The sequence below is a fragment of the Streptomyces sp. D2-8 genome, assembly GCF_023184515.1.
Classification (GTDB): domain Bacteria; phylum Actinomycetota; class Actinomycetes; order Streptomycetales; family Streptomycetaceae; genus Streptomyces.
The window spans coordinates 1-57,671 of sequence record NZ_JAAHBP010000034.1 but is presented as its reverse complement, the minus strand read 5'-3'; the positions used below and the strand labels follow the sequence as shown (position 1 = coordinate 57,671).

Here is a 57,671-nt window from a genome sequence, read left to right as displayed (position 1 = left end):
GGCGCAATGCGGCCGGGCTCGAGCGGCACGACGGGCAGCGGGATGCCGCTCAGCGGGCCCTGATCGACGCCTACCTCTCCGTCGAACACCGTGACAACGCGGCGGACGGCTGCCCGGTCGCGGCTCTCGCCATCGATATCGCGCGCGGACCCGAAGGCCGCGAGGCGCGCCGTACCTACGCGGAGGGCGTGGCCGACTTCGCCGCGTTCCTCGCCCCCGCCGAGGCCGTCGCGGACGGCGGGGGCGTCGGGGGCGTCGGGGGCGGCGAGGGCGGCGAGGGTGGCCTCGCCCGGCTGTGCACCCTGGTCGGTGCCCTGGTCCTGTCCCGGGCCACCCAGGGCTCCCCGCTCTCCGAGGAGATCCTCGCCGCCGCGCACGCGGCCCTGACGGAAGCCGACTGACCGGGGGCCCGGCATCGGGCGCCGCGCGGCGTGTGACTTCCGCGCCCCGCAGTTCAACCCGAAGATCCCCGGCTCCTGGCTGGTGGACCTCTCCCACGTGGAGCTGGACCCGCGCCTGCCCAGCCCGTTCACACCGACCGGCGAACGGCCCGACGGCCCGGCCTGGTACCAGACCCACACCGTCGCCTACGCCCAGGAACTCGGCTACAACGTCCAGCCGATGGAGGCGTACCTGCGGCGCGAGACCGGCGCGTACCTGGACCCTTGGCACGACCGGCTCAAGACCGCCTACCTCGACACCCTCGCCGACCTCGGCGTCACCCGGGACCTGGACGACCGCGCCTTCCTCACGGCGATGGAGCGGCACAAGGACGCCGACCCGGCCCTGGCCGCCGTCCTCGCGGCGATCAAGGCCACGGTCAAGGGAGGCATCGGGAAACTGCGTGAGCGCCCCCAGGGCCGCCGCTACCGGGACGGGGAGCGGTGGCCGGCTCTGGAACGCCCGACCTGGCGACCCGACATCCGCGCCGCCGTCATCTCCAAGGCCCGGGTCAACATGCACCGCAAACTGCTGAACATGGCGAAGCTGACGGGTCTGTACCCGCTCGCGGTGCTGTCCGACTGCGTCGTCTACCCCAGCCCCGGCCCCAGCCCCCTGGACTTCCTGCCGTACGCGGCCTCCGGCAAGCCCCAGCCCGGCGGCTTCCGCCTCGGCCCCAGCCCGGGCCTGGCGAAACTGGAAGGCGTCCAGGAGATGCTCTGGGCCGTCGACCTGCTGGAGAAGGGCTACAACCCCGCCCGCCACATCAAGGGCGGCGACGCCGTCCTGGACGAAGGGGAGTAGGACGCCGTGGGAGAGATCGAGGACGCCATCGAGCGCGCCGACCAGGAAGCCTTCACCCGGGAGCCGCCCAAGACCCTCAAGGGCCAGATCAACTTCCTGATGCGGCAGCTCAAGACGACCCGGGCGGTGGCGGCGGAACTCGGAGTGAGCCAGCGGTCGGTGGAGCGCTACCGCAAGGGCGAGCGCAGACACCCTCCGAAGGACATCCAGCAGAGGATCGACACGGCCGTGCGGTCCCGCTGGCAGCCGCAGGTCCGCAAGCGCAGGCGCAAGCAAGCCGCCGCCACGGGTGGGATCACCGTGGAGACGAGGGCCCGGTTCGGCTACACCGCACCGATCGGCACGACCGACGACGGCCGCTTCCGCCGCCTCACGGTGCACCTCACGCCGGACCACGCCCGCCGCCTGTTCGAGGCGCGCGAGGCGGGGGCCGGTGACCAGGAGATGCGGCAGATCATCGCCGACGGATTCAAGGACGTGTACTTCCAGGACGGCGGGGTCCGTGCGACGGATCTGTCGGACGTGGCCATCAACGACATCGACTACCTGGACCTCGACTACTAGCAGCCATCCGACGGAGGTGACCTGATCATCGGTGTGGGGGAAGTCTCGTCCGTCCGAAGACCCCCAGCTCAGGATCAATGTCGCCGGCTCCGCCCCACCCCTGAACGGCTACTCCGACTGGCGTGCCGAAGCGCCCAAATCTAGCGTCGTACTAAGATTTCCGGTTTGTTACTGGAGCTGGATCCGGACAACCCCAGGCACACCTGCGGGCCCGCCAGCGCCCCGGAGGCATCCGGGATCAAGACGCGAGGACCGGATGGCAGCCATACAGGAGAGCGACGCTCTCGGCCTGCTCGGCGAGGAGCTCGGCGCGGAGATCCACCAGCAGTTCGGGGACAGCGCACGCTTCTCGGGAGGCCCGGCGGCCTCGCCCCGCACGCTTCTCGACGTCTTCGACGCGTCCGTGCGGTCGCATCCGGACGAGCCCGCCCTGGACGACGGCACGAGCAGTCTCACCTACCGTGCGCTGGCCATGGAGGTGGAGCGGCTGCGGCGGCGGCTCGGCTCCGCCGGGGTCGGGCTCGGGGACCGGGTGGGGGTCCGGGTCCCGTCCGGCACCAACGCGCTCTACATCGCGATCCTCGCCGTGCTCGCGGCCGGCGCCGCATACGTCCCCGTCGACGCCGAGGACCCCGACGAGCGGGCCGAGTTGGTGTTCGGCGAGGCCGGCGTACGCGCCGTCGTCGGAGCCGGGCACGAGATCACCGTGCACGGTGCCGGCGAGACCCCCGCCGCACGCCCCGGCATAGAGCACGACGCCTGGATCATCTTCACGTCCGGCTCCACCGGGAAACCCAAGGGCGTCGCCGTCAGCCACCGCAGCGCCGCCGCGTTCGTGGACGCCGAGGCCGCGCTGTTCCTCACCGAGGAGCCCATCGGCCCCGGAGACCGCGTCATGGCGGGACTGTCCGTGGCGTTCGACGCCTCCTGCGAGGAGATGTGGCTGGCGTGGCGGTACGGGGCCTGTCTGGTGCCGGTGCCGCGCGCGCAGGTCCGGAGCGGAGCCGATCTCGGGCCCTGGCTGGTCGAGCAGGAGATCACCGTCGTGTCGACGGTGCCCACGCTCGCCGCCCTGTGGGAGCCGGAGACCCTCAACGACGTACGGCTGCTGATCTTCGGCGGTGAGGCCTGCCCGCCCGAGCTGACCCAGCGGCTGGTGACCGAGGGGCGCGAGGTCTGGAACACGTACGGGCCCACCGAGGCGACCGTCGTCGCCTGCGCCTCTCTGCTGAGCGGTCAGGAGCCGATCCGGATCGGACTGCCCCTGGACGGCTGGGAGCTGGCCGTCGTCGACGAGGCCGGCGAGCCCGTGCCGATGGGCGGCAGCGGACAGCTGGTGATCGGCGGGGTCGGGCTGGCCCGGTATCTCGACGCCGAGAAGGACACGGAGAAGTACGCGCCCCTGGAGTCCCTCGGGTGGGAGCGGGCATACCGCAGCGGCGACCTCGTCAAGGCGGAGCCCGAGGGACTGGTCTTCCTCGGACGTGCCGACGAGCAGATCAAGCTCGGCGGGCGGCGGATCGAGCTCGGCGAGGTCGATGCCGCCCTCCAGGGCCTGCCCGGGGTCGCCGGAGCCGCGGCCGCCGTGCGGACCGCTCGCGGCGGCAATCAGCTCCTCGTCGGCTACGTCGTCACCCAGGACGGATGGGACCACGCCGTTGCCGTGGAGAAACTGCGGGCCGGACTGCCCGCCGCGCTGGTGCCGTTGCTCGCGCCGGTCGAGGAACTGCCGACCCGCACGTCGGGCAAGGTCGACCGGAACGCGCTGCCCTGGCCGCTGAAGGACCTCGAGACGGGCGGCCCGGCCGAACAGCTCTACGGCACCGAGGCATGGCTCGCCGAGCAGTGGACCGAAGTGCTCTGCATCCCCGTCACCAGCGCCTTTGACGACTTCTTCGCGATCGGCGGCGGCAGCCTGTCCGCCGCCCGGCTGACGACCCGGCTGCGCACCCGCTACCCGGGCGCGGCCGTGCTGGACATCTACCAGCAGCCCGTACTGCGCAAGCTGGCCCGGCGGCTGGAGAAGTCGGCGCGGGACGACGAGGCCCGGCGCACCGTCACCCCGGTGCCGCGGCGCGCTCAGATCGTCCAACTGCTGCTCCTCGTCCCGCTGTTCACCCTCCTAGGACTGCGCTGGACCGTGGCACTGGCCGCCCTCGGGAATCTGCTGCCCGCCTACGCCTGGCTGCCCACCGCCCCTTGGTGGCTCCTCGCGCTCGCAGCCGTCGCCCTGTTCAGCCCGCCGGGGCGGCTCGCCCTGGCCGCCGGTGGCGCGCGACTGCTGCTCCGCGGCGTGAAGCCCGGCCGGTACACACGCGGGGGCGGCGTACATCTGCGGCTGTGGACCGCCGAGCGGCTGGCCGAATTCAGCGGCGCGACCTCGCTGACCGGCTCCTGGCTGGAGCGGTACGCGCGGGCGCTGGGCGCCAAGATCGGCCCGGAAGCCGATCTGCACTCGCTGCCCCCGGTCACCGGAATGCTCAAGCTGGGGCGGGGCGCGGCCGTGGAGTCCGAGGTGGACCTCTCCGGCTACTGGCTGGACGGCGACCGGCTGGAGATCGGCACGGTCAAGGTGGGCGCACACGCCGTCGTCGGCACGCGCAGCGTGCTCTTCCCCGGTGCCCGGGTGGGCAAGCGGGCCGAGGTGGCGCCCGGTTCCGCGGTCACGGGGCAGATCCCCACCGGTCAGCGCTGGGCGGGCGCGCCCGCCGTCAAGCTGGGCAAGGCCAAGCGCAACTGGCCCGAGGAACGGCCGCGGCGCGGGACGTACTGGAGCGTGATGTACGGCCTCACCGGCCTCGCGCTGACCGTCCTCCCGGTGCCGGCAGGGCTGGCCGCGCTCCTCATGGCCCGGGCCTTCGTCACGCCGGGCTCGGTCCTCACGGGCGCCGCCCTGGCCGTCGTCCCGGCGACGCTCATCTACGGACTGACGTACGCGGTGCTGCTCCTCGTCGCCGTACGGCTTCTGAGCCTCGGCCTGCGGGAGGGGACGCACCCGACGCACAGCCGGGTCGGGTGGCAGGCGTGGACGGTCACGCAGCTGATGGACCGGTCGCGGGAGACGCTGTTCCCCCTGTACGCGGGGTTGGTCACGCCGGTGTGGCTGCGGCTGCTCGGGATGCGGATCGGGCGCGGCGCCGAGGTGTCGACGGTGCTGGCCCTGCCCAGTCTGACGACGGTCGGCGAGGGCGCGTTCCTGGCCGACGACACCCTGACCGCGCCGTACGAGCTCGGCGGTGGCTGGATGCGGATCGGGCGGGCCGAGATCGGGCGGCGGGCCTTCCTCGGGAACTCCGGCATGACGGCGCCGGGACGCAGCGTGCCGGACGGCGGGCTGGTCGGCGTGCTGTCGGCGACGCCGAAGAAGGCCAAGAAGCACACGTCCTATCTGGGGCTGCCGCCGGTCAAGCTGCCGCGCGCCGCCGCCGACGGGGACCGGAGCCGCACGTACGAACCGCCGGCCCGGCTGCTGTGGGCCCGCGGACTGGTGGAGCTGTGCCGGATCGTGCCCGTGTTCTGCTCGGCGGGCCTGGCGGTGCTGACGATCGCCGCGCTCTGCGCGCTGGGGGCCTGGGCGCCGCTGCTGTCCGGGCTGGTGCTGCTCGCGGCCGGAGGGGGCGCGGCCCTCGTCTCGATCATCGCCAAGTGGGCGCTCGTGGGGCGGCACCGCAGCGGGGAGCACCCGCTGTGGTCCTCCTTCGTATGGCGCAACGAGCTGGCGGACACCTTCGTCGAGGTGCTCGCCGTGCCGTGGCTGGCAGGCGCGGTGCCGGGTACGCCGGTGATGACGGCATGGCTGCGGGGCCTGGGCGCACGGATCGGCAGGGGCGTGTGGGTGGAGAGCTACTGGCTGCCCGAGACCGACCTGGTGACGCTCCAGGACGCGGTCACCGTGAACCGGGGCTGCGTCCTTCAGACACACCTCTTCCACGACCGGATCTTGCGGACGGATACTGTGGTCCTCCGTGAGGGCGCGACGCTGGGCCCTGGCGGGATCGTCCTGCCCGGCAGCACGATCGGGGCCCGCACGACGCTGGGTCCCGCGTCGCTCGTCATGGCCGCGGAGTCCGTCCCCGACGACACCCGATGGCTCGGCAACCCGATCGAGGCATGGCGCCCCTGAGCGCGGGCCACTCGGAGCCGGAGGGCGACGGACCGGCAGGCAGTGGCAGCAGCGCGGCGCAGGGAGACCAGACGGCAGTGGCAGTCCAGCAGGCGGCGGGCGCGGACCCGTACTTTCCGGAGCACGGCGATCACCGGTACCGGGTGCACCGCTACGAGCTCGCGCTGGACTACCGCCCGGGCCCGAACCGGCTGTCCGGGACGGCCCGCATCAACGCCATAGCGGGACGGGCGCCGCTCACCGAGTTCGTGCTGAACCTGGCCGACTACAAGATCGGCCGGGTACGGGTCGACGGACGCCAGCCGCACTACACCCACCGCGGCGGCAGACTGCGCCTCCGTCCGGCCAAGCCGGTCCGCGCCGGGGCGCCCTTCACGGTCGAGGTGCACTGGTCGGGCAACCCCGAGCCGGTGAACAGCCCCTGGGGCGGGCTCGGCTGGGAGGAGCTGGAGGACGGGGCGCTGGTGGCCAGCCAGCCGATCGGGGCGCCGTCGTGGTACCCGTGCAACGACCGGCCCGCCGACAAGGCGTCGTACCAGCTCTCGATCACGACGCCGTCGGCGTACGCGGTGGTGGCGGGCGGACGTCTGCTGACCCGGACGACGAAGGCGAGCACCACCACCTGGGTGTACGAGCAGTCGGCGCCGACGTCCAGCTACCTGGTGGGCCTCGTGATCGGCAAGTACCAGACGGTGCTGCTGGGCGACCCCGGTCCGGGCGGGGTCCCGCAGCACGGGCACATTCCGGCGCATCTCCTGGGCGACTTCTCGCGGGACTTCGCACGCCAGCCGCAGATGATGGAGGTGTTCCAGGAGCTGTTCGGGCCGTACCCGTTCGACGAGTACGCGGTCGTGGTGACGGAGGAGGAGCTCGACGTGCCCGTCGAGGCCCAGGGGCTGTCGCTGTTCGGCGCCAACCATGTGGACGGAGCACGGGGTTCGGAGCGGCTGGTGGCGCACGAGCTGGCCCACCAGTGGTTCGGCAACAGCGTGTCCATCGCCGACTGGCGGCACATCTGGCTCAACGAGGGGTTCGCGAAGTACGCCGAGTGGCTGTGGTCGGAGCGCTCGGGCGGGCGTACGACGCAGCAACTCGCCGCTGCCGCACACCGGGTGCTGTCGTCGTTGCCGCAGGATCTGCGACTGTCGGATCCGGGCCGCAAGTCGATGTTCGACGACCGTCTCTACGAACGCGGCGGGCTCGTGCTGCACGCGGTGCGCTGCGCGCTGGGCGACATCGCCTTCTTCCGCATGCTGCGCGGCTGGGGGCAGCTGCACCGGGGCGGCACGGTCACGACCGCGGCCTTCACCTCGCACGTGGCGCGCTTCGCGACCGAGCCGGTGGACGAACTGCTGCAGGCGTGGATCCACGGGACGGCGCTGCCGCCCCTGCCGGACGCCGCGAGGCCGAGCTGACGGATTCAGTGGTGACCTTCCTGGGCATGGGGCTTATGAGTGTCATGAGCACGACTGCCTTTCCCCCACAAGGAGGTCGATCATGCACGTCCGTATGCTGACCGGCGGTCTCGCCGCCGCCTGTCTGGTGTCCGTGTCCCTGACGGGTGGCCAGGCCGCGGCCGCCGCCCCTCATGCGCCGGATGCCCCGCTGGCCGCCCGCGTCCTGACCTACGACGCCGGCGCCTCCGCGGAGTTCAGGAGCGCCGTCGATCGGGGCGCGGCCATCTGGAACGAGAGTGTCGACGCCGTCGAGCTGCGGCCGGTCGCAGCCGGGCAACGAGCGAACATACGGGTCCTCGCGGACAACGGCTGGCCGCGCGCCCTGCCCACCACCCTGGGCAACGGGACCGTGTACATCGGGCGCCAGGCCGTCGACCAGGGCTACGACACGATCCGCATCTCCGCGCACGAACTCGGGCACATCCTCGGCCTGCCGGATCGCAAGCCCGGACCGTGCTCGAGCCTGATGTCCGGTTCCACCGCGGGCACTTCGTGCACGAATCCGTATCCGAACGCGGCGGAGAAGGCGGAGGTCGAGGGCAACTTCGGCGGCGAACTCGCCGGGTCGGCCCCGGCGATGCGAACCGAGGTGTTCGTGGACTGACGCGTGCGGCGCCATGCGTGACAAGGCGCCATGCCCTCGCTCGGCCGGTTCCCCTGTCCTGACGTCGGACGGCGGGGGAGCCGGCCGGGCCTGCTCGTCGATTTCGTGCTCGTCCGTGTTCCGCCGGGGCGGCTGACTCCGCGGAGCAGGCGCACTGAGTCGAGCCACCTCCCCTTCAGGCCCCCACCGCAGACGTGCGCTCGCGGCCGTGCTCGCCGCCTCGACCCCTGCCTTCCTCGTGGTCGAACATCGCCGTCTTCTGCACCGGGCCAATGCCCCGACGGGCCCCGGCCCCTCCGCGCCCGGCCGGGCAGCCACGTGTTCCCGCTGTCCGATGCCGGGCTTGACCGGTGACGGCGTCGCGGTCCCCGGCACCGCCGGCTGACAGGAGCCCCGGGGCGATCGCCGCACGACGGCCCCGCAACGACGGGCGTATCCCCGGCACCGGCCCTACAAGACCGGTGACATTGCCGGTCCCCGCGCGGCGGCCCCTCCCTGACAGTGGCACGGCCAGCCCGACGGCGGTGCCCACCGCGGGCACGCGGCAGACGCCCCAGGTCCCGCGTGCCCGCGAACGGCCACCTGCCACGACAGAGAGGACGACTCGTCGTGCAACTCCATCCCCACACCGACTCACCCCCGCACAACCGCGGCCCCCTCGGGCACCGAGCCGGACGCCGGGCCGGGCGACTGGCCGGCGCCGCCGCGGCACTCGCCCTCGCCATCGGCGTGGGACCCCTGAACAACCCGGGGGCCCACGCCGCGGACAACCCCTACGAGCGCGGCCCGGCCCCCACCACCTCCAGCATCGAGGCGCTGCGCGGCCCGTACGCCGTGTCGCAGATGTCCGTCTCCTCGCTGTCCGTCACCGGATTCGGCGGCGGCACCATCTACTACCCGACGAGCACCAGCGACGGCACCTTCGGCGCGGTGGCCGTCTCGCCCGGCTACACCGCCTACGAGTCGTCCATCGCCTGGCTCGGACCGCGCCTGGCCTCGCAGGGCTTCGTGGTGTTCACCATCGACACCCTCACCACGCTCGACCAGCCCGACTCCCGAGGCCGTCAGCTGCTGGCCGCCCTGGACTACCTCACCGACCGCAGCTCGGTCCGCACCCGCATCGACGCCTCCCGCCTCGGCGTCATGGGCCACTCGATGGGCGGCGGCGGCAGCCTGGAGGCCGCCAAGTCGCGTCCGGCCCTCCAGGCGGCGATCCCGCTGACCCCGTGGAACCTCGACAAGACCTGGCCCGAGGTCACCACGCCGACCCTGATCTTCGGAGCCGACGGCGACACCATCGCCCCGGTCGCCTCCCACGCCGAACCCTTCTACTCGAGCCTGTCCTCCTCGCTGGACCGGGGGTACCTGGAGCTGAACTCGGCGACGCACTTCACCCCCAACTCGTCGAACACGACGATCGCGAAGTACAGCATTTCCTGGCTCAAGCGGTTCATCGACAACGACACCCGCTACGAGCAGTTCCTGTGCCCGCTGCCCCGACCGAGCCTGACCATCGAGGAGTACCGGGGCAACTGCCCGCACGTTTCCTGACCTTCCGCGCCCCCGGGCCGCGGAGCCGGGCCTGCGAGGGGGATCGGCGGCGGACGCGTGCGACGCGTCCGCCGCCGGTGTCGTGCCGGGGCACGGCCGTGGAGGCCCCCCGTTGTGCCGCGGCACAATCCGTCCACCGGCCGAGCCCGGTCGACGCGCAGGTGAGGCCTCGGATTGGCGCGCCCGGACGCGCGGACGTCAGCCTTCCGGTCTTCCTTACGCGCAAGTAACCTCCGTGGGGTGACCGGAGACCGAAGCAGGTGGCGAACGGCCCCTCGCGCAGAAGGCCGGAACGGCCGGGACACCGACCGGTCGGCCACCGAGGACCGCGGCCGTGCCGAACTCGCGCGCGGCAAGCGCCAGCTGTCCGACGGGCCGGTGGGCGACGCGCGCGAGACCCTGCTGCTGGCCGCGTCCCTGCTGGCCCGGGACGCCCCGGACACCGCCGAAGCCGCACGCCTCTGCGCGGCCGACGCCGCCTGGGCGTCCGGCGACGTCATGATCTGTCTGGCCACCCTCGGCGGCACCGACACCTCGGAGCGGCCGGACGGGCTCACCGCACCGGGCACCGTCACCGCCGGGCAATACGCCGACGAGGGCGGCGCCCCGACGGCCGACGAGTACGGCGCGACGGCGACGGTACGGGACGCCGAGGGCCCGCTGTCACCCGGCGCCAGGAATCTCACCGATGTCCGCGACCCGTTCTTCCGGGACTACCGCGACGGTATGCGGGCCCTGCTGGCCCGGCGGCCGGAGCACGCCGCCGGGCCCCTGCGGCGCGTGCTGGACCAGGCGCGCCGCGACGACCGGCCGGAGCGGCTGCTGCGCGCCGCGGCGGCGGCCCTGCTGCTCGGGGACGTCCACGCGGCCCGTACCGCAGGGGCCCGCGCCCTCGCGGCCGCCCGCACCGCGGAGAGCGCCGCGTTCGAAGCGCGCGCCCTGGAGTACCTGGCCTACGGCGAACTGCGCGCCGGCCGCCATGCACAGGCGCGCGCCCACGCGGAGGAGGGCGTACGCGCGGCACTGACGGCCGGCCACCGCAACACCGCGGCGAGCCACCACGCGATGCTCGCCCTGGCCGCTTCGATCGAGGGGGACACCGCCGCGGTCGCCGGGTACGCCTCGGCCGCCCTGGTCACCGCCCGTCGGCACGGCCTGGCTCAGGCCGCGACCCTGGCCGAGTGGGCCACCGCCCGCGCCGACCTGGCCCGCGGCCGCCCCCTGGAGGCCGCAGACCGGCTCGCCCCGCTCGTCGGTCCCGGCCCCCGGCGCGGTCACTTCGCCGTCTGGATGCTCGCCGTGCCCTGCTTCGTGGAGGCCGCGGTGCTCGCCGGGCAGCCGGAGGACGCGCGGGGGGTCGTCGCCGACCTCGCCCAGTGGGCCGCCTTCGGCGCCGATCCGCACGCGCCCGCCCAGCTCGCGCGCTGCCGCGCCCTGCTCGCCACGGACGACCGCGAGGCCGACGACCTCTACCGGGAAGCGCTTGCCCTGCACGACGAGTCGGGCGGCGACTTCGAGCGGGCCCGCACCGAGTACCTGTACGGCCGGTGGCTGCGGCGGCGCCGCCGGCTGCGGGAGGCCCGCGCCCGGCTCGGAGCCGCCCTGGTCGCCTTCGAGCGCTGTGGCGCCGGCGCCTGGGCCGACCAGACGCGCGGCGAGCTGCGCGCCAACGGAGCCGCGTCCGGGAAGGAGCCGACCGCGGGGCTGGCGCGGCTGACACCGCAGCAACTGCGCATCGCACGCCACGTGGCCGAGGGCGCCACCAACAGGGAGGTCGCCCAGCGGCTGGCCGTCAGCACCCGCACGGTCGACTACCACCTGCGCAATGTCTTCGCCGCTCTCGGCGTGCGCTCCCGCATCGAACTGGCCCGCATGGTCGACCAAGAGCACCGCTGAATCCCCGGGAAATCTCGGCGGCCGCATCGAGAAGACGCCGCACGACTCTGGGGACCGACCGGACGGTATGCCATTCTTCGAAGCAGCACTACGCGGGTGACGACGGCCGTACGGGCAGCGCACCCGCCGGACGCCGCTGCGCCCGGACGGCGGCGGGGGCTGCCGGAAGGCCGAAGTCGGGGGAGGACCGCCATGCATCCTGCCGCACGCACACGGACGACGTTCCGCACCGGGCCGACACCCGTTGCGCAGCCGCGCTCACGTCGGATCCGGTCGCTGATCGACGCCGACGCGCTGCGCGTCCTGCACCGGTCGGCCCGCATCCTGCTCGACGACCTGCCGGACCTGACCGACCGGCTGCTGGCGGTCCTGCGCGAGCAGGAACCGGCGTACCGGACCGCGCTGGAGAACGACCATGCCGCCACCTGGCAGGAGGTGTACCGCTCCTTGCGGCACAGCGTGACCTCGCTGCTCGACCCGCGCGGCACCCGTGAGGCCGCCCACCGCTGCACCTGGCGGATCGGCGTCGCCCGCGCCGAGCAGGGGCTGCCGCTGGACGCTCTGCTGCACGCGTTCCGGATCGGCGGGTCCCTGGTGTGGCAGCGGCTGGTCGAGGAGACCACCCGCTCGCATCCCGAGGACATCCGGCTCCTCGTGCACGTGGCGACCGACGTGTGGAACTTCGTCGACGAGCACTGCACCCTCGTGGCGGACGCCTACCGGCAGGCCGAGCGCCAGCTCGCCTGGCGGCGCGAGAACAGGGTGCGCCTGCTGGCAGCGGCCCTCCTGGACGGCACGAGCCGGATCGCGGACCTGCCCGAGACCGCCGAGAGACTGTGCCTGCCGGAGTACGGCCGTTACGTCGTCGTCGCGGTCGCCGGAGGCCGGCAGCAGGGCTCCGTGCCCGGCGGCAGCGCGTACTGGCACTCGGGAGTGGAGGTGGACTACGGCATCGTCCTGGTCGGCGACGAGGGGGACGGGGCGGCCGACGGGGACCTCGGGGCGGTGCCGGCCCTGCCCGCCGACGGCCCGGCCGGGTGCCGGATCGGCGTCGGCAGCGCGGTGACGGGACTCGCCGCCGTCGGTGACGCCCGGCGCCTGGCCGACCTGGCGCTGAGCATCTGCCCGCCCGAGGGCGGCACGGTCCGGCTCACCGACCACCTGCCCGAGGCGCTGGTCGTCTCCTGCCCGGAGCTCGGCGCGAACCTCACCGAGCGTGTACTCGGCCCCCTCCTGCGGCTGGAACCGGCCGACCGGGACGTACTGCTGGACACCCTGGTCGCCTGGTTCGCCTGCGACGGCTCCGCCCAGCGTGCCGGTGAACGGCTGTACTGCCACCGCAACACCGTCCTGAACCGGCTGCGCCGCTGCGAGCAGCTCATCGGCCGCTCCCTGGCGCGCCCGCACGACGTGGTGGAGATCGGCCTCGCGCTGACGGCGCGCCGACTGCTGCGCGGCTGACCGGACCTTCCCGCCTCCGGCGCTGCCGCGCGGCCCGCACGCTCCGACCCCGCGGCGCGCCTCGCATGTCCCTTCGTCACGTCACGGCACCGCACCGCCACCCACCGGCCGAGGTCCTTCCGCGGCACACCCCTGCCCGGCATCCTCCCGTGCCGTGCACCGCCGCCCCTGGGCAGCCGCACAATCCCCGCCGACCCGCGTTGGGACGGCGCAGCCACCCGGCCCGAACACCTGTACCGCCCGCCCGCGCCCGTGCTGTCGTGAGCTGCCCTTCCCCCGAAGCACCCGTGCCCGACGGCACGGATCCGAGGAGCCGTGATGCCCGAAGCACCACCGGACGAAGAGCCCGCCCTGCACGTCGAGGGCCTCGACGTGACCTACGGCCGCGCCCTGTCCGCCCTTCGCTCCGTGTCCCTGACCGTCCCGCACGGCACCGTCGTCACCCTGCTCGGCGCCAACGGCGCGGGCAAGACGACCCTGCTGCGGGCGGTGTCGGGCACCCTGCGCCTGCACCGCGGCGCGGTCACCGCCGGCCGCATCCGCTACGGCGCCACGGAACTCGACGGGCGCGACCCGGTCGCCGCTGTGCGCGCCGGAGTCGTCCAGGTCCCCGAGGGACGCCGGGTCTTCGCCGGACTCACCGTCGACGAGAACCTGCGCTCCGGCGGCCTCGGACTCGGTCGGCGCCGCTCGGACCAGGTCGCCGAGGCCCGGGAGCGGGTCTTCACGCTCTTCCCGCGCCTCGCCGAACGCACCCGGCAGGCGGCAGGGCTGCTCTCCGGCGGCGAGCAGCAGATGCTGGCCATCGGCCGGGCCCTCATGGCCGCGCCCCGCCTGCTCCTGCTCGACGAGCCCTCCCTGGGCCTCGCCCCGCAGATGGTCCACCGGATCGCCGAGGTCGTCCGCGAGATCAACGCCCAGGGCACCGCCGTCCTGCTCGTCGAGCAGAACGCGGGCATGGCGCTGTCCCTCGCCGACACCGCCCACGTCCTGGAGGTCGGCGAGGTCCGGCTCTCCGGGCCCGCCGACGAGCTCGCCCGCACGGACGCCGTGAAGCGGCTGTACCTGGGCGAGACCACCGAAGAAGGGACCGAGACCGCGCAGAGAGCCGGAACCACCGAGGGGCAGGGAGCCGCGTGACCGCCCGCACCACCGCACCGCCCGAACTCGCCGTGACGGACGTGACCGTCCGGTTCGCCGGGCTCACCGCCCTGGACGCGGTGTCCTTCACCGTCGCGCCGGGCTCCGTCCACGCGCTGATCGGGCCCAACGGAGCGGGCAAGTCCACCTGCTTCAACGTGCTGTCGGGCCTGTGCCGCCCGGCCACGGGCACCGTACGGCTCGGAGACGCCGACCTGACCCGGCTGGCCCCGCACCGCATCGCCGCCCTCGGCGTGGCCCGCACCTTCCAGAACATCGTCACCACCCAGGGCACGGTCGCCGACAACCTGATGCTCGGCCGCCACGCCCTGTCCCGGGCCGGATTCACCGCCAGCGCGCTGCGCCTGCCGCACGCGCGACGCGAACAACGCGCCCACCTCGACCGGGCCCGCGAGATGGCCGAACTCACCGGCCTGGCAGCGCACTTCGACAGCCCCGTCGCCCTGCTCTCCTACGGCGACCGCAAGCGCGTGGAGTTCGCCCGCGCCCTGTGTCTGGAGCCGAGCGTCCTGCTGCTGGACGAGCCGGTCGCCGGAATGAACGCGGCCGAACGGGCCCGCACGGTCGAGGTCGTGCACACCGTACGCGCCGAACTCGGCCTGTCCGTCGTACTGGTGGAGCACGACATGGGGCTGGTGATGCGGCTCGCCGACGAGGTCACCGTCCTCGACTTCGGCCGCGCCATCGCGCACGGCACCCCGGACGAGGTCCGCAGCGACCCCGAGGTGCTGCGCGCCTACCTCGGCACCGGCGCCGAACAGGAGGACGCGGCATGACCACCCTCCTGGACAACGTGTTCAACGGCCTGGCCCTCGGGGCGGTCTACGCCCTCGTCGCACTCGGCTTCGTCATCATCTTCAAGGCCTCCGGCGTCATGAACTTCGCCCACGGCTCCCTGCTGCTGCTCGGCGGCTACCTCACGGCCGTACTCCACGACGACCTCGGCTTCGCCGGGGCCCTCGCGGTGTCCGTCCTGGTGACGGCGGCCGTGGCCGGAGCCATGGACCGCTTCCTGCTCCAGGCCGGCGGACCGGACCCGCACACCGCCCATGTGCAGACCATCGTCACCATCGGCGTCGACATCCTCATCCTCACCGACCTGTCGCGGCGCATCGGCGGCGACCTGCTCTCGCTCGGCGACCCCTGGGGCGACTCGGTCAGCGGGCTGGGGCCGGTGACCGTCGCGGACAGCCGGATCGCCGCGATCGTGGTCTCCACCGTGGTCATAGCCGGTGTCTTCGCCCTGTTCCGGTACACCTCCTGGGGCCTGTCGCTGCGGGCCTCGGCCGAGGACGTCGAGGCGGCCTCCCTGATGGGCGTGCGGCTGGTGCGGATCCGCATGCTGGCCTGGTGCCTGGCCGGAGCGCTGGCCGCCCTGGCGGCGGTCTTCCTCGCCGCGTTCCCCGCACCCGGCCTGGAGCGCACGACGGGGCAGATCGCCCTGAAGGCCTTCCCGGCGGCGATCCTCGGCGGGATGGCCTCGCCGCCCGGCGCACTCGCCGGCAGCCTGCTGATCGGCATGACCGAGGCGCTCGTCGCCGGTTACCAGTCCGACCTGCACGTCCTGGGCGAGGGGTTCGGCGACGTCGCTCCCTACGCGGTGATGGTGCTGGTGCTGCTGGTACGGCCGACCGGGCTGTTCGGCGGAAAGGCGGCGGTCCGTGTCTGAGCGACTCTCCCGCGCCCACGCCCTCCGGCTCGGCCGGATCTTCGCGGCCGTCGTCATGCTGTGCGCCCTGCCCTTCTACCTCGACGCGTTCTGGCTGCGCATCGGCCTGTTCTCGATGGCGGCGGCCGTCGGCGCGGTGGGCCTCGGCCTGCTCTCCGGCACAGCCGGCCAACTCTCTCTCGGTCACGCCTTCTTCCTGGCCGTGGGCGCCTACGGCTACGTATGGCTGGCGGGTGAACCCGGACCCGGGCTGCCGACCTGCGTGGCCGCCGTGCTCGCGGTCCTGCTCGCCGGGGCGGCCGGCGGACTCTTCAGCCCCGTCGCCGGCCGGGTACGCGGCATCTACCTGGGCGTCGCCACCCTGGCCCTGGTCTTCCTCGGCCACCACGTCCTGCTCACCGCGGACTCCGTCACCGGCGGCTTCAACGGCCGCTCGGTCCCGCCGCTGCAACTGGGCGGCTTCTCCTTCTCCGCCGACTCCGAACTGACCCTGCTGGGCGTGCCGTTCGGCGCCGAGGAACGGCTGTGGTACCTGGGACTCGCGCTGTTCGCGGTCACCTGGTTCACCGCCCGCGGGCTGCTCCGCGGCCGTCCGGGACGCGCTCTGGTGGCGCTGCGCGACAGCGAGACGGCGGCCGCGGTGATGGGCGTGAACGTCTCCCGCTACCGCTCGGCGGCCTTCGTCGTCTCGTCGATGTACGCCGGCCTGGCCGGGGTGCTGCTCGCCCTCTCCTTCCGCCGCGTGGTCCCCGACTACTTCGGCCTCGTACTGTCCGTCGACTACCTCGCCATGATCGTCATCGGCGGGCTGGGATCGGTGGCCGGAGCCACCGCGGGTGCCGTCTTCGTCACCGGGCTGCCCCTGCTGATGACCCGCTACGCCGACCAACTCCCGCTGGTGGCCGCCCCCGGCACCACCGACGGCACGGTCGGCCCCACCGAAGCCGCCCGCTACCTCTACGGAGCGGCGATCGTCCTGATCCTCCTCTTCGCCCCCGACGGCCTGCACGGCCTGGTCCGCCGCCTGCGAGCCCGCCTGCGCAGCCGCCGAGCCGCTCCACCACCCACCGACACCACCGCCCCGTCCCTGCCGCCCACGCCGGCCGCACGAGCCAAGGAGCCCACCCCGTGAAGCCCACGCACCACCACACGCACCGCCCCGCACGCACCAAGACGCTCCTGGCCGCGGCCCTCGCGGCCCTGCTGCTCACGGGCACGGGATGCAGCTCCAAGGCCGGCTCCTCCGGGAGCGCCGACGACGGCGCCGACGGCATCAAGACCGGGCCCGGGGTGACCGACAAGGCCATCAAGCTGGGCGCCCTGACGGACCTCACCGGCCCTTACGCGACCCTCGGCAAGAGCATCGTGCAGGCCCAGCAGATGTGGGCGGACGAGGTCAACGCCCGCGGCGGCATCTGCGACCGGCGCATCGAGATCGTCGTCAAGGACCACGGCTACGACGTCCAGAAGGCCGTCACCGCCTACGCCGACATCTCCGCGGACGTCGTGGCGCTGCCCCAGGTCATCGGGTCGCCCGTGATGGCCGCCCTGCTCGACGACATCGAGCGGGACAAGGTGCTCACCTTCCCGCAGGCCTGGGCCGCCTCCCTGCTGGACCGCGACTCGGTCCAGGTCCTGGGCACCACCTACGACATCGACATGATCGCCGCGGTCGACTTCCTCACCCGCACCAAGGGGCTGGCGAAGGGTGACACGATCGGCCACGTCTACTTCGAGGGCGACTACGGGGCGAACGCGCTGGAGGGCTCGCGATGGGCCGCGAAGAAGGCGGGCCTGAAGGTTGCCGGACAGAAGATCAAGGCGACGGACACCGACCTGTCCGCACAGGTCTCCGCCCTGCGCAAGGAGGGCGTCAAGGCCATCCTGATCAGCGCCGGACCGGCCCAGACGGCCTCACTGGTCGGCGTCGCGGCCTCCCGCGGCCTGAAGGTGCCCGTCGTCAGCAGCGCCCCCGGCTACGCCCCGCAGTTGATGAAGACACCGGCCGCCCCCGCCCTGGCGGCCATGCTGAACGTGGTCAGCGCCGTGCCCGCGGTCAGCTCCGACCTGGCCGGGGTCCGCAAGATGGTCGCCTCGTACAAGAAGAAGTACCCCGACTCCCTCGTCGACTCCGGGGTGCTCTCCGGCTACAACGCCGCTCAGCTGATGGGCACCGGCCTGAAGAAGGCCTGCGAGAACGGCAGCCTGGCCCGCGAGGACGTGGTCAAGGCCCATCGCTCCCAGGCCAGTGTCGACGTCGGCCTCGGCACCGCACAGAACTTCTCCGACAAGGCACGGCCCGCGAGCACCTCGACCTACGTGTACAAGCCGGACGCCAAGGCGGTAGGGGCCGCGGTGAACGTGGAAGACGCCCACACCGCGCCAGGCGTCAAGCAGTACCTCGCTTCTCGTACGTCGTAGTGGCCACGGTGGCGGCGGTGAGATCCGTCTAGGATCGGCCCGTGATCGCTGACCTGCAGTGCGTGGTGCTCGACTGCCCCGAACCGGAGGAGCTGGCCGCGTTCTACCGGTCGATCCTCGGCGGCACCGTCAACCAACCGGACGGGCGGTGGGCGCTGAGCGACGCCTGGGCCACGTTGCACACGGCGTCCGGTACCGTCCTGGCCTTCCAGCGGGCAACGGACTACCGGCCGCCGCTGTGGCCCGACCCGGCCAGACCGCAGCAGTTCCACCTCGACTTCGGCGTCGCGGACCTGGACCGGGCCGAAGTCGAGGTACTGGCCCAGGGGGCAACGGTGTTGGACGCCGGTACGGACGGGCGGAGCTGGCGGATCTATGCCGACCCGGCGGGGCACCCGTTCTGTCTGGTCCGCCACCCGAGCCCCGCGTAGGCGTCCAAGCCGAACCGCAGGGCGCGCGCAGCGAAGGTGCCCTCGGGGCGGAACCGGCCCCGGTACTCGGCCCATGGCTCCGACGAGCTGTCTGGGGCGCTCGGGCTGAGCTACCGAGCCTCAGGAAGACATCGCGGCGCGATCGGAATCGCTCCGCAGGACACAGAATTCGTTGCCTTCCGGATCGGCCAGGACGGCCCAGCCCGCCCCGTCGGGCTTCCGGCGATCAGCGACCAAGGTCCAGAACCGAGCCAGCTCATACGCATCCGAGCAGTCGATCGCCACGTTCTGGACCACCGAGACCATGCGGGTCAGCATGCCTGAGGGGGTGAGCAGAGGGCCACCCGGACGCCGCAGGTGCCGATCACGCTCGCGCGGGTACACGGCGCGGCAGTCCGGTCCGCCTAAACGGGTGCGCCTGCCGTCCGGGCCTCCAGGGCGTGCAGGACGGCCACCATGTCCTCCCCGCCATGGCCCCGCCGGACGGTCTCGTCGTAGAGGGCGTGGCAGACGTCGAGCAGCGGGGACGCCAGATCGGCCTTGCGGGCGGCCTCGGCGATGAGGCGGTTGTTCTTCAGGACGTCCGCCGCGGCGGCCTGGACCGAGAAGTCACGCTCCAGCAGTTTCGGCGCCTTGACCCGGGAGACGGCACTGGCCATGGGGCCGGCGTCCAGGACGTCCCGGAGAAGATGCTGATCAAGCCCGTGCCGCTCGGCGAAGTGAAACGCCTCGGCAAGCCCCGTGACCACGGCGATCAGGAACAGGTTCACTGAGAACTTCAGCAGCAGCGCGCCCGGGACGGCGCCGCACACGAACGTCTCCCGGCACAGGGGAGCAAGCAGCGGCCGTACGGCCGCCACGGCGTCGTCGTCGCCCGCCAGCATCCCCACCAGTTCGCCCCGCTCGGCAGGGACACGGCTGCCGGAGACCGGGGCCTCGACGTAGCGCCCGCCCGCGGCCCGGATGTCGCCCTGAAGGCTGCGGGAGTACTCGGCCGAGGTCGTGCCCATGTGGACGACGGTGCGGCCGGCGACGCGCTGGGCGAAGTCCGGGGTGCCGCGCCCCAGCACCGCGTCCACGGCCGTCTCATCGGCCAGCATGAGGAACACGGTGGCCGCCCGGCGAAAGACCTCGGTGGTGCCGGCCGCCACCTCGGCGCCGGCGGCCCGCAGTGGTTCGCAGCGCTCAGGGGTGCGGTTCCAGACCACGAGTCGTGTTCCGGCTCGACTGAGGTTCAGTGCCATGGGCTGGCCCATGACCCCTAGACCGATGAAACCGACGTTCATGACACACCGCCTTGTCCGGCTCGCGCGGAGGCGAGCCGCCATCGTCCCCCTCGGCTATGACAGCGGTCATAGTAGCCGCGATTATGACGGCGGTCATAGAGTGGATGCCGCGAAAGCCGCGCGGCTTTCGCGGCTGATGGAGGTCGACGATGGCGAAGGCCGAACGGGGACCGCGCGAGCGGATGGTGTTCAGCGCGGCCCAGCTCATCCGCCGCGACGGAGTCGACTCCACCGGCATGCGCCAGGTCGCGGCCGACGCCGCAGCGCCGCGCGGCTCGCTCCAGCACTACTTTCCCGGCGGCAAGACGCAGTTGGTCGACGAAGCCGTGGGCTGGGCAGGGGGATACGCGGCAGGCCGTGTCGCCCGTTTCGTGGCCTCGCTGCCCGAGCCGACGCCGAGCGGGCTGTTCGCCGAGATGGTGCGTCAGTGGACCGACGAGTACGAGGCTGCCGGCTTCGCGGGCGGCTGCCCGGTGGCGGCCGCCACGGTGGACTGTGCGGAGTCGGTCCCCTCCACGCGTAAGGCCGCATCCGCGGCCTTCGCCACCTGGACCGGTGCGGTCGCCCAAGCCCTGACTGAGATGGGTGTGCCCGGGGAACGGGCCGGCGCACTCGCCACGCTCATGATCAGCAGCCTGGAGGGGGCGATCCTCCTCGCCCGGGCCGAGCGGGACGTCCGGGCCCTGACGACCGTGGCCCGGGAACTGGGTCCCGTCCTCGACGCGGCCAGCGCGGGGACTATTCCTGGTACTGCGTGAGGTCGATGCCGTATACCGCGAGGTCGTAGCCGTGGACCGGGTGCTGTGCGGTTCCTTCCGTCTGCATGCCGAGTTTGTCGAGGACGTTCGCGGAGGCTCTGTCGTCCGTCCGACACCCCGCCACCACCCGGTCGAGGCCGCGGTCCTGCAGGGCGAACTCCAGGGTGGCGTGCGCCGCTTCGGAGGCGTATCCCTGCCCCCAGAACACCCGCCCGAGCCGCCAGCTGATCGCCACCTGTCCGGCGATCTCGGCCGGAGCGTCGGCCACGGACAGGCCGACGGCGCCCACCAGCTCACCGGAGCCCAGGAGTTCGACGGCGAACATCCCGAACCCTTCCTCGTCCCACTCCTCCTCCCACGCCTCGATGTCCTCGGCGGTCTGTTCCAGGGAGCGGGGCGTGCCGTCGCCGATGCGTTGCATCACCGCCGGGTCCGCGTGGATCTCGGACAGGGGGACGAGGTCGTCGTCGAGCCATCGGCGCAGGAAGAGGCGGGGTGTGCGGATCTCGGTCATGATCCCATCTTGCCGACGCGGCGGAGCGAGCGCGAACTGCGGCGCCGCACCCCGGCGGTCAGTGGGGCCGGCGCGGCCTTCCTCGCACCGCCGGACCGGGCGCGGACCTCACGATCGCTTACGCGTGGCGGAGCCGCCCCGACAACGCCGCCCTCAACGGGCCGCACCGGCGCTGCCGCACGCCGAAGTGGCTCACGGGGTTGTTGTTCTTCAGGGCGACGCCCGCGATGGCCGCTCCGGCGATGAACGCGCCGATCGCGGTGGCCGGCCGCGCCACCGGAGCGTCGCCCTCCCCGGCGAGCGCGAAGGACAGGAAGAGCACGTTGCCGGTCGCCAGCGCGCAGAACACCTTTCCCATGGTCAGAAAGCTCACGGCGTCGACGGCTCCCGCCGGCACGGTGAGCACGGTCATGACCGCCACCCGCCGGGCATCGGTCGCGACGACCGGGGACGCATCGGACATGCGGCCAGTGTGAGCAGCGCCGAGGCCCCGCCACCGGACCGCGGCCCTGGACACGTGGCCGACGGATGCGGGCGGGCCACTACGGCCGACGCTGCCCGGGCACAACGCCGGCGGCTCGTGCCGTGTAGACGCGGCAGGGCGGGCGCTGCTTCAGCTCCTGCTTCACCGCCCTCCCCGACCGCCTTCCGTGTCGGGTGGCCGACGGTTAGGGTTTGGGCGCAGCGAGTCATCCACGAGGAGCTGAGACATGGTCGGTTTCCCGAGCGCGCGTTGACGTGTTGGCCGTGACCGGCCTGTCATCGCGTGCTGCCCTTGATGATGCGGCACAGCGAGCCTTCTCCTGCCCGAACCGCCGATGCACCGTTCCAGTGCTCGGGGGCGGGCCTCGTTGTCGGCAACACAAGGGATTCCCGTGCCGTCCGCCTCCTCCGCCGCATCCGATGCCGCTCGACCTGTTCCGTCCAGCCTGTGGCGGGACGCCGACTTCCGCAGACTCTGGATGGGGCAGACAGCCTCCCAACTCGGTGAACACGCAAGCCTGGTGGTTCTGCCGCTCCTGGCCGTCCTGACGCTTCACGCCAGCGCCGGCCAACTGGGCGTTCTCCGCGCTGTGGGGCAGGCCCCGATCCTGTTGCTCTCGCTCTTCGCCGGTGCGTGGGTGGACCGGTGGCGCACCCGCACGACGATGGTGCTCACGGACGCCGGCCGGGCCCTGGCCCTGGGCGCCGTCGCCCTGGCCGGCCTCTTCGGCTGGCTCGGCATGCCCGGCCTGCTGGTGCTCGCCTTCGCCGTCGGGGCCCTGTCCGTGTTCTTCGACGTGGCCTACCAGGCGTCTCTCGTACGACTGGTGGAACGGCACCAACTGCTACGAGGCAACAGCGCGCTCGAAGGCAGCCGGTCCGCGGCGCAGATCGGCGGTCCCGCTCTCGGCGGTGCGCTGGTGTCCCTGCTGTCGGCGCCGATCGCTGCGGCCTCCGGCGCGCTGTTCTTCGCGCTGTCGTTCCTGTCGATCCGCCGGATCCGCCGAACCGAAGCGATGCCGGAGCGCCCGGAGGATCCCCCTGCGGATCCGGCAGCGGATCCATGAGGGCCTGCGCTTCGTCGCCGGCGATGCCGTGCTTCGGGCCGTGTGCGTGGCCTCGGCCGCGTTCCAGTTCTCCTTCGCGGCCATGATGACCGTCTATCTGCTGTTCCTGCCGCGAGAACTGCACCTGCCGGGCACCGTCGTCGGGCTGGCGCTCGCGGCGGCGGGACCGGGCGCGCTCCTGGGCTCCCTGCTGGCCGTCCGCCTTCCGAGCCGGTTCGGGTACGGCGCGGTGCTCGTGGGCGCGGCGGCACTCGGCGACGGTGTGTTCCTGTGGGTGCCCGCGCTCGACGGCTCCTCCGCGGTGACGGTTCCCGCGCTCCTCGCGGTCGGCATCGTGTTCGGGTTCGGCGGTCAGCTGGTGAATGTCACGGTCATGGCCGTCCGGCAGGCCGTCACACCGGACGGGATGCAGGGCCGGGCGGCCGCGACGATCACGTGTGCCGGCATGGTCCTGACCCCGCTCGGTTCTCTGACCGGCGGACTTCTCGCGGGGGAGTGGGGGCTGCGCACCGGCCTGCTGGTGACGGCCGCAGGCATGATGCTGTCCCCCGTTGGTGATGGCCTTCTCCCCGCTCGCACGCCTGGGACGGGAGCTTCCCGCCGCGCAGGACGGGCCGCCGCCGGCCGCCCGCCCCGAAGCCCGGGGGATGGCGCGCCGCGACACCGACGAGGCTCAGGACACTGCCACTGGAACCGGTTCATGACCTCGGCCAGAGCCGGGACGTGTGGAAGGCTGGAAGGAGAAGGACCGACCCGGCGAGCCGGGCACGGTATCGATCATGTGCTGATCGCCCGGGCCCGTGAGGTTCGACCGGGGCGTGGCGCTCTCGCGGCGCGTCCCCTGGCCGTTCACAGTCGTGTGCCGCATCGTGAACGGGTTGCTGACCTGCAAGGAGACCGCCGCAAGCGTCAGCTGAGGCAGGCGGGTGCGCCGGCGAGGTCGACAGGCCTAAGGGGCGAATGTGATGAGCCGAGCGAATCAGCCGGCGCAGAAGGCGGGTGATCCGCAGGAGGCGGCATCCGGCCCGAGCGGGCTGATGGACGTGCTGGGTGTCGCCGCGGTGCTGGTGGAGGCCGACGGCCGGATCGACATGTGGAGTCCGCAGGCCGAGGAGCTGTTCGGCTACCCGCGTGTCGAAGCGGCCGGGCAGTACGCGGCCCGCCTGCTTCTCCATCCCGAACACCGGGAGGCGGGGATCGGACTGTTCGACGAGGTGATGGAGACCGGCCAAGGCTGGGCGGGATCGTTCCCCGTCCGGCACAAGGACGGCAGTACCCGGACGGTTGAGGTCCGCGCCATGCGGCTGACCGACAACATCGGTGACCACTACGCGCTCGGGCTCGCCACCGACAGGGCCACGGTGCGGCAGGTGGAGCGCGAGGTCGCCCTGTCCAGCCAGCTGGTCACCCAGGCGCCGATCGGCCTGTCCGTCCTCGACGCCGAGTTGCGGTACGTGGCCGTCAACGGGGCCCTGGCCTCGATGCACGGCGTCCCCGCGGCCGACCACGTGGGCCGCCACTTCCGGGAGATCCTGCCCGGCGCGCCCTTCGAGGCCGCGGAGAACCAGATGCAGGAGGTTCTGGAGACCGGCCTGCCCCTGGTGGACCAGCAGGTGGTGGGCCGTACCCGCGCCGACCCGGACAACGACCACGCCTGGGCCGTATCGCTCTACCGACTCGAGGACCACGGCGGGAACGTGCTCGGCATCGCCAACGTGGTGGTGGACGTCACCGACCGGTACGAAACAGCCAGGCAAGCCGACCTGGCCCAGCAGCGCCTGCGCATGATGGCCGACGGCTCGGCCCGCATCGGGACCACCCTCGAGGTGGAGCGGACCGCCCAGGAACTGGCGGACGTCCTGGTGCCCGACCTGGCCGACATGATCGGGGTGGACATCCTGGACTCCGTCCTGCGGACGGGCCGCCCGGACCGCGGCGAGGGGCCGGCACTGTTCCGCGCCCTGGCGGTGCAGACCGCGTACCCCACCGGCGCCTCCGAGGCGATCATTGCGCCCGGCCACCTCACCACCTACCACGCCGACCACCCGGCGGCCCACTGCCTGCGCACCCGCAAGCCCCTGCTGATCACCCACCTCGACAGCGGAGAGCTCAGCCGTATCGCCGCCGACGACGCTGCCGCAGGCCTGCTCGCCGAGGCCGGTGTCCACACCGACATGGCCGTCCCCCTCATCGCCCGCGGAGAGATCATCGGCGTGATGGGACTGGCCCGCGCGCGCAACCCGCAGCCCTTCGACGAGGACGATCTCACCCTCGCCTGGGAACTCGCCTCGTCCGCCGCGCTGAGCATCGACAACGCCGTGCTGCACCAGCACATCCGCACCGCAGCCGAAACCCTGCAGCGCAGCCTGCTGCCCCAGCCCTCGCCTCGCCGCCCCGGCCTGGAGATCGCCGCCCGGTACCGGCCCGCGCAGGCCTTCAGCGAGGTCGGCGGCGACTGGTACGACGTCATCCCCCTCAGCGGTGACCGAACCGCCCTGGCGGTCGGCGACGTCATGGGCAGCGGCATCCCGGCGGCCACCGCCATGGGCCGGCTGCGCACCGCCACCTCCACCCTCGCCGACCTCGACCTCGCCCCGAGCCGGATCCTCACCCACCTCGACAGGATCACACAGGGCCTGGACCCCTACATCGCCACGTGCGTGTACGCGGTCTACGACCCTCACCACGCCCGCTTGCAGGTGGCCTGCGCCGGTCACCTGCCCCCGGTTCTGGTGCGCGCCGGCCGACCACCCGAACTGCTCGACCTGCCCACCGGCACCCCGCTGGGAGTCGGCAGCGGCCCCTTCGAAACCTCCGCCCTCGCCATGAACCCCGGCGATCAACTCGTGCTGTACACCGACGGCCTGGTCGAGACCCGCGACGCCCCCATCGACAAGCGCCTGAACGATCTCCTGCGCCTGCTGTCCCCGCCGTACCGCTCCGCGGAGGAGACCTGCGACCGGCTGCTCCGGCAACTCCGCAATCCGGCTGACCACGACGATGTCGCGCTGCTGATCGCCCAGGCACTGCCTCTGAGGTGAGCACGCCCTCACCGTCCCCGCCCCCCTGACTGTCCGCACACCGCGCAATCGCTGGTGTATGCGAAGCGGCCACCGGTGTTATTCAATGAGGTGTGCGGTCCGGGATCTCGGGGCCCCGCCGCACGGGTCCGAGTACGGCCCCGGCATCGCGCCGGGGATTGCTGAGAGAGCCGCATGGACTCCACACCCTCGCCCTCACCTCCGCCCTCGTCCTCCTCGGCGTTCGACCTGGTCAGCCGCGCTCTGGGGCGCTACATCCCGCGTGCTGGAGCGGCAGCGCCCGCCGGTTCCGCCGATGCGCAGGGCGACCGCACCACGTCCCGGCGGGTCCCCGACAACCCGGGCAACGGCCGTCAGGAGCAGATCCTCGGCGCGGTCAACCTGGACAGGGACCTCGTCATCACCCGCTGCAACCTGGAAGCCCCTGTGTTCGCGGGTCTGGACGCCGGGGCCGGGAGGCCGTTCGTCGATCTCCTGCCCCCTGGGGACGTACCGACGGTCACCCGGCGGTTGCGGCAGGTCGTGGAGAGCGGTGAGGCGCATGTCGCCCGAATCCAGCGGCTGCGGCGCGGTGACGGGTCGGAGCTGGTGGTCTCGATGAGCATCCTGCCCGCCGCGGCGCCCGAGGAGGGTCTGACCGTCTCCGTGATCGCCATGGCCAGGCGACTGCATCTCTACGCCGCAGAGACCGCGATCGGCACCTCGCTGGACATCGGCGAGACCGCGCAGTCGCTGGCGGAGTCCCTGCTGGCCTGGGGAGACGTGGCCGCGGTCGACCTCGACTTCGCCGTATGGACGGGTGAGGGAGTCACCGGGAAGCCGCAGGGGCGCATCCGCCTGCGGCGGGCGGCCCTGGTGCCGGACCGGGTGTGGCCCGAGGGCTACATGACTCCGGGCGACGATCTTCCCGGAGACGCGAGTCGCCTGCTGGCGCAGGCGGTACTGCGGGAGGACGCTCCGCAGACCATCGTCATACCCGACCGGCAGGCGGTCGAGCGGGTTTTCGGCAGTCCACGAGTGGTGCGTGCCCTGGTGCCGGGTGACCGGTCGGCAGGTTTGGCGTGCATACCGCTGGTCCTGGACGGCGCGCCGCCCGTCGTCCTGGGCGTGGCGGAGGTCTGGCGGCGGGCGGACTGCCCCTTCCGCGACAGCGAGCTGTTCGACCTGCAGGAACTGGTGGCCAGAACCGCTCACCACGTCGACCTGGCCCGTCAGCACCAGCGCGAGCACACGCAGGTGCTGGCGTTGCAGCGCCGGCTCCTGCCCCGGGCCGGCGGCGACACCATCGAGATCGCCAGCGTCGACCAGCCCGCCACCCCCGACAGCGCGGGCGTCGGCGGTGACTGGGTGAACAGCTTTCCGCTGCCGGACGGCCGTACCGCGCTGGTGGTCGGTGACGTCGTCGGGCACGGCCTCGGAGCCGCGGCGACCATGGGCCAGCTGAGCATGGAGGCCCGCGCGCTGCTGTCCGCCGGGCTCGCGCCCGACCAGGTACTGGAGCACCTGGACGAGACCGTGACGCTGCTGGACGACGCGGAGTCCGGGCTGGCGGCCGGCTACAGCGCCCTCGGGTCGACCTGCTGCATCGCGATCTACGACCCGGTCAGCCACCACGTGACGCTGTCCAGCGCCGGCCACCTCCCCCCGGTCCTGGTGTCCCCGGACGGGCGCGCGGCCCCGCTCGCGATCCGCCCTCACCCCGGTCTGGGTGCCGAGTTCGCGCTGCGAGAGCCGTTCGACGTGTACACCATCGGCGTGCCCCCGGGCTCCGTGCTCGCGCTCTACACCGACGGCCTGGTGGAGGATCCCGCCCTGTCGATCGACGAGGGGATCGACCGGCTGGCGGACGTCGTGTCCAGGGTGCACCCCTGGGACGCCTTGCAGCAGACGGCACGGCACGTCGTCTCCGCACTGGCGCCCGCGCCCCAGCGCGACGATGTGACCCTGCTGCTCGCTCGGATGATCGGCTATCGCAAGGGGGACACGGCGACCTGGCGGCTGCCCGCCCGCGGCGACGCCCCCGCCCGAGCCCGCGCGGAGGTCTCCGCCCTGCTGAGGCAATGGCGTATCAGGGACGGCACCCGGGACAACGCGCTGCTGCTGGTCAGCGAGCTGGTCACGAACGCGGTGCGCTTCGCCACCGGCCCCATCACGGTCCGGCTCATCAGGGCCGGTCATGGCCTGCTGTGCGAGGTGGGCGACACCGGCAACGGCAGACCACGTCTGAGGCGGGGCGACCTGCTCGACGACGGCGGGCGCGGCCTGAGCATTGTGCACCGGCTCACCACCCGGTGGGGGGTGCGGTGGACGGACACCGGAAAGGTCGTCTGGGCGGAAGTCGCGAGGTGACAGATGACGCGGTGACGCGTCGCGGGCGCGGCCGGTTACGGGGGCGCGGCGGTACGGGCGGCGTGGAGGCCGGCCGCGGCCGACGGTGCGGACGGCGCCCTCCAGCGGACTACAGCCACTGCCCTTCCAGTGCGGTGGCCGTGAGCCCCGGCGCCGCCGCGTACAGAACGGCGCGATTGCCGGGCTTCTGCTGCCCCGCGTCGTGCGCCCGCCGCAGGATGTCGAACACGGCGGCACCTCCGCGGTTGCCGCTGGTGTAGCTGTCCCGGCTGTAGTCCAGCAGCCCCGACGGCCACGCGTCGGGCATCGTCTGCTCCATGTACTCCAGCACGCGGGTCCCCCCGGGGTGCGCGAGCAGTACGTCCGGGTGCCAGGAGTCGGGGTCATCCTGGTAGCGGGCGCGCAGCCACTCCCACATCGCGGTGACCGTCTCCTGCACGGCGCGCGGCCCGCGCCGGTCCATCACGAAGTGAGTTCCGTCCGCCCGTGTCTCCAGGCGGTGCAGGTCTTGGGTGCCGGGCAGGGTGTGGTGCCAGGCGGAGTCCAGCCGCAGCACCGACTCGGGCCTCGGGCGGCCCGTGACCACCGCGGCGACAGCGGTGTCCGCGAACAGCAACCGGACGATCAGGGACTCGAGGGTGTCGTCGGCGGGCTGGTAGGTCGTGCTCAGCGCCTCGGCTATGACGACCAGGACCACCCGGTCGGGGTCCGCGGCCACGAGATCCGCCGCCAGCGCCAGGGAGCGGGTCCCCGCGATACAGGCCCACTGCGTGGCCGGCAGCAGCATCACGTCGTTGCGGAGCGGCAGTCTGTTGGCCAGGGCCATGTCCAGACCCGGCAGCGCCGGGGTGGTGGAGTGGCTGGTGATCAGGCAGTCGATGTCCGCGGCGTCCAGCCCGGCTGTCTGCAGGGCCCCGCGCGCGGCGTGCTCCCCGTAGGACTGCACGGCCTCCCAGGCCGGCGCGGTGCGCTCCTGGACGGTCTGCGGCGCGGGTATCGCCTCGAGGGCTGTGATCACGCGGTCCACGTCCTGCTGGGTGAACCCGTCGCGTGCCAGCGCCTCTTGGGCCCGCTCGATGCCGACATCCCGCAGGCCGCTGCCGTTGCCGGGTGCGACGGCGGTCTCCAGGGGAAGCATCCACCCGCGGGATTCGATGCCCGTACTGGCCGCGATGGCGTCGATCCGCGGCGCCCACGCCGCGTGTGGATGCCGGTCGCTCACCTCCGCCACGATCTGGCTGGTCTTCACTGAATGCTCGCCGTGTATCACGGCGGGCGGGCAGAGGTAAGCGGCCATGATGAGGCACCTTCCAAGGGGGGCAGGGAGAATGTCAGGAGTGCTGTGCCATGGGTCACTTTGTATCTTCGCGCCCAAGAGGATGCCGATGAACCCCACTTCGGCACCGGCATCCGTTTCGAGCATGCACGCCAAATGGACATTTCCGCTGTGATGTAGACAACTTAGGCGGACTTTGGGGGGTGTGACACGGCGCACACCGCCGAATCGTGGCGCCTGCGTCGACTTGATCCTCCGTCACCCCTCGTGAGGCGCGCTGCCGTACTCAGGACGGGACGGGACGGGTTCCGGTTTGGAGCGGAAGTGGCGCAGAAGCGGGGGCTGTTCCACCAGGCGGTAGCCCACCGAGCGGATACCGCCTTCGAGGTAGAGCTGGCAGGCGAGCGCGTGGCCGGGGAAGCGGTGCGCGGCGATGTGCGGCAGCAGCCGGCCCGCGTTGAGGTAGAGGGCGTGCAGACCCGGCGGTTCGACGATGGCGATGCCGGCCTCGCGGGTCAGCCGGGCGAGGTGCCGGGTGGCGTCGGCGCGGGCCCGGAGGTAGCAGGGGTCGGTGACTTCCGTCAGCCCTCGGGCGATCATCTCCAGGTCCCGGCCGGCCAGACCGCCGTAGGCGGGAAAGCCTTCCGTCTGTCGCGGGCTCATGTCCCGGTAGGCGGCCTCGTGCTGGGTGACCAGCCAGGCGTTCTCGGCGAAGCGGGCGGCGTCGAGGAAGAGCGGAACCGAGTGCTCCCGGCACAGGGAGGCGGCCCGGGCGAGGTTGTCCATGGAGACCGGCTGGCCGGCTTCGCCGTTGTTGGTGAGCGTCATGATGACATGGGCGATCCTGGAGGCATCGGGGCCCCGCAGCGCCTCCTCCAGCCGGTGCAGGTCGATGTTGCCCTTGAACGGCTCGTCGCCGTCCAGGTCCCTGGCTTGGGGGGCAGGGCAGATCCACCGCCTGGCAGCCGGCCAGCCCACCCTTCCTGTACGTGGTCCGCGCTGCTCGGGCGACGGGACGTCATCGCGGCCCATGCGGAGTCCACGGCGGCCTGGTCCCGGGGCGCCTTTGCCGAGGACGCACTGGGACGGGCGCAGGAGGAGGGGACGTCCCGGGTTCGGCCCACCCGCACCCGAACGGGTGGTTCCCGCACTCCGACGGCGTAGGAGGGCGCCTCACGCAGCGCGGCAGGAGGGGCCGCGCCGGAAGCTCCATGGAGCCGTCTGTCGTCCGGCCCCGTCAGAAACCGGCCTGCCTCCCTCACCTCCGCACCGCCCCACGGCCCGGGAGCCCCTCATGTCCCTTACGACCCCTCCCCGCGTGAGCGTGATCATCCCCGCGTACAACGCGATGCCGGAACTGACGAAGTGCGTCACCTCCGTCATGGAGCAGACGCTCGGTCTCGACACGATCGAGATCATCGCCGTGGACGACGGCTCGACCGACGGCACCGGACGGGAACTGGACCGCCTCGCCCGGACCTGCTCCCGCATGCGTGTCGTCCACCAGCCGAACAGCGGAGGGGCCGGAGGCCCGCGCAACACCGGCCTGGACATGGCCGGTGGTGACTACGTCTTCTTCCTCGACTCCGACGACTACCTCGGCCCGGACGCCCTGCGCCGCATGGTCGCGATGGCGGACGAGAACCGCACCGACGTGGTCCTCGGCAAGATGGTCTCGGTCGGCGGACGGGCCGTGCCCACGGCCGTCTTCTCACACAACCAGCCCCGGACGGACGTCTTCTCCTCCGCCGCCTACCGCACCCTCGGCTGCTGGAAACTGTTCAGGCGCTCGCTGATCGAACGGCTGGACCTGAGGTTTCCGCCGTACCGCAACTGCGAGGACAAGCCCTTCACCGCCGCGGCCTTCCTCAACGCCGACGGCATCTCCGTAGTCGCCGACTACGACTGCTACTACTCCCGCAATCGCCAGAACGGTAACAACCTCACCCTCACCGCCGCCGACCTCGTCCACCGGATGGACGGCACCCAACTGTGCTTCGAGACGGTCGCCCGCTACCTGGACCCCGGGCCGCGCCAGGACCGCATCATGCGCCGCCACGTGGAGTGGGAGCTGTGCGGGCCGCTGCGTGCCCTGCTGCCCCGGGAGAGCGAACAGCAGGCACGGGAGCGCTTCTACCCGCGGTTCCGGCACTGGGCCCAGACCTATGTGACCGATGGCGTCTTCCAGTTGCTCGCCCCTCAGGACCGGCTGATCGTCCACCTCCTGTGCGCGGACCGCTACGAGGACCTCATGACCGTGGCCCGGCACGCCAAGGAGGACGCGGCGCGCGGCCACATCGTCGACAAGGGCCGCGTCTACTGGTCCCATCCCTTCTTCCGTGAACCGGTGAAGGCGGTCCCGGACGTCTGCTTCGACGTCACGGACCGCATCCCTGTCCACCATGAACTGGCCGAAGTGGCCTGGACGGGCGACGGCGGGGTGCTCCGCCTCGCCGGCCACGCCCACATCGAGTCCCTCGGCCCCCTCCAGGCGGCCACCCGACTGATCCTGCGCCCCAGGGGTTCACGGCACCCGGACATCCGGGTGCCCGTGACCGTCGGCACCGCCCCGCACCACGGCGACGACGCAGCAGCCGGCTTCACCGTGGAGGTGGACCTGAGCACCGTGGACTCGGGCGCCCCGCTCGGCAAGGGGCTGTGGGACCTCTACCTGGACGTACGCGCCCAGGGCGTCAGCCGGACCGTCAGGCTCCGACAGGCCCGGACGGACGCGGACGGCCGGAGGACCGCTCCACCGCAGCGAGAGCTGGCCACCGGCTCCCGGCCCGGGCACGGGCCCGCCACCGCACGCCCCTTCTTCACCCCCCACGGCAACTTCTCCCTGGACGTGCGGCAGACCGAGGCCGAGCCGGCATGCCACGTGACCGGCATCGCCTGGGACACCTCCGCACCCACCACGCTCATCGTCGGCGGACGCCTGACCGCCGAGTCCGCACACCACCCCGAACCCACCGCCCTGCGCGCCGAAGAGGACTCGGGCTCGGTACGAGAGGTCCCCCTGCGGTACGCACCGGACGACAGCCGCACCTTCACCGCCCGCATGCCGGTGGGGAAACTGCGCCCAGGACGGTGGACGCTGACCCTCCGCACGGACGACCCGGAACACCGCATTCCCCTCCCGGTCGCGAGGGGACTGTCCGGCACCCGTTGGTTCCGCGCCTCCCGGCTCGGCCGCCCCTATTACGCCAAGCCGCTCTCGGGCGGTCCGAAGGGAGCTTTGGTGCTGCGTGTGGCGCCGATCAGGCTGGTGGCGGCCCTCCGCCGCCGACTCGGTTGATGCTCTGACCGCGATCTACAGGTGAGGGGGCATCAGGTGGCGGACGACCGGCCGGCGGATGTACCGCCTGGCGCGCAGGCCGATGCAGTCGCGGACCGTTTGAAGGAGCGGATCTACGCCACCATCACGATGATCGCCGTGGTGGTCGGTCTGTCCCTCGGTGATCCGGGTTCCTTCGGCGCCCTCGCCACGGTCCTGACGACCGCACTGGGTCTGTGGCTCGCGGCGCTCGTCGCCGACCAGCAGGCGCACCGCACGGTCCACCGCCGCCTCGCCAACGGCCGCGAGCTGCGCCGCATGCTGTACGTCAGCAGCCCGCTGCTGTCCTGCGCCGTGGGCCCGTCTGCGCTGATCGCCCTGGCCGCGCTGGACGTCCTGTCTCTGGACGCCGCGTTGATGGCGGCGGCGGGAGTGTGCGTGGTCTCCCTCTTCCTGTGGGGCTGTGTGGGCGGACTGCGGATGGGAGGAGGCGTTCTGGCGGCGGTCGTGGCGGGACTCGCGGACGCGGCGATCGGTGTGGCGGTCGCCCTGGTGAAGGCGGCCGCCGGGCACTGATGTGTGCCGGCCGGCGAGAGGCCGGGATGGCTAAGCGACGCCCAGCCGGTGTGCGACGGTGCTGAGGGCTGTGCCCAGCGGGAGAGAAACCCTGGCAAGGGCGTGCCGGTCGCCCCGGGTCTGATCCCGGTTGACGATCAGCACCGGCTTCCCGGTCTGGGCCGCCTGGCGGACGAAGCGGAGCCCGGACATCACCGTCAGCGAGGAGCCCAGGACCAGCACCGAGGTCGCCGCACGGACCAGCTCGCGGCAGTGCTCGACGCGCTGCGGCGGAACGGATTCGCCGAAGAACACGACGTCCGGTTTGAGGGTGCCGCCGCAGACCGTGCAGGGCACCACGCGGAAGCCTCCGACCTGGTCGTCCGTGAGGTCGGCGTCACCGTCCGGGTTGATTCCGGCGGCCACGGGCGCGAACCCCGGATTGGCTTCCTCCAGTCGCCGGGCGAGTTCGCGGCGGGGGCTGAAGGCGCCGCAGGAAAGGCAGACGACCCGGGTCAGGGTTCCGTGGAGTTCCACGACGTCCTCGCTGCCGGCGGCCTGGTGCAGACCGTCCACGTTCTGGGTGATGACCCCCGAGAGCAGGCCATGACGCCCGAACGCGGCCACGGCACGGTGGCCGGCGTTGGGGCGGGCCCGGCCGAAGCTGCGCCAGCCGAGGTGGCTGCGTGCCCAGTACCGACGCCGGGCCTGCGCGCCTGCGGTGAAGTCCTGGTAGGTCATCGGAGTGTGCCGGCTCAGGCTCCCGCCTTCGCCCCGGTAGTCGGGGATGCCCGATTCCGTGGAGATGCCCGCTCCACTGAGCACCAGCACTCCGCCGGCGCTGAGCGCCTCGGCGACCGGCTCCAGGTCCGTGGTGCCCGGCGGCAGGTCCTCGGCAGGGGTCCAGCTCAGGGTGGGGCGCATGCGCATGCCGTCAGGGTACGGAACGGCTGCCTTCCATGCCGCCGCGTTGCCTCCTGGTGCGGCCCCCAAAGCGTTCACCTCCACGTCATTGCAACGACATGGGCGGTGCTGTTGCGTTAGGCGTCAAGGTCGTTGCAATGATTCATCCGTCTCGACCTGCACGTATGACTACCGCAGGCAACGAAGTTGTTGCCAGATAAGTGAATGCAACGTAGCGTTTCCATCATTGGAAACAGCGGATCGAAGGGGAGCGCGATGCGGAACCAGCCCGGCCACGCCCCACACGAACAGGAGCGGATCATGGCGAAGGACAACACATCCCCGAACCCGGCGAAGTGGACCGGCATGGTGCCGGTGGAGGACACGGCCCTGGCCGTCACCGACACGGGTGGTTCCGGTGTCCCCGTGGTCTACCTCAACGGCCAGTTCGCCACCCAGGGATACTGGCGGCGGACCATCGCCGAACTGGGCGCGGGGTGGCGGCACATCACCTACGACGAGCGGGCCCGCGGCAGGTCGAGGGGTTCGGCGGACTATTCCTTCGAGGCGGCCGTCCGGGATGTCGATGCCGTTCTCGCGGCCAGAGGCGTGGACCGGGCGCTCCTGGTGGGCTGGTCCTACGGAGCGGTCGTCGCGGCGCACTGGGCCGACCGGAATCCGGATCGGACCGTGGGCGCGACCCTGGTCGACGGCGCGTTCCCCTACGACTGGCTCGACGAGGCCATGGAGCAGCGCATCCGGAAACTGTTCCGGCGGCTGGGATGGGTGATGCCGCTGCTGCGCCCGACGGGCCTGGCCCCGCGGATGACGGCCGAAGAGCAGGCGAACAGCAACATCGAGCTCGGCAGGCTCTCCCGCGAGCATGAGTTGGGGCCCGTGCTGGACGGCATCACCGTCCCGGTGCGGTACGTCGTCGCTTCAGGGACATCGTTCGGAAGCCGCGGTGACGAGCAGGAACGGATCCGCACCAGCGTCGAGGCGGTGACCGCTCGCAACCCGAACATCCACAGCGTGAAGGTCGCCGGCAATCACGGCGCGATCTTGCGAAAGGACTTCCCGGCCATCGCGGAGGCCGTACGCGAAGTCGCCGCCTTCGACCGTTCCTGAGGAGACAGGTCTTCCTCTCCGGTGACCTGAGGCGCAATCAGGGCCGACAGCGCCGATATCAGAAGGAGACGTTTGACAACGCGGGATCGGCGCACCCGATGAGTTAACAGAATCCTTATACGGCGAAGTGGAGACACACCATGGGCATCATTGCTTGGATCATCATCGGGCTACTCGCCGGCGCAATCGCCAAGCTCCTGATGCCGGGCAAGGACCCCGGCGGCATCATCATCACCATGCTCATCGGTATTGCCGGCGGTCTGCTCGGCGGCTGGCTCGGCAAGGTGATCTTCGGCGTCGACTCCATCGACGGGTTCTTCGAACTCTCCACGTGGATCGCCGCGATCGCCGGCTCCCTCGTCCTGCTCGCCCTCTACCGCCTCGTCACCGGCAACCGGCGCTCGCACCGTCACGCATGACCCGTTGAAGGCAAACGCCTCCGGATGCTCCTGGACGGCTCCCTCCCTGTTCACAGGGGAGGGAGCCGTCCTGCGAGGCAACGTCAACAGGGGCTTCGCCACGCCCCGAGTTCCGGCTTCTTCAGCATCGACGACAGCCTCAGTCGGCGGGACTCGGCACAGAAGCCGCTCCGCGGCTCCGTGTATTCGACGTGGAAGACCGCCTTGCCCGCCGCGATGAACGGGGCGAGTTCGCCGCACTCGTCGTACTGAGCGCACTCCTCGTTGACCGCGAAGTCGAAGTGGCCCACGAGTTGGGGAATCTGGGGAATATCGTTCTTCAGCCCTACCGAGAGCCCTCGCTCATGGGCGATGGCCGCGATCATGCGGTTGTACCTGAGCTGGTCTCGTGCGGTGAGCGGGAAGCCGGTGTCATTGCCGTAGCCCTCCACCAGATCGGGCTCCACCGCGTCGAAGCCCTTGTCGCGGCACATGTCGAAGCGGCGTTCCATGATCGGTCGCAGGACGGTCAGCCGCCGGATGTCCAGCCACCGCTCGCCCGACCACCCGTTGGGCTCGCCGAGCACCGAGTGCGGAAAAGCGTCCCGGTCCGGCCGGAAGTCCTCCCACGCGCCCACGTTGACGTAGCAGATGACCTTCTTCCCCGCGCGGTGCAGCCGGGCCACGTCCGCCGCGGAGTTCTCGAAGCCGTCGATGTCGTAGACGGGCACGTCGGCCGACGCATCGACCCTGCCGTCGAGTTGCCACTGCCAGTCAAGGCCCGGACGGGGCTTCCACACACTCCTGGAGGGTGAAGGGGCGGCGGAACCCCGCGGCGGGGGAGGAGAGTGACTCGGGGAGGTCCGCGGCCTCTCCGGCTCAGGTGCCGGCGGTCCGGAAGTCGCCGCGTGGGGTGCGCCCGACGTCGTCCGGTGTGCCTCGGCGGGTCGCTCGGCGGCGCCGGAGCAGCCCGTCAAGACCACGGCCGCCAGCGCGGCCGGCAGGGCCGCACCGGAAAGGGCCCGCCTGCTCATCGCCCCGCCCCGGTGAGGGCGGGTGTCAACCGGTCCCAGGGGTTGGGCGGTTCCCCCGTCACCGGGCCGCAGACCGCCGCTCCGCGCTCGTGCGCGGTGCGCACGGCGAGGGGAACGAGCGCCTCGGGCACGCCGTAGACGAGGTGGCACAGCCGGTCGGACGGGTGCCGTGCGGTCCAGGCCGGCCGGCTGAAGGCGGAGACGTACGTCGACCAGTGCCCCTCGAAGGTGACGGTCAGGTCGGCGAGGCGAGCGTATCCCGGCGCCGGATGGACCCCGGGGTTGAGGACGACCGTCCCCGCACCCGTCCGGCGTACCGCCCGCACCAGCCGGCGGCAGGCGGGCAGCCCGTCCGCGGTCGCCGTCACCCGGTCCAGGAAGCAGCCGTCCGCCGCGTACCACTCCCGGTGCCGGCGTACGTCCTCGGTGACGTCCGCGGGGTCGCGCACCCCGTAGTCGGTGTCGACGTAACCCAGCAGACGCGCCCCCGCGGCCCGCAGCGCACCGGCCGCGGCGGTGAACGCCGGGTCGGGGACCTCGCCCGGACCGCTCGCCGGGTTGAGAACGACGCCGTAAGTGCGGGTCGCGGCGGTGATCAGCCGGTGCCAGGCACCCGGGTCCTCGGCCGGATGGACGTACAGCGGAATCAGCAGGTTCACCGCGTGCGGCCGCCTTCCCACAGCTCGGCCAGCGCGTCGTCGAGGGAGTGGGCCGGACGCCAGCCCAGGGCCCCCTCGGCGGCGGTGATGTCCGAGCACTGCCACGACACCTGCGCGGAGCGGCCCGAACCGGCCGTGCGCGCCGTGCTCTCCTCGATCCGGCCCCGGAAGCCGGCCAGGCCGGCCAGGTTCCGCACCAGGTCGCGCACCGGGACGGCCCGGCCCCCGCCGATGTTGAGGACGGTCGGCAGCGGGCCCGGGGCCGTGGCCGCGAGTGCCACCGCCCGTGCCACGTCGCGTACGTCGACGAAGTCGCGGTAGGCGGACAGGTCACCGAGCCGCAGCACCGCCTCCGGGTCGGGGCCGGCCTCGCGCAGCAGGGTGGCGATCCGGCCGGGCAGCCCGGTGGGCGGAGCGCCGGGTCCCACCGGATTGCCCACCCGCAGCACCACCGCGTCCAGGCCGGAGGCCGTCACCGTGACCGTGCCCGCGAGCTTGGTCGCACCGTACGGGCCGACGGGGCGGGTGGCCGCCGACTCCGTCACCGGGGCGTCCAGGGTGCCCGGGCCGTACTCGGCGGCCGAGCCCAGGTGCACCAGGCGGGCCGCGGGGGCCGCCTCGCGCAGCGCGGCGCACAGCACCGCGGGCCCCCGGGTGTTGACCTCGGCGAGGGTGACGGCGTCGCCGCCGGTCGCGCCCGCGCAGTTGACGACGGTGTCGGGCGCGGCCGACGCGAGGGTCTTCGCCAGCCGCTCCGGGCTGACGCGGGCGAGATCGACGTCGAGGTCGGCGGCCGGCGACCGGCCGCCGCCGAGCACCAGCGCGCCCGGCAGCGCGCGCAGCCGCTCGACGACGTGCCTGCCGAGATAGCCGGTGAAGCCCAGGACGAGAATGCGCATGACGTGCTCAGGCTCCTTTGAGCAGAAGCGACTTGCGGGTGGTGAACTCGGCGTTGGCGCGGTCGTAGTCGTCCGGGCGGCCGATGTCCAGCCAGTACCCGTCGAAGTCATAGGCGTGCGGCTGGTTGTCGGTCCTGAGCAGGTCGAGCACCAACTCGTCGAAGCCGAGGGGGAGTCCGGGCGTGTAGCCGTCGAGGGTGGCGAGGGACAGGCCGTAGACGCCCATGGAGACGCGGTAGTCCATGCTCGGCTTCTCGGTGAACGCGACGACCTTGCTGGAGTCGGTGGTCAGCACCCCGAAGTCGATGTGCACCTTGCGGGCGTACGTCGCGATGGTCAACGGGGCCCCGGACGCGCGGTGCTGGTGCAGGACGTCGGCGTAGTCGAGGTCGGTGAGGACGTCGCCGTTCATGACCAGGAAGGTCTCCGGCAGCCGGTGGCGCAGGTTGAGCAGCGGGCCCATGGTGCCCAGGGGGCTGTCCTCGGTGGCGTAGTCGACGGTCAGGCCCCACTGGGAGCCGTCGCCGACGTAGGCGCGGATGATCTCGCCGAGGTGGCCGATGGCGATGGTGCAGCTGGTGAAGCCGGCCGTGGACAGCTGGCGCAGCACGATCTCCAGGATGGCGTGCTGGTCGCCGATGGGCACGAGCGGCTTGGGCAGCGCGGTGGTGTACGGCCGCAGCCGGACGCCCTTGCCTCCCGCCAGGATCACTGCGTGCATGACTCCTCCTTCGTGGACGTGCGCAGACGTGACGGACGAGGTCAGATGTTGTAGATGCCGGTCTTGTAGCGGGCGAGGTTGGCCGGGTCGCGGAAGAACTCCACGGTGGACGCCAGGCCTTCCTCCAGGGTGTGCGCGGGCTGCCAGCCGGTGGCCGCGCCGAGCCGGCTCGCGTCCGCGACCAGCCGCATCACCTCGGAGTTGGCGGGGCGGATGCGGGCGGTGTCCTCGCGGACATCGAGAGCGGTGTCCATCACCTTGCCGATCAGCGCGACCAGGTCGCCGACCGAGATCTCCCCGCCGGTCCCGGCGTTGAGGGTACGGCCCACGACCCGCTCGGCGGGCGCGGTACCGACGGCGAGGAAGGCCTGCGCGGTGTCCTTGACGAAGGTGAAGTCCCGGGTGGGGCGCAGGTCGCCGAGGGTGATCGTGCGTTCCCCCGCCGCGACCTGCCCGATCACGGTGGGGATGACCGCGCGCATCGACTGGCGCGGCCCGAAGGTGTTGAAGGGGCGCAGCGTGACGACCGGGGTGCCGAAACTGGCGTGGTAGCTGTCGGCCAGCCGGTCCCCGCCCGCCTTCGAAGCGGCGTACGGCGACTGGGTGTTGATGGGGTGGTCCTCGGTGATGGGCACGGTCTGCGCGGTGCCGTACGTCTCGCTGGTGGAGGTGTGCACCAGCCGGGGCGTGCCCAGGGCGCGCACCGCTTCCAGCACGTTGAGGGTGCCGGTGACGTTGGTGTCCACGTAGCTGTGCGGGGCCTGGTAGGAGTACGGGATCGCGATCAGGGCGGCCAGGTGGTAGGCGGTGTCGGCGCCTTCGAGGAGGCCGCGGACGGAGCCGGGGTCCCGGACGTCGCCGAGGACGATCTCCACCTGGTCCAGGACGTCCGGGTGCAGGGTCTCCAGCCAGCCGTAGGAGGAGAAGGAGTTGTACTGGGCCATGGCCCTGACCCGGTGCCCGGAGGCGACCAGTGCCTCGGTGAGGTGCGAGCCGATGAAGCCCTCGGCTCCGGTGACGGCGGCGAGCGGTGCGGAGGTCAACTGCGGTGTCCCTTCGGTTGGATGGGAGAGGAGCGGAGAGTGACGCGGGGCTCAGGCGTGCGGGGCGGGCCGGCCGAGCAGCCACAGTGCGCACGCCGACAGACACAGGGCGGCGGCGCCGCAGCTGAGCGGCAGGGCCAGGGCGGCACCCGGTGGCAGCTGGAGCAGGACGACCGCTCCGGCCCCGCCGGCTGCCGTCAGACAGATACCGGCCGACGACCAGGCCGCCCCGAACGCCTGGAGCAGCAGCGCGGTCCACAGGACGGCCGCGAGCAGCAGCAGGGCGGCCGGGTCGGCGCCGGTCAGCAGGGCCGCGGGCAGCAGCGGTGCGAGATAGGCGAGCAGGCAGAGGCCGAGGATGCCGGCCGAGCGCAGCAGGAACCCGGCGGGCGTGGCAGTGGCACGCAGCGCGGCGACCGACAGTCCGCGGTAGCGGTACAGCAGCCACTCCGCCGGCCCCATGCTCAGCGTCAGCACGATCACCGCGTACGGCTCCTCCCGTCCCTCCAGCAGCACCAGCACCCCCGCGGACAGCCCGAACAGGCCGTACGGCAGTGACCACAGCAGGCGCGGCCGGGCCGCACCGGCGACGGCCGGGACGGCGAGGGCGCCGCGCAGGACCCAGCCGGTGACGGCGAGCGTGGCGAGCAGCGCCAGCAGGGGCAGCCCGGCCCGGAGCGTGGGGCCGGGCTCCCACCAGGGCACGGCGGCGGCACCGGTGAGCAGCGGGCTGAGTGCGGCCAGCAGCAGCCGTTCCCGGCCCAGCACCAGCAGGACTCCGGCGGCCGCCAGGTACGCGGACTGCGCGGCAGCCACCAGGGTCACCGGTCCGCCGTCGGCGGGCAGCGCGGCGATGGCCGTGGCCACCGCCGCTCCCGCGGGCGCGCCGGCCAGGAGGGTACGGCCCGCCTCCCGGCGTCCGGTCGCCATCCGCAGGTGGGCACGGTGGCCGAGTGCCTGCCCCCACGCCCAGGAGACGAGGCCGGCCACGATGAGGGCGGGGGCGTGCCCGCCGGCGTTCCACAGCGGTGCGGTCAGCAGGTAGGCGAGGCCCGGCAGGGCGAACAGCACCCCCCGCAGCAGACAGCGCAGGGTGTCGGGGCGCCAGGGGTCGGCCGCCGGGGCGGGTTCGGGGAAGGTGCGCGGCACTCGCTCGTAGAGCGCGGAGGCGAGGGAGAACAGGTTCGGGTGGCCGTACCGTTCGTTGATCAGGGAGGCGGACAGTCCCTCCGCCTCCAGCAGCGCGGCCACCTCGTAGGGGTGGACGGCGGGACCTATGCGGTCGGCGAGTTCGGCGGCGAGTTCACTGACCGCCTCCTCGTCGGGGCCGTGCCGGGGCAGCCGGATGGCGAGCGTGGTGTCGTCGAGGGCCCAGCGCGGCCGGCGGCGCGGGCGGGTGTCGGCCAGCCGGATGGCCAGCGTGTCCGGTTCGCCGCCGCCGGGTTCGAGGGATATCGGCCCGCTCACAGGGCGAGGCTTCCGGTGCCGCGGACGGCCGGGGCGGACATCCTGACCGGGGGCATGACCGTCAACTCCTGTTTCGGGTGGGCCAGTTCCAGATAGACGGACCGAAACGTGTCGATGGTCTGCCGGAGGGTGAACTGCTCGATGACCCGCAGCCGGGCCGCCTCGCCCATCGCCCTGCGCCGCCCGGGATCGCCCAGCAGCTCCAGCGCGGCCGCGGCCATCGCCTCCGGATCGCGCGGAGGAACCACGAGCCCGGTGTCACCGACGGCCTCGCGTACACCGCCCACGTCGGTGGACACCGTCGCCCGACCGCAGGACATGGCCTCGATCAGGGTGAAGGGGAAGCCTTCGCTGATGCTGGAGAGCATCACGACGTTTCCGGCGGCGTAGGCGTCCTTGATGTCGTCGACGCGCCCTTCGAACGTGACGGCGTCGGCGTGCCCGAGCTCGGCGGCCAGGGCCTCACAGCGGTCCCGGTAGGCCTCTCCGCCCCGTGGCGTCCCGCCGAACAACCGCAGCCGCGCGTGCGGGAGCCGGGCGCGGACGAGGGCGAAGGCCCGGATGAGAGTCTCCAGGTCCTTGATGGGGTCGACCCGGCCCGCCCAGCTGAGGGTGGGCGCGTCCGGTTCGGGCCCGGCCGCCGGGAACGTGGCGGGGTCGACGCCGTTGTAGACCGTGCGGATCGACTCCGGGTCGGCGCCGCCCTCCTCCTCCCACAGCCGGTTGTAACGGTTGCCCGGTGTGATCAGCGCGGCCCGCCGGTAGCTCTCCTGCGCGAGCAGCCGGAAGAACCCGAGGACCACCGCCTTCACCGGCCAGCGGTACGGCGCGGTGCGATAGCCGAGGTAGCGCTCCCGCAGGTAGACCCCGTGCTCCGTCAACAGCAGGGGGACACCGTGGTGTTCGAGAGCGGCGAGGCCCGGCAGGACGGCGACGCCGCCGCTCACCGCGTGGGCGACCCCGCTCTTTGGGGCCGGGGCGGCCAGTGGGCGCAGCGCGTGCTCCAGCAGGGCGGTCGCGGTGAGCGCGTCGTGCAGGGTCGGCTGTGCCTCGCGCACGGCGAGACCGGGGCGGTTCCACAGCGCGGTGAGGATCGCGATCGCCCGGTCCGCGCGCAGGAAAGGGCTCAGCGTCCCGTCCGACGCGGCCCGTGCCAGCGCGTACAGGGCGGGCGCGAACCCCTCCTCGGCGCGCGGGTCGAGCAGCGCGGTCAGGAACCGCTCGTAGGCGGTGGTGAGTTGGTTGCGGGACCGGCCCCGGGGCGGGCGGCCCTCGGGCGGGGCGCCCCACATGGGGACGGACAGCACGCTCGAGACGTGCGCGGGCAGGTCCCAGACGACCGGCTCACGTCCGGTGCCGGTGACGGCGATCACGTCGAAGGCGAGGTCGGGCATGCCCTGGACGAGTTGGTCGCACCAGACGCTGACGCCGCCGTGGCTGTGCGGGTAGGTACCTTCGGTGAGCAGGGTGACGCGCGTCGCTCCGGTACGTCGCGCGCCCTGGGGAACGGGCATCGATGTGCTCCACGGCCGAGGTGTGGGGTGGTTCGGGCCGGTCCTGGCCGCCCCGAGGCGGCCAGGACCTTCGGTCGGTCTTGGGCGGGTGCGCCGTTCAGCCGTCTGCGGTGTGGCCCACCGGGTCGGTGACACCCGCGGGGACACGGGTCCGTGGTGCGGGGCCGGTGGCCGGGGCGGGTTCGGCGGCGTCGGCGGCCGGGGCCGCGGCGGATGCCGGGAGGGTGAGAGCGAGCGGTGTACCCGTGGAGGGCGTCCAGCCGGACACCGCCCCCGCGTACGCCTCGCCGAACGCGGTGCCGCCCAGCGTGGTGCCGGTGGGCAGGGTCGCGGTGACCGCCAGCCCGTCCGGCGCGTCGACGGTCACCGTGTCGCCGATGCGGTAGGCGGTGATCTCACCGGCCCGGAGTGCGGTCTGCCAGTCGGCCCGCCGCTGCAGTTCGGCGCCGATGTCCCGCATCCGCGGGTTCACCACGGGGGTGTCCTCGGCGAACAGCGCCGCGTAGTCATCCAGGACGCCGTTGAGTACGGGGTAGGCGATGCGGTCCTCGGCCAGGTTCGATTGGTGGATGAAGTGCGGCTTGGGGTCGTTGGACAGGACGTGCCCGAGGGCGATCCGCGTCTCCAGCGGCACGATGTGGTCGGCGTAGCCGGTGGCGGCGTCCAGGGGCGCCGCCAGGCAGGTGGTGGTGGCCGGGTTGTCCTCGCAGATGCCGCTGCCGCCCTGGGCGCGGCTGGTGTAGATCCAGTTGTACTCGTCGACCTGCTCGGCCGCCCGGCCGGCGTTGTAGAAGACGTTCATCGGGTAGCGGGGCACGGTCGTGGCCGGACCGACCTGACGCTGGTCGGGCTCACGGGAGTTGTCGGAGCCCAGCCAGCCGATGTCGTTGTCGTCGAGGGCGAGCGCCAGGTTGGGGTTGTCCTCGGGCTGCTGCGGCAGCACCTTCATGCCCGAGTGCTCGCCGGTGACCAACTCGCTGTTCACCAGCGGCAGTCCGGCGCTCTGGCCCCAGACCCGGTTGGTGGCGATCTCGTCGGAGATGTCGTTGCGGCTCATCCACCGGGTGCTGCCGTCGGCGTTGGTCGCGCACTTCCAGGGCACCACGGTGGTGTCCTGCACACAGCCGAGGAAGGGGTGCGAGTAGGTGTGGTTGATCCACCGGAACTCGCCCCGCCGTGCGATCAGCCGGTCGGCGAGCGGGTCGGCGCCGTTGTTGTCCTCGCGCTGATCGACGCTGCCGGCGCCGTTGTAGGCGAAGTCGAGGGTGAAGTCTCTGCTGTTCTGCCAGTCGACGGCGTGGTCGACGTCGCCGGGCGTCATCCGGATCGGGTCGGGCGTCGCGTTGGGGTCCGTGCAGTCGACGTCGCCGGGCGTGCAGTTGAGCTGGCTGTTCCAGCGGTCGTCGGCGGCGAACACGTCGTCCACGTGGACGGAGAAGTAGTTCCGTGAGGCGCCCAGGTGCACACCGCCGGTCATCCACTCCACGATGCCGCGGGCCAGGAGCCGGAACTGCTGCTGGTACTGGTTGTAGACGAAGGTGACGACCAGCTCGCGCCGCCCGTCGTGCCGGTACTCGCCCACCAGCGTGCCCTTGGCCGACTGCCCGGGTATCGCCGCCTCGACGTACGGGGTGAAGTCGGCCCCCGCCACGGGCTTCGACAGGTAGGCGTAACTCTCGCCGACAGCCGCGTCGTTGTCCTCGAAGGGCACCGCCCCGTCGAGGTAGCCGAAGGGCCCCGCCTTGCCCGCGGCGGTCACCTCCGCCCGCTTGCCGTCGATGCTGCCGGAGTAGCCCCCGTAGATCGGGTACTGCAGACCGGCTTCGGGACGCGCGTAGGTGTAGGCGTCGACCTGGGGAACGTCGTACGTCTGCTCGTACGCCGCGAGCGCCGCCATCTCGGCGGAGCCGGCCGGGAACGGGTTGTCGTTGGGCAGCACGACGGCCTGGAACCTGGCGCGCGGCCGGCCGTCGTCGGTGTCCGCGAGGAAGTCGGCATCGATCACGGTCCGGTCGGACTGGGTGAGGTCGATCCGGGTGTACGGCGTGCCGGCCGCGGCCAGTTCGGCGGCTATCGCGTCCGTGGACGGGCCGCCGTCGCTCACCACCAGCACCCGCAGGTCGATACGGGGCGTGGTGTCGGCGTGGGCCGCGCCGGCCGGCAGGCCCAGTGCGGCGATGAGCGCGCCCACCGTGAGCACGGTGGTGCGTAAGGTCCGCTTCATGCGGTGAGGTCCCCTCCCCGGGCAGGGGTGAGCACGGCTCCCGTGGAGCGGACGCACCCCCTTGCGTGCCGCCGGCGTCCCCCTCAGAAGCCAGTTCGTCACGCATCCGTTCGCGTCACATAGTGAGGTCTGTGTGGAGATTTCGCGGTCATGTTGCGGAACATGACGGAAAAGTGCAGGTGTCGAACGGGGTGTATTCGAAGCGAAATGAGCCGTTCCCGGCTGCCGGGCGAGGCCGGACCCGGTGGGCGCGAGGGCCCGGGGTGCTGGTCCGGGCCCTGCGTGGCGCACCGGCGGGCCGGTGGGGCCCGCCGGTCGGGGTGCCAGTGGTCCAGACCGGGTCGGGTGCCTGGGTGTGGAGGCTTTCAGGTCACGGCCGCCGGGCTCCGGACGGAGTGTCAGGAGCAGAGCACTCGCGTCACGGGCGTGTAGACCGGGCCGCCGCTGACGTTCGTGGAGTCGCTGAACTCGGCGTAGAAGTACGAGTAGAAGCCGATGTTGCCGTTGCAGCCGGAGTCGGCGGCGACGTCCAGAGTCAGGGTGACCGTACGGCTCTGGCCGGGCGGGATGGTGGCGCCGTAGTTGCCGCCGAGGTTGGCCGGGCCGGTCCCGGAGCAGGGGGCGGGGCCGTTCGTGGTGGTCAGGCTGCACTCGCTGAAGCTGTACTTGAGGTCGGGGCGCTGTGTGGTCAGCCACGTCGGCTCGATCGTCTGGTACGCGAACCAGACGTCGTAGGTGTTGTTGTTGGTGAGGGTCATCGACAGCTTGACCGAGCCGCCGGGCGTGGTGGTGGCGGCGTCGGTGGCGAAGGTCAGCTCCGCCGGCGCCGGGTCGGCCGCGCTCGCACTGGGAGCCAGGCCGAATACGGCGAGAGCGAGGGCGAGGACGGCACCGAGGCCGAAACGTCTCATCAGAGGTGATCGCATGGCCTGGGAGGCTAGGCAGGGGCTGGGCGTAGCGTCTGCCGCACGGGGAAGGGGCTGCTCGCCACTCGGCTGGAAGTGTTCATGACGTGATCGAGGTGTGTCGAAAATGTGGAGGTGCGGCGGGAGTTGCATTCGCCCAGGCAGCCAAGCCCTGTCGCGGCGGCTGTGCGGGACGGCCGGTGCCGGCCGCTTCCACGGCGCGCGGAGATGACATTGGCGCGTATCGGATCCGGTGGGCTTCTCCCGCGGCCGTGATCGCCCCGGGATTATCGGCCATTCGCCGGTTTCCGGCCTACGTCGCCGAGAGGGGCCCGTCAGGGTGTTCCGGGGTCGCGCGGCAAGGTGTCGACCGCGTCCGTGGCGAAGCGCGGGTAGACGGTGCGCCGGTCCACGCCCGCCTCGGTGGCGATGGTCCCGATGCTCGCGCCTCGTCACCTGTCAAGATGGTGACTGCATGCGAAGGGCATGTGTGCGAGGCTGGTCTCGTGTGGACGGAAACGGGCAGGAAAGGTGATGCGCCATGAGTGATGCCGAGGAGAGGGCGTTGCTGGCGGGTGGCTGCTTCTGGGGCATGCAGGAGCTGATCCGGTCGCTTCCCGGAGTGCTTCGCACCCGGGTCGGCTACAGCGGCGACCACGACAAGCCGCACCCCACCTACCGTGATCACGGAAAGCACGCGGAGTCGATCGAGGTCGTGTTCGATCCGACCGCTACCGACTACCGCGCGATCCTGGAGTACTTCTTCCAGATCCACGACCCGACCACGAGGGACCGGCAGGGCAACGACATCGGCCTGAGCTACCGCTCCGCCATCTTCTACCTCGACGACGAGCAGCGGCGCGTCGCGCAGGACACCGTCGCCGATGTCGAGGCGTCCGGGCTGTGGCCGGGCCCGGTGGTGACCGAGGTCCTGCCGGCGGGCGCGTTCTGGGAGGCCGAGCCGGAGCACCAGGACTACCTCCAGCGCTACCCGGACGGCTACACCTGCCACTTCCCGCGCCCGAACTGGCGGTTGCCCAGGCGCGGCCCGTCCTGAACACCGACGTGGCCGGGGAGGGCGCTGCCCTCCCCGGCCACGCGTCGTTTCTGCTCCTTCCGGTGCCGAGCCCATGCGTTCCGCCGGAGCATCGTCACCGCTTCAAGTGGTGCCAGGCCCGGCAAAGGGTGAGCGCAACCCCGGCTCAGCACCGGGTCATCTCCCGGCGCCCACGATCCCGAGTTGAGCGCGCTCTCCAGCGACGGTGAGGTCGCCGGTCAGGGGGAGGCTCCGCGGGAGGTGGCCCAGCGTCCCATCGACCGACAACGAGCCGGTACCGGGCTCGAGTTCACGGGCGATCGGTTTGAGCAGCGTGCACTTGCCGGCACCGTTCGGGGCTACCGGGCCCGGTCTTCACCCACCACGTCTGTGACTCCTCGATACACGGCCGACGTCGGCGGCAGCGCAACAGCGATCGTTGGAGGCCGATCTCTTCCGGAGGGCGCCCGAGGAAAGACGAGAGGCAAGGAGATCTCTCCTTGCCTCTCCCAAGGTATAGCGCACTGGGGGGCTTGCGGCAAGGCCCGGGTCACGGCGCAGAATCGGCGGCCAAAGCCACAACCTGCGGAAACGGGGACACGAGGTGCGTGTGTTGGAGATGAGGACGTGCTCTCAGGCGCTGGTCATCCGACCGGCCAGTGCGGTGCGACGGAGCACGGCTGCCTCGGAGGTGTCACGATGATCGAGCCGTACGTGCTGGATCTTCGAGAGGTCGACGAGACGCAGGTGGCGGTCGTCGGCGGCAAGGGCGCGCACCTGGGCGCGCTGTCGCGGATCGACGGCATCCGCGTACCGGGGGGCTTCTGCGTGACCACGGACGCCTTCCGGCGGATCATGGCGGAGGCGCCGTCGATCGATGATCTGCTGGACCAGCTGTCGCGACTGGGCGACGACGACCGGGAGGCGATCCGCACGCTCAGCGCGCGGATTCGCCGGACCATCGAAGGCATCGCCATCCCGGGCGATCTCGCGGACGCGATCACCCGCGCGCTCGCCCGGCTCGGCGAGCAAACCGCCTACGCCGTCCGTTCCAGCGCGACGGCGGAGGACCTGCCGACGGCCTCCTTCGCCGGCCAGCAGGACACGTATCTGAACGTGGTGGGGACGACGGCGATCCTCCAGCACGTCAGCCGGTGCTGGGCCTCGCTGTTCACCGAGCGGGCCGTGACCTACCGCCGGCGGAACGACATCGACCACCGCACCGTCCACATGGCCGTGGTCGTGCAGCAGATGGTCTTCTCGCATGCGGCCGGCATCCTGTTCACGGCCGACCCCGTCACGGGCAACCGGAAGGTCGCCACCGTCGACGCCGGCTTCGGCCTGGGCGAGGCCCTGGTCTCCGGCCTGGTCAACCCGGACGTCTTCAAGGTGCGACACGGCGAAGTCGTCGCCAGGACGATCTCCGCCAAACAGCGTGCGGTTCACGCCCTGTCTTCCGGAGGCACGCAGGAGGTGGCGATCGAATCGCCGCGGCAGGAGCAACCGGCCCTGACCGATGGGCAGGTCGTGCGTCTCGTGGAGTGCGGGCGGCGGATCGAAGAGCACTTCGGCCGCCCTCAGGACATCGAATGGTGCCTGGTCGACGATGGATTCCAGATCGTCCAGAGCCGGCCGATCACGACGCTGTTCCCCGTCCCGGAGACCGGCGATCAGGAGAACCACGTCTACGTCTCCGTCGGCCATCAGCAGATGATGACCGACCCCATGAAGCCGCTGGGGCTCTCCATGTGGCAACTGACGGCCATGGCACCGATGCGCGCGGCCGGCGGAAGGCTGTTCGTCGACGCCACCCGGGCCCTGTCCTCGCCCGCGAGCAGCGCCGGCCTCCTGGACCTCATCGGGAGAGGCGACCCGCTGACCAGGGACGCTCTGGAAACCGTCCTCGACCGCGACGACTTCGTCCCGGCACCCCCGGACACGGGCCCCGGCGGGGCCCCTGCGGAGCCCGTCTCCGGCAGCGCACCCGCCCCGATCGAGACCGATCCGGCCATCGTCGCCAAGCTGATCGAGCGCAGCCGGACATCCGTCGCCGCCCTACGGCGCGACATCGGTACGAAGAGCGGACCGGCGCTGTTCGACTTCCTGCTGGAGGCCTTCGACGAGCACAAGCGAGTCCTCGCCGATCCGCTGAGCCACCAGGCGATCATGGCGGGGATGGAGGCCACGTGGTGGCTCAACGACAAGCTGCACGAATGGCTGGGCGAGAAGAACGCGGCGGACACGCTCACGCTGTCCGCCCCCGGCAACGTCACGTCGGAGATGGGACTGGCGCTGCTCGACGTCGCGGACGTGATCCGTCCCCATCCGGAGGTGGTGGCGTTCCTGCGCGGCGTCGAGGACGATAGCTTCCTGGACGAGCTGCCGAAGCCGGCGGGCGGGACCGAAGCGCGCGACGCCATCGAGGCCTACCTCGACCGGTACGGCATGCGCTGCGCCGGCGAGATCGACATCACGAGGCCTCGTTGGCGCGAGCGCCCCAGCACGCTCGTGCCGGCGATCCTCGACAACGTCAGGAACTTCGGACCGGGCGCCGCCGAGCAGCGCTTCGAGCAAGGCCGGCGGGAGGCGCTGAAGAAGGAACAGGACGTGCTGGCCCGCCTGCGGGCGCTGCCGGACGGGGAGAGCAAAGCCGACGAGACCAAGCGGATGATCGACCGGGTCCGCACCTTCATCGGGTACCGGGAGTACCCGAAGTACGACATCGTCTGCCGCTACTTCGTCTACAAGCAGGCCTTGCTCAGGGAGGCCGAGCGACTCGTGCAGGCCGGCGTGCTTTCCGAGAAGGAGGACATCTTCTCCCTCACGTTCCAGGAACTCCACGACGTCGTCCGCTCGAACCAGGTGGACGACCGCCTCATCCAGCAGCGCAAGGACGCGTTCCGGTCGTACCACGCGCTCACGCCGCCCCGCGTACTCACATCGGACGGCGAGACCATCAACGGGGCGTACCGACGCGACGACGTGCCGGCCGGTGCCCTGATCGGCCTGCCGGTGTCGGGCGGGACCATCGAGGGACGGGCCCGCGTCATCCTTGACATGGCGCAAGCCGATCTCGAGGCGGGCGACATCCTGGTCACGGCCTACACGGACCCCAGTTGGTCACCCCTCTTCGTCGGAATCGCCGGCCTGGTGACAGAGGTGGGCGGCCTGATGACCCATGGAGCAGTGATCGCACGCGAGTACGGCTTGCCGGCCGTCGTGGGCGTGGAGCAGGCGACCCGGCTGATCCGGGACGGCCAGCGGATCCGGGTGCACGGAACTGACGGGTACGTCGAGATCCTGTCCTGACCGACCGCATCCGGAAGGCCCCGGGCACACGCGAGGTGCGGTTGCCAGGATCGGGTTGACCCAGACCGCGCTCGCCGAAGCACTGGGCGAGCGCGGCTGGTGTGCCGGGGAGCAACTGGGCCGGGTCGCCGGGTGTCACATACATCCCCGCAGGCTCGTCGACATGTGGGGATCGCTTGCCGAGGCACAGCGCCGACGCGCGGGTCAGGACGTCATGGCCTGCTCGGTGGTGGGGTGGCAGGGGATGAGGGTGTCGACTCCGACCAGCTGCAGGACACGCAGCACCGTTTCCTGAGCGCCGGCGATGCGCACCCAGCCATCCGCGCGGCTCACCTGCTGGTGGGCGGCGACGAAGACGTTGATGCCGCTGGAGTCCATGAAGGTCACACCGCTGAGATCCGCGACTATCCGGGGCGGGGCCGCCCCGTCATCGGTCAGCAGGGCCGCGCTGAGCACGTCCCGGACGTCGTGGTCGATCTCGCCCCGCAGCGTCACGACACGGATGTCTCCGGCCATGCGGTGTTCGGCGTGGAGCCGGCCCGGCCGGTCCGCTTCCTCGAGCTGGGACACCGTCTCCTCAAGTGTGTTTAGGCTTGCCCGGTCAGAACGTGCGCGCATGATTCTGCCCTACCGCCCCGGCCGAATGCACCTGAGCGGCTGTGCCGAACGACACCCTTGTGGCATGCAGGGCGGCGAAACGGGTACCGGCGCGCGTGAACGGGGAGTGAGGGCGAGGCCAGTGGGATCTGATACCGACGGTGACGGCTGTACAGCGCGGGACGAGCAGCTCATGCGCGTCGGGTACGCCTTGGACGGAGATGACAGCTGTATTGCAGACGCCCGCCATCACGCTGCCGCTTTCCTCGACCAGGTGAGCGACGACCAGCACCTGCACGTCTCTGCCCGCGTGAGGGACCTCACGCAGCTGGTTGTCAGCGAGCTTGTCACCAACACGCGCAAGTACGCTCCCGGCCCCGTCCTGCTGGAGCTGCGCATCACCGCCGGCACCGTGGAGATCATGGTGTGGGACAGCGACCCCACGATCCCAGCGGCCCGGGCGGCCGACCCCAGCAGGATCGGCCAGCACGGCTTGGAGATCGTGAAGGCCGTGGTCGAGGACTTCGAGGTACAGCGGGAGCCGGTGGGCAAGCGCATCACCGCCCGCATCGCCCTGGCCGAAGGTCCCGGCCACGACCTCACCCGATGACCGCATCCGTGGCCGGACGCGGCTTCCTTGGAGCTCTCGCCGGCCGCCATGTCGAAGTGGCCGGTCGGCTGCCGTGTGACGCCGGTAGCCTGCATGGATGAAGCGCAGGGACCGCACCGTCGCGACGGTCGTCGGCTCAGCCGTCGGCGACGCGATGGGAGCACCTTTGGAGTTCGGTCCACCGGGTGCGTTCTCCGCCCGTTTCCCGGAACCAGGGGGCGGTGGCGAGGGGTGCGGAGGCGGCACGAGTAGCTCGCGACATACGCGTCACGCAATCCACGCTCCGCTGTACCGGTGCCGGCCCAATCCCACAGCTGAGAACTCGTCCTCGCCGCCGCGCGCCACCACTCCCAATCGCCGCAGCGCCTGACCCGGTACCCCGGACGAGGCGGCCATGCTCCGCATCGAGTCCCCGGACACCCGATCGGAACCGGCGCGCCCCCGGAACGCAGGGAGCCGGCCGCCGCGCCCGCGTGCCCTCCCCGGTCGGCGCCTTGGTCGGCTGAACCGCGTACGACCCGCCTGAGCACGCACCGCGGAACGTGCGGAGCCCGATCGCGTCAGCGGTCGGGCTCCTGGTTCGGCTCCCAATTACGGGCGCAGTACCACCGAGTTGATCGGCGTGAGGTCGATCTCGTTGGCGTAACCCTGGTTCGCGGTCCAGCAGTTGGTGCCGTTGGAGTTGACGCAGATGTCGGCCTTCCAGCCATCCGTCTGGTTGTTGTAGATCATGTGAATGCCGTACTGGTTGGAGAGCCGGTGCACGCCCCGGGACCAGTACACGTGTGAGGGCACGTCGTTGTTGAAGCCCGCGTTCTCCGGATAGATGCAGAAAGCACCGTCGGGACATCCGTGCGAGCTGGCCGCCGTGGCGGCCTGGGCCTCGACGGTGCCGAGCATGAGCAGTGCCGCGGCCGCGGACGCCAGCGCGGCGGTTTGACGGAGCATCTTCGACGCGATCATTGCCACCTCTGTGGAAAGAGACTTGTCGACTTCGCCATGGGGCGGGCGTGCAGCCGGGCTGCTACGGAAGTCGAGCGCGAGCCTAGGCCCGGACCCCCGTCCGCCGGTCCTGACACCTGTCGGGGTCCGACGCCGCTTCCCAGCCGCGTTCCTTGACGGGGCACGCCGACCGAGTTGCCCCGGCACCGCTCCGCGTGGACCCTCGCGCGGTCGGGAATGACGGTGCCCGTCGCCGGAATCAGCTCGTCGTGGATTGCTGCGAGGGCGCCGGGGCCTCGTGCGTGGCGGCCCAGGAGGCGAGCAGGCGCACCACGTCGGCCTGCGCGGCGGCCCCGCCCCCGTACGCCGCTACCTGCCCGACCTCATCGGCCACGTCCTGACCGGCCGCATCAACCCCGGCAAGGTCTTCGACCTCACGCTGCCCCTCGACCAGGTCGCCGAGGGCTACCGGGCCATGGACGAGCGCCGCGCGATCAAGGCCCTCCTCACGCCGTGACAGCCAGGGGCTCGGATACCTCCGCAGCCAGGCGCTCCCCACCCTTTTCGACAAAGGACTCACCGTGACCACGTGCGCTCTCATCGGCGCCGGCCCCGGCCTGGGGCTCGCCACCGCCCACCGCTTCGGCGCCGCCGACCACAGCGTCGCTCTGCTGGCCCGCAGCGTCGAGCACAACGGCGGCAGCGCCGTGCGCCCGCACCCTGAGCGCGCGGGGACGTCCATCGCCTTCGCCGGCGAGAGCGCGTACGCGGCGATGGCTCCACGACGCGCTCGCCCCGGAGCACATCCACGCCGCCCAGCTGATCATCCCCGGCGCGATCCGGCCGGAGGCCGAGCACTCCAGCCCCGCTGCGCTGGCCGAGAGCCTCTACGCCCTGCACACCGAACGCGTCGGGCACCGGCACTACGCCGAACCCCTGCCTGCATGACACGGCAGGGCGTCATTTCCGACCGAAGGGGTCGCGGGCCTGCCCCGTCGGCCGTCCACCACCGGTTTCGAAAGGAAGCCCACATGGAGTTCATCAAGCCCGGACCCACCAGCCAGGCACCGGCCGACTGGTTCACCGGCGACGTCTGGTGGGACGTCATCGTCGCGGGTCAGGAACCCTCCAGGGTGCGCGCGAGACTCGTCCGCTTCTCGCCCGGCGCCCGTACCAACTGGCACGCCCACGCCGTGGGCCAGACCTTGCACGTGGTCTCCGGCATCGCCCTGGTCGGCACCCGGGACGGCACCGTCCTCGAAGCCCATCCCGATGAGACCGTCAGCTGCCCGCCCGGTGAAGAGCACCGGCACGGTGCCGCCCCCGACCGCTTCATGGAACACATCGCCATGTGGGAGGGAACCGGCGACGGCACCCCCGAGACCCGGTGGGCAGAACCCGTCACCGACCAGCAGTACAACGGCACCCGCAGCCGCAGCGCGTAGCACCTGGTGCCGGCCTAAGCACTCAGGACCGCCAGAGCGGTCTCGTATCTGAATCCGCGGTCCGAGCGGGCTCCGGTGGCCGTTCCGTACCGGGGCCCGCTCGGCGTGCTGATGAGCGGTCAGGCTGTGTGCAGCGTCAGTCCGTACCGGTTGAGGATCTCGTTGACGGGCTGGTGCCAGGTCTCGCCGCCGCTGCCGCAGTTGCCCCAGCCGCCGGAGGTGACGCCCTGGGCCTGGTCGCCGCTGATGAAGGAGCCGCCGGAGTCACCGGGCTCGGCGCAGACGCTCGTCTTCGTCATCTGGTGGACGGCGCCCTGGCTGTAGTTCACCGTCTCGTTCTTCGCCAGCACGGTGCCGCAGTGCCAGTGAGTGGTGGAACCGGAACGGCAGACGGAGGCACCGACCGGGGCCTCGGCGGAGCCGCGGACGAGCTGGTCGGAGACCGTGCCCCAGCCGAGCACCACCGGTACGGTCCACCAGCCGCTGCCCACGTTCACCCAGGCGTAGTCGTTGCCCGGGAACGACGACCCCTGGAAATTGCCGATGTACGACCGGTCCCAGCCGTACACCGCCGCGCTCGGCGAGCCGCAGTGCCCGGCGGTGACGAAGCCGCCGTGCACCGAGAAGCCTATGGAGCAGCGGACGTTGCCGGTGTAGTACGGGTCGCCGCCCACGGTGCCGGCGGCGAAGGTACGCGGTGTGGCGGGGGTCTGCCGCACCGTCACGGGACCGGCTTGGCGGGCTCGGGAGAGGAAGGCCTGGACATCGTTGTCGTCCCGGTGCGAAGCGACGATGTTCACGACGACCTTGTTGGCCTTCGGATCCACGTGCCAACTCCCGACTCCGGCGGGCGCGGGCAGCGCGTCGATGGTCCGCTTCGCCGCGTTCAGTTGCCGCGCGTCGTACCGCACGAGCTGTACGTTCGCTCCGGTTGCCCGTACGGCGTCGGCAGGCGCGGCGCGGGTGACGGCGACGGTGAGTTCGCCACTGTCGGCGTCGAACCAGGAACCGCCGTAGGCCGAACCGGCGGCATGACGCGCTGTGCGTTCGACGGATGTTGCGGTCTTCTCCGCGGCCAGGCGCGCTTCGGCCTCGTCCCGGGTCAGCCTCAAGTCGCGCTGCATCGCGGAGAGGAGCTCGGGGGAGGCGGGCGCTTCGGCGGAGTGCGCGGGCGCGTCCGCGGCGGCGGCCGGCAGGGCACTCGCGGTGGCCCAGGTGCCGAGCAGGAGGAGTGCGGACAGTCCGGTGCGCAGGGGTGTGGTGCGTCTCAAGGGATGCCCCTTCGTTGTTCCAGCAGGGTGGGGGTGGAACAGGCGAGCTTGAGAGCGCTCTCGGGATACGCGCGGCAGAGCCTAGCCCGTGATCATGAAAAGGTCTATGCCTATCCCCGGCCGCCTGTGACCCGTTGCTGTGCGCTAGCCGAAGAGGGAGATGCTGTCCCTGTTTTCCACGTTTTGCTCCCGGCGCGTCATATCCCGCTGCAACGGCGTTCGCGACAGCTTGTCCCGGTGTGCCACCCGCTGTCTATGCCCCGTTGCGGTTCACGGCCGGGCGCTGCCACCACGCGGCGGTGGCGTCGCGCAGGGTGTTGGTGCCGCAGTGCACTTCACCCATGCCGAGGTGGTACGTGTACCAGTCGTCGATGTTCGACACGTTGAGGCCGACCCGCTGATAGGCGGCGGTGACGGCTTCCGTGAAGATGTCCTTGCCGCCGATGACGGGCCCCCATTGGCGTGGGGCGAGGTAGCGGTCGCGCCCCAGGAGCAGGCCGTTGACCGCACCGGGAACGTAGGCGCTGGTCGTCACCGTGGCCCCGGCGGCGGCACGCGGGGCGGGGTTCCCGGCGAGCCACTTCTGCTGGCCGTGGTCCCCGAGACTGTTCACGATGTCGGAGCCGGCGCCCATGCGCGACAGACGCGGCACGGGGATCTCCTGGCCTTCGGAGGTCAGGGCCTCCGAGTCGCGGGTGTACAGCGCGGGCACCCGCACGATCTCCTCGTCGGTCACCCCCGTCTCGCGCTTGAGGATCTCCAGGTTGGCCGCGATGCGCCGCGCCGCCATCTCGTTGTCGGCCACCAGGTGACGGGAGGCGAGCGCCTGGTCGATGGTCTCCTTGGGCGCCGGGGTGTCACTACGGCCGGGCACGGAGAACATCTTCGTCTTGCCGTGGCCGTCGCGCTTGGCGTCGCGCAGCAGCCGCAGCCCCGCCTGCGGGTCGGCGACGCCGATGCGCCAGCCGCGCGGGGTGTCGGCGGGCAGGAACTGCACGAACTCGTCGACGTGACCCACGCCGAGCCACGAGGTGTCCAGCAGCAGAGGGTCCTGCAACCCCTGCGACGTGAGCAGCGTCCGCATCACCTTCGACGGACGCGCCCCGCTGTCCTTCCGCTCGCCCATGATGATCCGCCCGGCCGGGAAGGAACGCCCGCCTTGCGCGTAGGGAGGGATGGTCTCCAGGTTCCCCATGGAGTTGAGCGACCAGTCGTCGGGCTCCGCCCGGTCGGTCACCTGCACCACACCGACGTCCCGGCCGCGCACCCTCTCGAACAGCTCCCGGCCCGCGTCCCGGTCCGGCTGGGCGGAGCGCAGCATCACGCGCATCACCTGCCGCTGACCGACCGGGCCGGTCATGCTGACGTAGGCCGGTTCGACGAAGTCCTGGGCCCAGCGGTCGGCGTATTTCTCGAAGGCGACCAGCGGCGTGGTGACCCCGGCCTTCTTGACCTCCTTCTCGAGGGCGGTGACGAACTCTCGCTGAAGGCGGCTGTCCGGGCCGTCACCCTGGACCTTGGACACCATCACCTGCTGGGTGTTCTGAAGGTGATGCTGAGTCAGCAGCGGCGCGACGCGCAGGGTCACCGAGTCGGAGGTGGACTTCTGCCCGGACGTCACCGTCAGCCGGACCACCGCACGGCCGTCCCACTTCGCACTGTCCCGGACGACGTCGGTGGCCTCGACACCGAACTCCACTCCGGAGCGCAATTCGGCGGCCGTCAACCGGGTCCCCGGCGTCACGAGGATCCACTTCCCGGCACGCTTGAGGAAGAGGTGCGCGTGCGTGCCTCCCGTGGCGATTTTCAGGCTGCCCGTGGCGTTCGCAGGCAGGCCGGGCAGGGGCACGGAACGGACACGCGCGAGGTCGGCGGCGTCGTCAGCCCCGTTGACCTTCGTGTCGGAGCCGTCGTTGCACGCGGCCAACTTGGCGTCGGACAGCGGTTCGCCACCGGGCCCCGCCACCGGGCACCGCTTGGCGTCGTCATCGAGGTTGGGCAGATACACGGCACCGCGCTCGACGGACCAGCCGTCCTCTCCCTTGCTGTCGCTGCCACCGGTGACATCGACCCACCCGTCGCGGTTGACATCCGCCCGCAGATCGGCCCGCCCGCCCGCCTCGGCGGCGAAAGCAGCGCCGGCCGGCCCCGACAGCACGGATCCGGCGGCAGCCATGGCCAGGACCACCGACCCGGCCGGGTACAGGCGCGAACGTATACGTCTCCGTGAACGCACAGCACGTTCCTCTCAGTGGACGTTAAGTCCGATCTTTCTCGGTTCGTGATCGCTCGATCGAGGTACTGATCGTCGGGCGGGCCATCCGCTGGGCATGTGCATGCTGAGATACGGCCATGGAGCGAGAGCCGTACCCCAGCG

General features: G+C 71.8%; 44 protein-coding genes and 6 pseudogenes (1 of these 50 running past the window's edge). 30 read left to right on the top strand and 20 right to left on the bottom strand.

Going from position 1 to position 57,671, the window contains the following annotated elements; translation table 11 throughout:
• From G3I77_RS38680 to G3I77_RS38610, 15 genes and pseudogenes are all read left to right on the top strand, one after another.
• Nucleotides 1-401, top strand: the 3' portion of a protein-coding gene (locus tag G3I77_RS38680; protein ID WP_248511705.1) for a TetR/AcrR family transcriptional regulator. The gene continues 211 nt to the left of window position 1, outside the view; only the last 401 of its 612 coding nucleotides appear in the window; its start codon lies off the left edge, out of view; it ends in the stop codon at nucleotides 399-401.
• A 34-nt stretch (nucleotides 402-435) separates the two neighbouring features.
• Nucleotides 436-1,245, top strand: a pseudogene (locus G3I77_RS38675) (transcriptional regulator); the annotation flags it as partial.
• Between the two features lie 6 nt (nucleotides 1,246-1,251).
• Nucleotides 1,252-1,809: an XRE family transcriptional regulator gene (locus G3I77_RS38670; protein ID WP_248511704.1), complete on the top strand. Its 558-nt coding sequence runs from the start codon at nucleotides 1,252-1,254 to the stop codon at nucleotides 1,807-1,809.
• Nucleotides 1,810-2,065: 256 nt separating this feature from the next.
• Nucleotides 2,066-5,932, top strand: a complete 3,867-nt coding sequence (locus tag G3I77_RS38665) for a Pls/PosA family non-ribosomal peptide synthetase (protein ID WP_248511703.1) — start codon at nucleotides 2,066-2,068, stop codon at nucleotides 5,930-5,932.
• A 77-nt stretch (nucleotides 5,933-6,009) separates the two neighbouring features.
• Nucleotides 6,010-7,347, top strand: coding sequence for a M1 family metallopeptidase (locus tag G3I77_RS38660; protein ID WP_248511702.1), 1,338 nt, complete (start codon nucleotides 6,010-6,012; stop codon nucleotides 7,345-7,347).
• 82 nt (nucleotides 7,348-7,429) lie between these two features.
• Nucleotides 7,430-7,993 carry a snapalysin family zinc-dependent metalloprotease gene (locus G3I77_RS38655; protein ID WP_248511701.1) on the top strand — a complete coding sequence of 188 codons (564 nt, stop codon included), beginning with the start codon at nucleotides 7,430-7,432 and terminating at the stop codon, nucleotides 7,991-7,993.
• Nucleotides 7,994-8,602: 609 nt separating this feature from the next.
• On the top strand, nucleotides 8,603-9,544 hold the full coding sequence (locus tag G3I77_RS38650) for an alpha/beta hydrolase (RefSeq protein ID WP_248511700.1): 942 nt from the start codon (nucleotides 8,603-8,605) through the stop codon (nucleotides 9,542-9,544).
• 657 nt (nucleotides 9,545-10,201) lie between these two features.
• Nucleotides 10,202-11,440 (top strand): annotated as a pseudogene (locus G3I77_RS38645) (LuxR C-terminal-related transcriptional regulator); the annotation flags it as partial.
• Between the two features lie 192 nt (nucleotides 11,441-11,632).
• Nucleotides 11,633-12,901, top strand: a complete 1,269-nt coding sequence (locus G3I77_RS38640) for a CdaR family transcriptional regulator (protein ID WP_248511699.1) — start codon at nucleotides 11,633-11,635, stop codon at nucleotides 12,899-12,901.
• 318 nt (nucleotides 12,902-13,219) lie between these two features.
• Nucleotides 13,220-14,041 (top strand): ABC transporter ATP-binding protein, encoded by an 822-nt coding sequence (locus G3I77_RS38635; protein WP_248511692.1) that lies wholly within the window; start codon nucleotides 13,220-13,222, stop codon nucleotides 14,039-14,041.
• On the top strand, nucleotides 14,038-14,838 hold the full coding sequence (locus tag G3I77_RS38630) for an ABC transporter ATP-binding protein (RefSeq protein WP_248511690.1): 801 nt from the start codon (nucleotides 14,038-14,040) through the stop codon (nucleotides 14,836-14,838). The genes G3I77_RS38635 and G3I77_RS38630 overlap by 4 nt, the downstream gene beginning before the upstream one ends.
• Nucleotides 14,835-15,731: a branched-chain amino acid ABC transporter permease gene (locus G3I77_RS38625; RefSeq protein WP_248511688.1), complete on the top strand. Its 897-nt coding sequence runs from the start codon at nucleotides 14,835-14,837 to the stop codon at nucleotides 15,729-15,731. The genes G3I77_RS38630 and G3I77_RS38625 overlap by 4 nt, the downstream gene beginning before the upstream one ends.
• Before the next feature lie 55 nt (nucleotides 15,732-15,786).
• On the top strand, nucleotides 15,787-16,863 hold the full coding sequence (locus tag G3I77_RS38620) for a branched-chain amino acid ABC transporter permease (RefSeq protein ID WP_248511724.1): 1,077 nt from the start codon (nucleotides 15,787-15,789) through the stop codon (nucleotides 16,861-16,863).
• Complete coding sequence (locus tag G3I77_RS38615) at nucleotides 16,860-18,152, top strand: ABC transporter substrate-binding protein (RefSeq protein WP_248511686.1); 1,293 nt, start codon at nucleotides 16,860-16,862, stop codon at nucleotides 18,150-18,152. The genes G3I77_RS38620 and G3I77_RS38615 overlap by 4 nt, the downstream gene beginning before the upstream one ends.
• 41 nt (nucleotides 18,153-18,193) lie before the next feature.
• A complete protein-coding gene (locus G3I77_RS38610) occupies nucleotides 18,194-18,583 on the top strand; it encodes a VOC family protein (protein WP_248511684.1) in 390 nt (129 codons plus the stop codon).
• Nucleotides 18,584-18,703: 120 nt separating this feature from the next.
• Here G3I77_RS38610 and G3I77_RS38605 read toward each other — a convergent pair whose 3' ends face one another.
• Together G3I77_RS38605 and G3I77_RS38600 are read right to left on the bottom strand one after the other, a co-directional pair.
• Nucleotides 18,704-18,889 carry a VOC family protein gene (locus tag G3I77_RS38605; protein WP_248511722.1) on the bottom strand — a complete coding sequence of 62 codons (186 nt, stop codon included), beginning with the start codon at nucleotides 18,887-18,889 and terminating at the stop codon, nucleotides 18,704-18,706.
• A 98-nt stretch (nucleotides 18,890-18,987) separates the two neighbouring features.
• On the bottom strand, nucleotides 18,988-19,869 hold the full coding sequence (locus G3I77_RS38600) for an NAD(P)-dependent oxidoreductase (RefSeq protein ID WP_248511682.1): 882 nt from the start codon (nucleotides 19,867-19,869) through the stop codon (nucleotides 18,988-18,990).
• Between the two features lie 149 nt (nucleotides 19,870-20,018).
• Here G3I77_RS38600 and G3I77_RS38595 point away from each other — a divergent pair, with 149 nt between their 5' ends.
• Nucleotides 20,019-20,627, top strand: a complete 609-nt coding sequence (locus G3I77_RS38595; protein WP_248511680.1) for a TetR/AcrR family transcriptional regulator — start codon at nucleotides 20,019-20,021, stop codon at nucleotides 20,625-20,627.
• On the opposite strand, the gene G3I77_RS38590 is transcribed toward G3I77_RS38595, so the two are convergent.
• A complete protein-coding gene (locus tag G3I77_RS38590) occupies nucleotides 20,608-21,141 on the bottom strand; it encodes a GNAT family N-acetyltransferase (protein ID WP_248511679.1) in 534 nt (177 codons plus the stop codon). The two genes, G3I77_RS38595 and G3I77_RS38590, sit on opposite strands and share 20 nt — an antisense overlap.
• A 118-nt stretch (nucleotides 21,142-21,259) precedes the next feature.
• Nucleotides 21,260-21,604 carry a DUF1275 family protein gene (locus G3I77_RS38585; RefSeq protein ID WP_248511677.1) on the bottom strand — a complete coding sequence of 115 codons (345 nt, stop codon included), beginning with the start codon at nucleotides 21,602-21,604 and terminating at the stop codon, nucleotides 21,260-21,262.
• A 412-nt stretch (nucleotides 21,605-22,016) separates the two neighbouring features.
• On the opposite strand from G3I77_RS38585, the pseudogene G3I77_RS38580 reads away from it, so the two are divergent.
• The 3 genes and pseudogenes from G3I77_RS38580 (at nucleotide 22,017) to G3I77_RS38570 (ending at nucleotide 28,081) form a co-directional block, all read left to right on the top strand.
• Nucleotides 22,017-23,395 (top strand): annotated as a pseudogene (locus tag G3I77_RS38580) (MFS transporter).
• Nucleotides 23,396-23,656: 261 nt separating this feature from the next.
• Nucleotides 23,657-25,732, top strand: coding sequence for a SpoIIE family protein phosphatase (locus G3I77_RS38575; RefSeq protein WP_248511675.1), 2,076 nt, complete (start codon nucleotides 23,657-23,659; stop codon nucleotides 25,730-25,732).
• Nucleotides 25,733-25,906: 174 nt separating this feature from the next.
• Complete coding sequence (locus G3I77_RS38570; protein WP_248511674.1) at nucleotides 25,907-28,081, top strand: SpoIIE family protein phosphatase; 2,175 nt, start codon at nucleotides 25,907-25,909, stop codon at nucleotides 28,079-28,081.
• Between the two features lie 109 nt (nucleotides 28,082-28,190).
• Here the strand turns inward: G3I77_RS38570 and G3I77_RS38565 are convergent, their stop codons facing one another.
• Nucleotides 28,191-29,378 (bottom strand): type III polyketide synthase, encoded by a 1,188-nt coding sequence (locus G3I77_RS38565; protein WP_248511665.1) that lies wholly within the window; start codon nucleotides 29,376-29,378, stop codon nucleotides 28,191-28,193.
• Between the two features lie 237 nt (nucleotides 29,379-29,615).
• Nucleotides 29,616-30,335 carry a beta-eliminating lyase-related protein gene (locus G3I77_RS38560; RefSeq protein WP_248511663.1) on the bottom strand — a complete coding sequence of 240 codons (720 nt, stop codon included), beginning with the start codon at nucleotides 30,333-30,335 and terminating at the stop codon, nucleotides 29,616-29,618.
• A 340-nt stretch (nucleotides 30,336-30,675) separates the two neighbouring features.
• On the opposite strand from G3I77_RS38560, the gene G3I77_RS38555 reads away from it, so the two are divergent.
• Together G3I77_RS38555 and G3I77_RS38550 are read left to right on the top strand one after the other, a co-directional pair.
• Nucleotides 30,676-32,655: a glycosyltransferase family 2 protein gene (locus G3I77_RS38555; RefSeq protein ID WP_308311448.1), complete on the top strand. Its 1,980-nt coding sequence runs from the start codon at nucleotides 30,676-30,678 to the stop codon at nucleotides 32,653-32,655.
• Nucleotides 32,656-32,691: 36 nt separating this feature from the next.
• Nucleotides 32,692-33,210, top strand: coding sequence for a hypothetical protein (locus G3I77_RS38550; protein WP_374388458.1), 519 nt, complete (start codon nucleotides 32,692-32,694; stop codon nucleotides 33,208-33,210).
• A 30-nt stretch (nucleotides 33,211-33,240) separates the two neighbouring features.
• Here the strand turns inward: G3I77_RS38550 and G3I77_RS38545 are convergent, their stop codons facing one another.
• Nucleotides 33,241-34,119, bottom strand: a complete 879-nt coding sequence (locus G3I77_RS38545) for an NAD-dependent protein deacetylase (RefSeq protein WP_248511656.1) — start codon at nucleotides 34,117-34,119, stop codon at nucleotides 33,241-33,243.
• Nucleotides 34,120-34,368: 249 nt separating this feature from the next.
• On the opposite strand from G3I77_RS38545, the gene G3I77_RS38540 reads away from it, so the two are divergent.
• Together G3I77_RS38540 and G3I77_RS38535 are read left to right on the top strand one after the other, a co-directional pair.
• Entirely contained in the window at nucleotides 34,369-35,220 is an 852-nt protein-coding gene (locus G3I77_RS38540; protein WP_248511655.1) for an alpha/beta fold hydrolase, read from the top strand.
• A gap of 140 nt (nucleotides 35,221-35,360) precedes the next feature.
• Nucleotides 35,361-35,639: a GlsB/YeaQ/YmgE family stress response membrane protein gene (locus tag G3I77_RS38535; RefSeq protein WP_248511653.1), complete on the top strand. Its 279-nt coding sequence runs from the start codon at nucleotides 35,361-35,363 to the stop codon at nucleotides 35,637-35,639.
• Between the two features lie 83 nt (nucleotides 35,640-35,722).
• On the opposite strand, the gene G3I77_RS38530 is transcribed toward G3I77_RS38535, so the two are convergent.
• The 9 genes from G3I77_RS38530 to G3I77_RS38490 form a co-directional block, all read right to left on the bottom strand.
• Nucleotides 35,723-36,652 carry an endo alpha-1,4 polygalactosaminidase gene (locus G3I77_RS38530; RefSeq protein ID WP_248511651.1) on the bottom strand — a complete coding sequence of 310 codons (930 nt, stop codon included), beginning with the start codon at nucleotides 36,650-36,652 and terminating at the stop codon, nucleotides 35,723-35,725.
• Nucleotides 36,649-37,311 carry a spherulation-specific family 4 protein gene (locus G3I77_RS38525; RefSeq protein ID WP_248511649.1) on the bottom strand — a complete coding sequence of 221 codons (663 nt, stop codon included), beginning with the start codon at nucleotides 37,309-37,311 and terminating at the stop codon, nucleotides 36,649-36,651. Before G3I77_RS38525 ends, G3I77_RS38530 begins: the two co-directional genes overlap by 4 nt.
• A complete protein-coding gene (locus G3I77_RS38520) occupies nucleotides 37,308-38,210 on the bottom strand; it encodes an NAD(P)-dependent oxidoreductase (RefSeq protein WP_248511644.1) in 903 nt (300 codons plus the stop codon). Before G3I77_RS38520 ends, G3I77_RS38525 begins: the two co-directional genes overlap by 4 nt.
• A 7-nt stretch (nucleotides 38,211-38,217) precedes the next feature.
• Nucleotides 38,218-38,931 carry a sugar phosphate nucleotidyltransferase gene (locus G3I77_RS38515; protein WP_248511643.1) on the bottom strand — a complete coding sequence of 238 codons (714 nt, stop codon included), beginning with the start codon at nucleotides 38,929-38,931 and terminating at the stop codon, nucleotides 38,218-38,220.
• Nucleotides 38,932-38,972: 41 nt separating this feature from the next.
• Nucleotides 38,973-39,974: a GDP-mannose 4,6-dehydratase gene (locus G3I77_RS38510; protein WP_248511640.1), complete on the bottom strand. Its 1,002-nt coding sequence runs from the start codon at nucleotides 39,972-39,974 to the stop codon at nucleotides 38,973-38,975.
• Nucleotides 39,975-40,025: 51 nt separating this feature from the next.
• Nucleotides 40,026-41,441, bottom strand: coding sequence for a hypothetical protein (locus G3I77_RS38505; RefSeq protein ID WP_248511638.1), 1,416 nt, complete (start codon nucleotides 41,439-41,441; stop codon nucleotides 40,026-40,028).
• Nucleotides 41,438-42,955, bottom strand: coding sequence for a GT4 family glycosyltransferase PelF (gene pelF / locus G3I77_RS38500; RefSeq protein WP_248511637.1), 1,518 nt, complete (start codon nucleotides 42,953-42,955; stop codon nucleotides 41,438-41,440). The genes G3I77_RS38505 and pelF overlap by 4 nt, the downstream gene beginning before the upstream one ends.
• A gap of 97 nt (nucleotides 42,956-43,052) precedes the next feature.
• Nucleotides 43,053-45,179, bottom strand: coding sequence for a hypothetical protein (locus tag G3I77_RS38495; RefSeq protein ID WP_248511633.1), 2,127 nt, complete (start codon nucleotides 45,177-45,179; stop codon nucleotides 43,053-43,055).
• 398 nt (nucleotides 45,180-45,577) lie between these two features.
• Nucleotides 45,578-46,090 (bottom strand): hypothetical protein, encoded by a 513-nt coding sequence (locus tag G3I77_RS38490; protein WP_248511631.1) that lies wholly within the window; start codon nucleotides 46,088-46,090, stop codon nucleotides 45,578-45,580.
• 535 nt (nucleotides 46,091-46,625) lie between these two features.
• On the opposite strand from G3I77_RS38490, the gene msrA reads away from it, so the two are divergent.
• Nucleotides 46,626-47,141: a peptide-methionine (S)-S-oxide reductase MsrA gene (gene msrA / locus G3I77_RS38485; protein WP_248511629.1), complete on the top strand. Its 516-nt coding sequence runs from the start codon at nucleotides 46,626-46,628 to the stop codon at nucleotides 47,139-47,141.
• Nucleotides 47,142-47,819: 678 nt separating this feature from the next.
• Entirely contained in the window at nucleotides 47,820-50,429 is a 2,610-nt protein-coding gene (gene rph / locus G3I77_RS38480) for a rifamycin-inactivating phosphotransferase (protein ID WP_248511618.1), read from the top strand.
• A gap of 204 nt (nucleotides 50,430-50,633) precedes the next feature.
• Here rph and G3I77_RS38475 read toward each other — a convergent pair whose 3' ends face one another.
• Nucleotides 50,634-50,999 (bottom strand): STAS domain-containing protein, encoded by a 366-nt coding sequence (locus G3I77_RS38475; protein WP_248511615.1) that lies wholly within the window; start codon nucleotides 50,997-50,999, stop codon nucleotides 50,634-50,636.
• Between the two features lie 220 nt (nucleotides 51,000-51,219).
• Between G3I77_RS38475 and G3I77_RS38470 the strand changes: the two genes are divergently transcribed.
• On the top strand, nucleotides 51,220-51,636 hold the full coding sequence (locus G3I77_RS38470) for an ATP-binding protein (RefSeq protein WP_248511713.1): 417 nt from the start codon (nucleotides 51,220-51,222) through the stop codon (nucleotides 51,634-51,636).
• Between the two features lie 97 nt (nucleotides 51,637-51,733).
• Nucleotides 51,734-51,880, top strand: a pseudogene (locus tag G3I77_RS38465) (ADP-ribosylglycohydrolase family protein); the annotation flags it as partial.
• Between the two features lie 347 nt (nucleotides 51,881-52,227).
• Here G3I77_RS38465 and G3I77_RS38460 read toward each other — a convergent pair.
• Nucleotides 52,228-52,584 carry a hypothetical protein gene (locus G3I77_RS38460; protein ID WP_248511614.1) on the bottom strand — a complete coding sequence of 119 codons (357 nt, stop codon included), beginning with the start codon at nucleotides 52,582-52,584 and terminating at the stop codon, nucleotides 52,228-52,230.
• A gap of 325 nt (nucleotides 52,585-52,909) precedes the next feature.
• On the opposite strand from G3I77_RS38460, the pseudogene G3I77_RS38455 reads away from it, so the two are divergent.
• From G3I77_RS38455 to G3I77_RS38445, 3 genes and pseudogenes are all read left to right on the top strand, one after another.
• Nucleotides 52,910-53,095 (top strand): annotated as a pseudogene (locus G3I77_RS38455) (IMP dehydrogenase); the annotation flags it as partial.
• A 64-nt stretch (nucleotides 53,096-53,159) separates the two neighbouring features.
• Nucleotides 53,160-53,526, top strand: a pseudogene (locus G3I77_RS38450) (hypothetical protein).
• A gap of 83 nt (nucleotides 53,527-53,609) precedes the next feature.
• Nucleotides 53,610-54,023 (top strand): cupin domain-containing protein, encoded by a 414-nt coding sequence (locus tag G3I77_RS38445; protein WP_248511611.1) that lies wholly within the window; start codon nucleotides 53,610-53,612, stop codon nucleotides 54,021-54,023.
• Nucleotides 54,024-54,142: 119 nt separating this feature from the next.
• On the opposite strand, the gene G3I77_RS38440 is transcribed toward G3I77_RS38445, so the two are convergent.
• Together G3I77_RS38440 and G3I77_RS38435 are read right to left on the bottom strand one after the other, a co-directional pair.
• Nucleotides 54,143-55,294 (bottom strand): S1 family peptidase, encoded by a 1,152-nt coding sequence (locus G3I77_RS38440; protein ID WP_248511609.1) that lies wholly within the window; start codon nucleotides 55,292-55,294, stop codon nucleotides 54,143-54,145.
• Between the two features lie 253 nt (nucleotides 55,295-55,547).
• Nucleotides 55,548-57,470, bottom strand: coding sequence for a protein-arginine deiminase domain-containing protein (locus tag G3I77_RS38435; RefSeq protein ID WP_248511608.1), 1,923 nt, complete (start codon nucleotides 57,468-57,470; stop codon nucleotides 55,548-55,550).
• Nucleotides 57,471-57,671: the final 201 nt, after the last annotated feature.

Excerpts from the sequence above, each read along its gene's own strand:
- G3I77_RS38655 (WP_248511701.1), top strand. The coding sequence starts at position 7,430 with ATGCACGTCCGTATGCTGACCGGCGGTCTCGCCGCCGCCTGTCTGGTG.
- G3I77_RS38545 (WP_248511656.1), bottom strand. The coding sequence starts at position 34,119 with ATGCGCATGCGCCCCACCCTGAGCTGGACCCCTGCCGAGGACCTGCCG.
- G3I77_RS38530 (WP_248511651.1), bottom strand. The coding sequence starts at position 36,652 with ATGAGCAGGCGGGCCCTTTCCGGTGCGGCCCTGCCGGCCGCGCTGGCG.
- G3I77_RS38540 (WP_248511655.1), top strand. The coding sequence starts at position 34,369 with ATGCGGAACCAGCCCGGCCACGCCCCACACGAACAGGAGCGGATCATG.
- G3I77_RS38595 (WP_248511680.1), top strand. The coding sequence starts at position 20,019 with ATGGCGAAGGCCGAACGGGGACCGCGCGAGCGGATGGTGTTCAGCGCG.
- G3I77_RS38635 (WP_248511692.1), top strand. The coding sequence starts at position 13,220 with ATGCCCGAAGCACCACCGGACGAAGAGCCCGCCCTGCACGTCGAGGGC.
- G3I77_RS38565 (WP_248511665.1), bottom strand. The coding sequence starts at position 29,378 with ATGGCCGCTTACCTCTGCCCGCCCGCCGTGATACACGGCGAGCATTCA.
- G3I77_RS38570 (WP_248511674.1), top strand. The coding sequence starts at position 25,907 with ATGGACTCCACACCCTCGCCCTCACCTCCGCCCTCGTCCTCCTCGGCG.
- G3I77_RS38470 (WP_248511713.1), top strand. The coding sequence starts at position 51,220 with ATGCGCGTCGGGTACGCCTTGGACGGAGATGACAGCTGTATTGCAGAC.
- G3I77_RS38600 (WP_248511682.1), bottom strand. The coding sequence starts at position 19,869 with ATGAACGTCGGTTTCATCGGTCTAGGGGTCATGGGCCAGCCCATGGCA.
- G3I77_RS38445 (WP_248511611.1), top strand. The coding sequence starts at position 53,610 with ATGGAGTTCATCAAGCCCGGACCCACCAGCCAGGCACCGGCCGACTGG.
- G3I77_RS38665 (WP_248511703.1), top strand. The coding sequence starts at position 2,066 with ATGGCAGCCATACAGGAGAGCGACGCTCTCGGCCTGCTCGGCGAGGAG.
- G3I77_RS38490 (WP_248511631.1), bottom strand. The coding sequence starts at position 46,090 with ATGAGACGTTTCGGCCTCGGTGCCGTCCTCGCCCTCGCTCTCGCCGTA.
- rph (WP_248511618.1), top strand. The coding sequence starts at position 47,820 with ATGATCGAGCCGTACGTGCTGGATCTTCGAGAGGTCGACGAGACGCAG.
- G3I77_RS38640 (WP_248511699.1), top strand. The coding sequence starts at position 11,633 with ATGCATCCTGCCGCACGCACACGGACGACGTTCCGCACCGGGCCGACA.
- G3I77_RS38590 (WP_248511679.1), bottom strand. The coding sequence starts at position 21,141 with ATGACCGAGATCCGCACACCCCGCCTCTTCCTGCGCCGATGGCTCGAC.
- G3I77_RS38435 (WP_248511608.1), bottom strand. The coding sequence starts at position 57,470 with ATGGCTGCCGCCGGATCCGTGCTGTCGGGGCCGGCCGGCGCTGCTTTC.
- pelF (WP_248511637.1), bottom strand. The coding sequence starts at position 42,955 with ATGCCCGTTCCCCAGGGCGCGCGACGTACCGGAGCGACGCGCGTCACC.
- G3I77_RS38515 (WP_248511643.1), bottom strand. The coding sequence starts at position 38,931 with ATGCACGCAGTGATCCTGGCGGGAGGCAAGGGCGTCCGGCTGCGGCCG.
- G3I77_RS38520 (WP_248511644.1), bottom strand. The coding sequence starts at position 38,210 with ATGCGCATTCTCGTCCTGGGCTTCACCGGCTATCTCGGCAGGCACGTC.
- G3I77_RS38585 (WP_248511677.1), bottom strand. The coding sequence starts at position 21,604 with ATGTCCGATGCGTCCCCGGTCGTCGCGACCGATGCCCGGCGGGTGGCG.
- G3I77_RS38625 (WP_248511688.1), top strand. The coding sequence starts at position 14,835 with ATGACCACCCTCCTGGACAACGTGTTCAACGGCCTGGCCCTCGGGGCG.
- msrA (WP_248511629.1), top strand. The coding sequence starts at position 46,626 with ATGAGTGATGCCGAGGAGAGGGCGTTGCTGGCGGGTGGCTGCTTCTGG.
- G3I77_RS38575 (WP_248511675.1), top strand. The coding sequence starts at position 23,657 with ATGAGCCGAGCGAATCAGCCGGCGCAGAAGGCGGGTGATCCGCAGGAG.
- G3I77_RS38605 (WP_248511722.1), bottom strand. The coding sequence starts at position 18,889 with ATGGTCTCGGTGGTCCAGAACGTGGCGATCGACTGCTCGGATGCGTAT.
- G3I77_RS38495 (WP_248511633.1), bottom strand. The coding sequence starts at position 45,179 with ATGAAGCGGACCTTACGCACCACCGTGCTCACGGTGGGCGCGCTCATC.
- G3I77_RS38620 (WP_248511724.1), top strand. The coding sequence starts at position 15,787 with ATGCTGTGCGCCCTGCCCTTCTACCTCGACGCGTTCTGGCTGCGCATC.
- G3I77_RS38460 (WP_248511614.1), bottom strand. The coding sequence starts at position 52,584 with ATGCTCCGTCAAACCGCCGCGCTGGCGTCCGCGGCCGCGGCACTGCTC.
- G3I77_RS38535 (WP_248511653.1), top strand. The coding sequence starts at position 35,361 with ATGGGCATCATTGCTTGGATCATCATCGGGCTACTCGCCGGCGCAATC.